Below are 44,730 nucleotides of genomic sequence, written 5' to 3' on the forward strand. Positions count from 1 at the left end.
GAGGATTCGCTCACATTAGGCTACCGCACTGGCAGCAGCAATCAGGTAGCGCAAGACGGACTAGTAATCATTACCCATGAAACCGGCGACTTAATCTTAATCGAAAGTTAAGAATTCAATCATACCATAAACTTTTCTTATACGTTATATTTACTATAGTTTATAATGTATGGAAAAGTTTCTCACCTTAGTACTGTTACTCGCTTCTATTTCTGTGGGTGCCCAAGAGGTTAAAACCATGGATGAAGCCCTCCAAAAGGCACAAGCGGGTTCGCACAAAATTTTATTGTTTTTCTCGGGTTCCGATTGGTGTGCCCCTTGCATCCAATTTAAGAAGAAGTTTGTTCAGGCCCCTGAATTTCAAGCCTTCGCCCAAAACCATTTGGTATTACTTCAAGTAGATTTCCCACGCTTACAAAAAAACAAGTTGCCGTTGGAACAAGAAAAAGCCAACGAATCGCTAGCCGATCAATTCAATCCCAAAGGCATTTTTCCTCTCATACTTGTCTTGGATGACCAACAAAAAATTCTAAAAAAATGGGAAGGCTTGCCGCAAGAATCCGTCGCCGATTTTATCAAAGCATTGCAATAAATAATGGTGTTCAAACAAACAGCCCGATTGATGGGCAACCACTTTGAATTTTCGCTTTTGGGAGAAACGGAGGCCGAAGTAGCACCCTATTTCGCGATGGCTATTGGCGAAATTCAACGTATTGAAGCTTTGTTTACGACCTTTTCGGAAACGAGTGTCACTGCAGCTATCAATCGCCAAGCCGGGATTGCTCCCGTGGAAGTTCCGGAAGAGGTTTTCCAACTCATTGCGCGCAGCCAGCACCTTTCCGCCATTACCCAAGGGGCTTTTGACCTAAGTTACGGCAGTATTGACAAACGGTTTTGGAATTTTGACACGCAAATGACCACCTTACCTGATCCTGAACTAGCCCTAAAGTCGGTAGCCCTCATCAATTACAAAAACATTCTTTTGGACGAAGCCAATCAAACGGTTATGCTGAAAAATAAAGGAATGCGCATTGGTTTTGGTGGCATTGGCAAAGGATATGCCGCCGAACGGGCCCGAATGCTCCTAAAAAAAGAAGGTATTTCGAGCGGCATCGTTAACGCCTCAGGAGACTTAGCCGCCTGGGGGCAACAAGAAAATGGGCAACCCTGGACCATTGGCGTTGCCGACCCCAATACCAAAAAAGCACTCTTTGCTGGTTTTCAAATCTCCGAAAAAGCCGTGGCTACCTCGGGCAACTATGAAAAGTACGTCATCATCAACGGCAAACGCTATTCCCACACCATCAACCCCAAAACAGGCTATCCTGTGAGCGGCATCAAAAGCGTTACCCTGATTGCTGACAATGCCGAAATTGCCGATGCACTCGCTACACCCGTGACTGTGATGGGAATCGATGTTGGACTCGATTTTATCAATCAATTGCCCTTTATTGGGTGCATCCTCATCGACGACCACAACCAAATATTCACTTCAAAAAACATTAAACTCGTATGAAAAAGTTCGTTATAGCAAGTCTTCTCGGCCTCGTCGCCACCTCCTGCTCGACCGTGAAAGAGTACCAAAAAGCAAAAATTAATGATGCCGAAATGGCACTAGCGCCCAAACCTACCGAAAAGTTCGAAAGCACCTTCCAATTATACCGCGAGGGAAGCTCGGGTGCCAATGGAGGAAAAACCGGCGGCGGATGCGGCTGTAATTAAGACCCCTGACTTATGAAAAAACGTATTATCACCGCGGCATTACTCGCCGTACTATTCCATCCGAAAGCCCAGGGACAATCGGATTCGACAAGTACCTACAAAAAACAAAAATTGAAAATCGAAGAGGTCAATTTCATTTCCAGTTATTACACTCAAACCGGTGACAATTCAGCGGTAACAGGCGGGAAAGGAACCGAAAAACTCACCGATATCGCGACGCAGTTTGAAGTCATCTTGACCAAAAAAGGCCGAGCGCAACGAAGCCACCAATTCAATTTTGCTTTGGGCGTGGATTCCTATACCTCCGCCTCGTCCGATAAAATTGACCCCAATTCCGTCACATCAGCCTCGTACCAAGACATGCGTGTGTATCCTTCGGGACAATACACCTATAAAAACGAGGAGAAAAACTATGCCGTAACCACGGGATTATCCGCCTCCGCCGAGTACGATTATATTTCCACAGGCGCCAATGTGGGGTTCATCAAAAACTCCAAAGACAACAACCGCGAGTTCTCCGCCAAAGCTTCTGTTTTTCTCGACACTTGGAAGGTCATTTTACCTATCGAACTCCGCGGTAATCCTTCGGACAATCAGGCGAATCATTTGGACTCGAAGCCGCGAAATTCCTATAACCTAGGCTTGGTCTATTCGCAAGTGGTTAATAAAGTTTTTCAAATATCCATCATGGCCGATATTGGCTACCAACAAGGACTCCTCGGCACCAAATTCAATCGGGTGTACTTCAACAATTTTGCAGTCGCCTCCGAAAAACTACCGGAAACGCGGTTCAAAATTCCCATCGGACTCCGGGCCAACTATTTTATGGGAGACCACTGGGTGTTTCGTTCGCTCTACCGCTACTACACCGACTCGTGGAATATTCAATCGCATACGTTCAGTTTCGAACCCGTGTACAAAATAAATGCCTTTTCATCACTGGCCTTCCCGTACCGGTTTTACACCCAAACGCAAGCCAAGTATTTTAAAGAAATCTTTCAACACACGCCGGGAACCGAATTTTATACGAGTGATTTCGACCTGTCGCAATTCTCCAGCCATATGTTCGGCCTTGCCTACCACAAAACCGATACCAATCGGGGGATTTTCAACATCAAACGCATTCATTCCCTCGAACTACGATACGGGTATTATACGCGAGATAACGGACTCTCCTCGCATATCCTCACGCTAGCGTTGCAGTTCAAATAACGTTGGCATAGCAAGAATTTCGCCACAGTCGTTGTCACTGTGGCGTTTTTTTTGGAGCAAGCAATTCCTCATTTTTACACAACCCTCCTCCCGCTTTCGGCAGTCGCTTTTCCGCCAAAGCTCCAAGAGCTCCCACAAGGCCTCAATCGGGGCTAAAATCAACCTTGCCTTTCAAAACCTTCCAAAACTCGTCCCTATTTCACCGGAATTATTCGTTATTTTTGTAGCCACACCCTCAAGGTAAAAATTGCCATTTCACTATGAAATTCCAAGTCATTTCCGATTACCAACCCACCGGCGATCAACCCCAAGCCATTACCAAATTGGCGGCAGGCATTGAAGCGGGGGAGAAATACCAAACCCTGCTCGGTGTCACCGGTTCAGGAAAAACGTTTACCGTGGCCAATGTGATTCAAGAAATCCAACGCCCTACCTTGGTATTGGCACACAATAAAACCCTGGCCGCTCAATTGTATTCGGAGTTCAAGCAGTTTTTCCCCAACAATTCGGTACAATATTTCGTTTCGTATTACGACTATTACCAACCCGAAGCCTATATTCCCGTAACGGGAACCTACATTGAAAAAGACTTATCGATCAACGAGGAGTTGGAAAAATTGCGTTTGAGCACAACTTCGGCGCTTCTTTCAGGACGTCGGGATGTGTTAGTCGTAGCTTCTGTTTCGTGTCTTTATGGAATCGGAAATCCCGTCGAATTTCAAAAAAACGTGATTTCCCTTCACCGCGACCAATCCATTTCCCGAACAAAATTATTGCACCGCTTGGTACAAAGTCTCTACGCCCGTACGGAAGCAGAGTTTACGCCGGGAACCTTTCGCATCAAAGGGGATACGGTTGAAATTTTTCCCAGCTACGCCGACGACCCGTTTCGGATTCACTTTTTTGGGGATGAAATCGAGGAAATTGAGTGTTTCGATCGAGCGTCCATGAAAGTGATCGAGCGCTACGACAAACTCAATATCTATCCCGCGAACATGTTTGTAACGTCGCCCGAAGTATTGCATGCGGCGATTTGGGATATCCAACAAGACTTGGTCAAACAAGTGGAGTATTTTAAAGAAATTGGGAAACACCTCGAAGCCAAACGCTTGGAAGAACGTACCAATTTTGACTTGGAAATGATTCGCGAATTGGGGTATTGCTCGGGTATCGAAAACTATTCCCGCTATTTGGACCGACGCCAACCCGGCACCCGTCCGTTCTGCTTGCTGGATTATTTCCCCGAAGATTATTTGATGGTCGTCGATGAAAGTCACGTGACCATCTCGCAAGTGCATGCCATGTATGGCGGTGACCGCAGTCGTAAGGAAAACTTGGTAGAATACGGTTTTCGCTTACCTGCTGCCATGGACAACCGACCTTTAAAGTTTGAAGAATTTGAAGCCCTGCAAAACCAAGTGATTTATGTTTCGGCCACGCCTGCGGATTACGAATTACAAAAAACAGAAGGCGTCTATGTCGAGCAAATTATTCGTCCCACAGGATTGTTGGATCCGATTATCGAAATTCGTCCCAGTCTCAACCAAATCGACGACTTGATTGAAGAAATTCAACAGCGTTGTGAAATAGATGAACGCACTTTAGTCACTACCTTGACCAAACGCATGGCGGAGGAATTGACAAAATATTTGACCAAAGTTTCCATCCGTTGCCGCTACATTCACAGCGATGTCGATACGCTGGAACGCGTGGAAATCATGCAAGATTTACGCAAAGGCTTGTTTGATGTGTTGATTGGAGTGAACTTACTCCGAGAGGGTTTGGACTTACCCGAAGTTTCCTTAGTTGCCATTTTGGATGCCGATAAAGAAGGTTTTTTACGCAGTCACCGTTCCCTCACCCAAACGGTGGGACGCGCCGCGCGAAATGTAAATGGAAAAGCCATTATGTATGCGGATAAAATAACGGCTTCGATGCAAAAAACGATTGACGAAACCAACTACCGTCGGGAAAAGCAAATGCATTACAACACGAAACACAACATCACACCGCAAGCCCTTACCAAAAAAATGAACAATCCGCTGACCAAAAACCAATTGGGAGGCACGTACAACTATGAGATCCCTGTAGCTAAAGCCGCCGAGCCCCAAACCGAGTATTTATCTAAATCCGAGATTGAGAAACGCATTCGCGATACCCGAAAAGAAATGGAAAAAGCAGCTAAGGAATTGGATTTCATGCAGGCAGCAAAACTCCGCGATGCGATTAAAGTGTTGGAAACCCAATTGGCGAAGGTATAATATCTTTCTATTTGTAACGTTCCCATTTCATGCGCTATCTATTTTTACTTTTCATTGCTGTTTCTAGTTTTGGTCAAACGAAAATCCAAATTTTAGATTCGATAACCCATCAGCCGGTTAGTTATGCCAACATTTGGAATGAAAAACAAATTATTCGAAATTCAGACTCTTTAGGGAATTTTGAAGCTTTAATTGCCGACAAGAAGCCGCTAAAAATTACGGCTATTGGCTATGAAGAAAAAGTAATTCGTTCGAATCAAAGTCCTATACTTTTAAAACCTGTTTCCTATCAACTCCATGAAGTTGTCATTCGTAAACCCAAAAACACCAATCCGATAGTAGTTACTAAAGCCAGTCGAAACGGACAGGCCTTTTTTGTTCAGTATGATGTAAAATCAGTATGTGTAGTCAAATTCATTAAAGGAGATACCAAACAAAAATTTCTAAAATCAGTAGCGTTCTTTACCCAAACAAGTGCAAGAAACCGTAAAATTGCCCTTATTTTTTATAGCGTAAACGCAAAAGGGGAACCGGGCGAACTTTTAAACACCGAAACCATAGTTTGTAATTTAAAAAAAGGGACAAAAGAAACGCGGGTGGATCTTGTGAACTATGCGATTGAACTTCCTAAAGAAGGGTTGTATGTGGGACTCCAACATTTATTGATTGAAGATAATAAAATGTACTCGCAAGATAAGAATGCCACACCGCTTTCATTTTTTTATGAACCCGGACTTTATTTTTCAGAAGATAGCGACACCAAAGATTCGTGGTGCTTTTATGATGAAAAATGGAAATTATATCCCACACGTTCCTTAAATTTAGGCGTTGAACTCACGGAATAATTGATGAACGAAACCCATTACCGCAAATTAGAACACATGTACCATTCGGGAGCGATTAATCAAAATAGCTACCCTGATGTTTGCCTGACTGTCTCCGAAGGTCGTGCGGAAATCACGATGACCGTACAACCCGATTATTTTCATGCCGGGCAATCGCTCCATGGTTCGGTCTATTTTAAAATGTTGGACGATGCTGCTTATTTTGCCGTCAATTCCCAAATCACCGATAGTTTTATCTACACGACGTCGTTTCATATCCAAATTTTACGACCCGTAAAAACAGGAATAATTAAAGCCATCGGAACCGTTCAGTTTGTTTCCCGCAATTTGTTCATCGGCGATGCTGTATTGTATGATGCCAAAGGACGGGAAGTGGCGCGGGGTTCGGGAAACTTTATGAAAAGTGGTTTGCCGTTGGATGAAAGCATTGGCTACCAATAAAAAAGCAACCCGAAGGATGCAATTTGGAGTGGTTAGAATTAATTACTACGTATTGTTTTATATCTCACGGAGAACCCTAAGATTTCTGATTTTTAATTGTGTTGCTCTTGAAATACTTCCAAAAGAAATTGAGGGGCAATCATTCGGTTGGGGGACGCTTCCATCGCTTTTAATACCCGTTTTATGGCGTGCGGATTCAAGCCCATATTGATACCGATTTCATGAATTTTGATGCGTTCCCGCTCGTGTAACACCCCATCGCAGTGCATTAACAAGGCCAAACGGTAAAACTGTTGGATGCGTTCAAACTCGGATTTAATGATTTCTGAACGGTGTTCTTCATGGAACAATTGTCGAAAATCTTCTTTAGAAACCCCTAATTCCGTGGCGACTATAGTCAAAAACGTATATTCACGTTCGTGCAATTCGCCATCGACAATAGCAAAAGCAATCATATCGGCCAATAAACTCATTTTCTCGGAAGCGGTATTCATGATTTCCGTATTTTTAGCTAAAATATAAAATATTCTTAAAATTGAGAACGCTACTGCTACGATTATGGGTTTTATGCGTTGGGATCTATGGTATGGGATATGCCCAACCCTCTACTGCGGCACTTCAACTGGAAGTCATTACGCTGGAAGCCCCACAATTGGCAACCTCTAAAACCATTCGAATTTATATCCCCAAAAACTATACACAAACAACACGACGCTATCCCGTACTCTACATGCCCGACGGTCAAAACCTTTTTGACACCAAAACGGCCTATGCTGGCGAATGGGGCATCGACGAAATCATGGACCAACAAAAAAATCCAGCAATCGTAGTCGGTATCGATCACGGGGGAGATAAACGTATCGAAGAACTCACTCCTTTTCCGCATGCGAAATATGGCGGTGGGAAAGGGGATGCCTTTTTGGCATTTATCGTAGAAACCTTGAAACCCTATATGGATAACCATTACCGCACCAAACCCGAGGCCAAACATACGGCCATTTTTGGGAGTTCGTTGGGAGGATTTATGGCGTTTTATGCCTCGATAAAATATCCAAACATTTTTGGAAAAGTAGGGTGTTTCTCCCCAGCATTTTGGATTAATCGGGAACCCTTAATACAACTTCTGGAGAAAACAACCCACTACAAAGCGCGAATCTATTTGATGTGCGGCGACCAAGAAGGTGATGACGATATGGTAAAAGACCTCAAAGCAATTGAGTTCTGGATTAATAGCCGCCGTTGCTCCTGTAAAAAAATGAATGTGAGTGCTATTATCGAAGGAGGACAACATAACGAAAAACTCTGGCGGGAACAGTTCGAAAAAGCGTACCTTTGGCTGTTTTGAATTTAGATTTTAGTGATTAGTCCCGAAACTTCGGGGGTGATTAGTGACTTATTACTAATTACTGACCACTGAATACTGAATACTAATTACTGTCCACTGAATACTGAATACTGAATACTGATTACTGAATACTGATTACTGAAAAAATGAATAACAACGATATATTTAAAAAACTCCGTGTGGCTTTGCAGTTGCGCGATGACCAAATTGTAGAAATACTTGAACTGGTGGATTTTCGCATTTCGAAAGGCGAATTGGGCAACTTTTTCCGGGATGCGGAACATCCGAAGTATATGGACTGTGGCGATCAAATTTTACGTAATTTCTTGAACGGCTTAATTATTCATTTACGCGGTACAAAAGACGCTCCGAAAAATCCGATGGAAGTCATTGCAACGCATAAGAAAACACCACCGAAGAAGGATGTGAGCGATAAACCAAAAGGTCCTGCTCCCAAGTCCTATGCCAAAAAACCCGCTAAAAAGTTCAATGCCAAACCCGTCATCGTGGAAAAAGTCAACTATAAAAACGGGAAGAACAAAGAAAAGTAATCCTTTCTTTTGTTAGAGTTTGCAACTCAAGTCACGCTGTGCCGTTTTATGACACCTACCTTTGGAATAGTCATTTAAAAACAACACCCGATAAAAAAATATGGGAGTAGAAGACCGTGCGATACGTTTGATTTTTGCCGCTGCTTTGGTTGTGCTCTATAGCAAGGGAATGATTACAGGAAGTTAGGCGTACTCGGATTGGTCTTTGCAGGTGTATTTAGTTAACGTCATTGGTACGTTTTTGTCACTATATCTGTTGCTACGCATCAATACCGTAAAAAAATAATTGATTAGAAATATTTTTAGAGGTGAATTAACCCGTCAAAACTAGAGCCTATATTAACTTGTCATTTAAAACAAGATTATTTTAATAGTACCTCCACACTAAGGATAGCAGTGAAAAGCCCGGATGCCAGAGTTTACGGAGGCAACGGACTTGTAACGGATAGCCTGACCCCGAGGGCGTAAAACAAGCTTGAAAAGCGTAGTTTTTACCCTTCGGGGGAGTGCCCTTAAAGAAAATTGATAACTTGATGTCAAAAAAAATCCCGATACTATACGAATCGGGATTTTTTATTTGAATTATAGAGTAATCGTTTACGACAAAGCCGCTTTCACTTGGTCGGCAGCTTCTTGGAACTGTACTGCCGATAAAATAGGCATTCCAGAGTTGTCAATCAATTCTTTGGCTACCTCAGCATTGGTTCCTTGCAGACGCACAATAATCGGTACTTTGATCTCGTCACCCATATTTTTGTAGGCATCCACTACCCCTTGCGCCACACGGTCACAACGTACGATACCTCCAAAAATATTGATTAAAATTGCTTTTACATTGGGATCTTTCAAGATGATACGGAAGGCGGTTTCTACACGTTTCGCATCGGCTGTTCCTCCTACGTCCAAGAAGTTTGCGGGTTCAAAACCGGCATACTTAATCAAGTCCATCGTCGCCATCGCCAATCCGGCACCGTTTACCATACACCCAACGGTTCCATCCAAATCCACATAGTTTAATCCGGCTTCTTTCGCCTCTACTTCGATCGGATTCTCTTCACGGATGTCACGCATTTCGGCAATTGCCGCTTGACGGTACAAAGCGTTATCATCGATGTTTACTTTGGCATCGACAGCTAAGATTTTATTATCGGATGTTTTCAACACGGGATTGATTTCAAACAACGAAGCATCGCTGTTGACATAGGCCGTATACAAAGAATCTACGAATTTCACCATTTCTTTAAACGCGTTGCCTGACAACCCTAAGTTGAACGCAATACGACGCGCTTGAAACCCTTGTAATCCAATATTCGGATCGATTTCTTCGGTGAAGATCAAGTGGGGAGTTTTCTCAGCCACTTCCTCAATATCCATCCCTCCTTCGGTGGAATACATTATCATATTGCGTCCCGTACCACGGTTCAACAATACCGACATATAGAATTCAGAAACTTCACTTTCTCCAGGGTAGTATACATCTTCCGCAATCAATACTTTATGCACTTTTTTCCCTTCAGGTGGGGTTTGCGGCGTAATCAACATCATGCCGATAATTTGTTCAGAGATTTCAGTGACTTGGTCTAAATTTTTTGCCAATTTCACTCCGCCTCCTTTACCGCGGCCTCCTGCGTGAATTTGCGCTTTCACCACATACCAAGACGTTCCGGTATCGGCCGTTAATTGTTTGGCAGCAGCAACCGCCTCTACTGGATTGTTTGCTACGATGCCGCGCTGTACGCGAACGCCGTATTTTGCCAAAATCTCTTTCCCCTGATATTCGTGTATGTTCATAGTACTGTAATATGTTTAGTTGCGCTCGGACAGCGTCCGAAATTAAGTGCCACAAATGTAAAGAAATCGCCCCAAACAAAAAAGAAATGTATATTAATTTAGTAAGTTTTTTGGAGCTATTCCCGCTTTCGACTTTATCTATTTTTTGGGCCCAATCGCAGCGTCCAAAAAGCCAAAAAAATAGGATATCGGGGCTACCTGCTTGACGGAAGACAGGTCGGGGCTAAAAAAAGTTCGTTTTCTCAATCCAGCCTATCCTTTGTAAAAATCCCATAAATCCGCACGGCGATTGACTTCCCGTGGGGTTTATGGTACCTTTGTGGGATGTTACATCAATCACTACACCTCAGCGAATGGTGAATCCAATCCCCCCACACCCCAGAAGAACCCGCAAAAATGTAAATTAAAAGTTTATTTTGGGTGATCACTTTGAAATCCACAAAATGAACCAAAAAATAGAGCGCTGTATTGCCAGGATGTTCTTTAGAGCAAACTTCAAAGAAATCTGGCGCACACCGACAAGGATAAAAGAAGAATTGATCAAAATGATTCATAGTGACAAATGAATACCTGTAGCGCATTCTGTCAACAAAGAAAACCCCATGGCATCCCCATCCAAAAAGTCGTTGGGCAAAAGGAATTGCTTCAATCCAATAGTAAGACTGAGGCACTCCCAATGAAATTAAGATAATGTCTTTAACATATCGTTGGAAAACCAACGCTTTAATTCGTAAGCTCTCGTGGTAAAATTTTTATCCGTACTCAAAGACTTACATTCGAGCCTAAATACAAAAAAACCTTTGAATAATGGACTTTTATGCGTTTAACATCAATTTATGACTAACGGAAAAGTTCGGGTAAAATGTCACAACTGGAACCGTTGGGAAAGGTAATTTGCAACTTCTGACTCAAGGTAGGTGCGATTTGTGTAATGTATCGTTTTTCGTAACTCTGTCCTTGCGGAATTTTCCATCCGAAAAACAGCAGCGGAACATGGGTATCATAAGCATAGGGTGTGCCATGGGATGTTCCTGTAGGGCCGTATTCAATAAATCCAGGTTCGTCCAAAACCACAAGCTGTCCATTTTCTCGCGGATCATACCCACGCGCAATCATCATTTTATAATAATCACCCTCACAGGCTTGTTGGATATCCTGCTGATTAAATACTGCTTTGACATGCGGTTGCTTCTGCAAGTAATTCATAAACTTCGCTTCTACCACGGCATAGTCCAAGGCTTTTTCTCGAATTTTAGCCTCATCCAAATACACATTAAAATTGGAGTAATTTAAAACAAAGTTTTCGCCAAAAGTTTCTTGGGAAAAGGCTTTCAGTCCTGCACCGATGGCTTTATAATCCAAATTCGTGACCGCATATTGCTTGGTGCGTAAAAAAACTGCATTTTCGGCACAAGCGTGATCGGCAGTAAGGAACACCAGGTATTGATTTTTCCCTACCGTTTTATCCAAAAAATCCAAAAAATCAGAAATCGTTTGATCCAAACGTAAGTAAGTATCCTGTAATTCCATAGAACGAGCGCCCATGATGTGCCCCACATAATCCGTTGACGAAAAACTAACGGCGAGGAAATCGGTAATAGCATCTTTTCCTAAGCCTTCATTTTCGATAGCTTTTTTGGCAAACTCAGCCAAGTAATCATTTCCAAACGGCGTGGCGCGCAACACCCCGGCATCATTTTTATCATACATCGCCTTCAAGTCATAGGGAAAAACAGGCTTGTCTACCCCATACAATTTGCCTTCATAGGGTGAATCGTCTGGATCACTCTCGTTGTATACTTCTGGGGCTTTGTAGAGTTTCCAACCTTCATTAAGGTACTTGATATAGCCCTTTTGCGCATTAAATGCCGTAACCCAATTGGGAAGTTGTGCCCCGTAAAACGAACTCGAAATAAACTGTCCCGATTTATTATACCAAAACGCCCAATTGGCAAAATGGCCCGCCGGTAAAATAGCGCCGCGATCTTTGATACTAAGTCCGATAACTTTTCCATGAAATTGGGTTGCCATGCGCAATTCATCGGTGATGGTGGTGGCTTTTAAATTTTTGGGCGACATCAACCCTTCTTTTCCAGCGCCTTCTCCCAAAGGGGTAACCGACGCATCATCGGTACAGTAGCGTTCTTTCCCAGTGCTGCGACTAAACCACTCGTTACTAACAATACCGTGAACTGATGGTGTTGAACCCGTATAAACGCTCGCATGCCCTGGGGCTGTGTACGTGGGCATATAATTGAAATGGGCGTTGTGGAAGGTGTATCCTTGGCGCATCAAGCGTTTGAAACCGGTTTCGGTAAAATCATTCTGAAATCGGTATAAATACTCCATCCGCATTTGATCGACCACGATACCAACAACCAACTTTGGGCGTTCTTGAGCGTGAAGGGTTCCAAAAATCCCGAAAAGGAGAGCGATGTATTTTTTCATCGGTTAAAAAAGTATGCGTTCTTGTTGCGCCGCCTTAAAATCGCGGATGATTTCGTCAATAATTTCAGCTACGGGTTTGATCTCGTTGAGCAACCCTGCAATTTGTCCAATTTCCAATTCACCTTCTACCAAATCGCCTTCAAACATCCCGCGTTTGGCGCGTGCTCTTCCCAACAACGCTTTTAATTCCTCCTCAGACGGACATTGTTTGTACAAGGCTTGTAAATCGGTGTAAAATTTATTTTTTAACAATCGAACTGGCGCCAATTCTTTTAAGGTCAGTACGGTATCGCCTTCTTGCGAGTCAATAACGGATTGCTTAAAGGCATCATGCGCTGAACTTTCGATAGAGGCGACAAATCGACTGCCCATTTGAACCCCATCGGCACCCAAAGTCATGGCCGCCAGCATTCCCCGTCCCGTAGCTATACCACCCGCGGCTATTAAAGGGAGTGTGAGTTGTGCCCGCACCATGGGAATCAAGGTAAACGTTGTGGTCTCCTCGCGGCCGTTATGTCCTCCCGCTTCAAAACCTTCTGCTACAATCGCATCGACACCTGCCTCTTGGGCTTTGAGGGCAAATTTGGAACTGCTCACCACATGCACTACCGTGATACCGTGTTCTTTTAAAAATGCGGTCCACGTTTTGGGGTTTCCTGCCGAAGTAAAAACAATTTTCACGCCTTCTTCGACAATGATTTGCATAATCTCTTCAATATTGGGGTACAATAAAGGAACGTTAACACCAAATGGGCGATCGGTTGCTTGTTTGCATTTTTGAATATGGGTGCGCAACACGTCGGGATACATCGAACCCGCTCCAATGAGCCCTAGTCCGCCGGCGTTACTGACAGCACTGGCCAATTTGTATCCTGAATTCCAAATCATTCCTCCTTGAATGATTGGGTAATTTATGTTAAATAGTTGGGTAATGCGATTCATTGAAAAATGCTAATTACGGTTTTATAAGTTTCCCAGTAGAGGTTTGCGCACCACTTTGAAGCATGTAGGTGAACCAACCGGCGGGGAAATCTGCTAAGTCAACAATAGTTTGGCCTGAAGTGATAGGTGTTTCTCGGACTAATTGTCCTAAGGCGTTAAACAATTTTAAAGTTGTAGGTGCAACAAAATCTCCTTGAATCGTGACCTTATCTTGGAAAGGATTGGGGTACACTTTTACGGAAGACGTTGAAAATGAAGCAACCGACAAGGCATTGGATAAAGCTGCTGCAAAGTCAGGCACACCATAACCGTATTCCATGGTAGGATTTGTAAAACGATCGGCAGATTGCTTCACCAAGTCCACCACTTGCTGGTTGGTTAATTGAGGTACAGCGGCCCAAAAACAAGCAATGGATCCCGAAATAAGGGGACAAGATAAAGAGGTCCCGCTTAAATACGTAAAATCTCCTTGGGGCGTACACACTGCGGCGCCTACCCCTCGGGCCATCAAGTCGGGTTTTACACGGCCATCAAAAGTGGGGCCTATCGAACTAAAACTGGCGCGAAACTCCATGGAGTCCACAGCACCAATTGCTAAAGCATGCGTTGCTTCGGCGGGAACAGCGACATAAGGCGCCGTAGAATTCCCCGAATTACCGGCACTCACCACGACAACCATTCCTTTCGAAAAGGCTTTATTAGCGCCTTGGGAAGCAAAAGCTTGATTGCCTGTAAGGTTGCTGTAGGTATAACTGTAAGCGGGATTATCATAACCATAATACCCCAAAGAACTGCTTATGATGTCGCAGCCCAAGCGATCGGCTTCTTCGGCGGCTTGCACCCAATAACTTTCCTCTACAGGATTCTCCTCCATGACGTCTTCGGTTATAAACAGGTAATAACTCGCTGTGGGAGCTGTACCTACCAAAATGCCATCAGTTACGGCTGCCATTGAAGAAAGGACTAAGGTTCCATGGTTATGCAAATCGAAGACGTTGGTCGATTGGGATACATAATTATAACCGCCCAGATAACGATTTTGACTAAACAATGATTGAAAAGGCGGTGCATTGTCGACCCCTTGGAAACCCGAATCTAATACGGCAATGATTTTCCCAGCTCCTGCATGATTTTGTTGATGTAGCAAATGCGTGTTCAACATCGTGACTTGGTTTTGAGCATTCCCATACGAATAGGTAGTTTGCAACGCCATTGTCTTCGGCTGTATGGTGGGTGCTTGTGTCGTGCTTTTGGCATTGAGTTGCGGATTGGCAAAAACGATGCGCTCCACAAAAGGCAAAGACGCCAACCCTTGAATCGCAGTTATCGAGCCCCGAACATGGATGCAGTTCATCCATTTGGATTGGGCTTTATAGGTGATTCCAGGAACATTAGAAATGGTCTCAATGTAGGTGGCTTCAACAGGAACGTCATCAAGCGATAACGGAATATTTTGTTGGACTCTTCGGTCCAAAGCGCGTTGCGTCAACATGGTTAAGGGCGCATCAAAATAGGCTTGGGCATTGGGCTTATCCGTAAAATAAACCCGTGCATCTTCTTGTGCCCAACTAAAAGTAGAAATCCAAAATAAAATAAGGAACAGGTTTCGCATAGCAATAAGGCTTTGGAATCAAAAATACAAATAATTGCGCGGGACGAATGTTAATTTAAGAAGAAATTACCCCGGAACCCAGCAATTCCTCTCCCTGATACCATGCTGCAAACTGTCCCTGAGTAATGGCCGATTGAGGCGATTCAAACGCAATGTATACACCTGATTCAAACTGGTATAAGGTTGCTTTTTGCAGTGGCTGACGGTAGCGAATACGGACTTCGACTTGAATCGATTCCCCATTATTGAGCCTCAAATCCTCTCGAATCCAATGCACCTCGTGAGGTTGAATGTGGAGCGCTTGACGAAATAAACCGGGATGTTGCTGTCCTTGTCCCGTATAAATAATATTTTCTTTTACATCAGAGGCGATAATAAATAAGGGGTCAACCGTACCGCCAACATTCAAGCCTTTACGTTGGCCAATCGTAAAGTAATGGGCGCCTTGGTGTTGTCCCACTTTTTTGCCTTGAGTAATCGTGTAGGTAAACGGTTTAGCTTGTAACTGCAATAAATCCTCCAGAGCAATTCCTTCGGGAAGGGGTTGTTGGTAACATGGATCGGTAGCTAGAATTTCGATAATACTCCCTTCTTTGGGTTGCAATTGTTGTTGTAAAAATTCGGGCAAACGCACTTTTCCGATGAAACATAGGCCTTGCGAATCCTTTTTCTCGGCGGTTACTAAGTCCATTTTTGTAGCAATTTCACGCACCTCGGGTTTGGTCAAATCGCCAATAGGAAACAACGCCTTGGCCAATTGCGCTTGCGAGAGTTGACAGAGGAAATAGGACTGGTCTTTATTTCTATCGACTCCTGCCAACAATTGGTGGACTTCTTTGCCGTCGACTTCGAGTGTCGCTTTACGGCAGTAATGACCCGTAGCGACGAAGTCGGCACCCAAATCAAGAGCAATACGCATAAAGACGTCGAACTTGATTTCGCGATTACACAAAACATCGGGATTGGGTGTACGTCCGTTTTCGTACTCGTTGAACATATAGTTCACAATACGCTCTTTGTACTCGGCACTGAGATCAACAGTTTGGAAGGGAATACCCAGTTTTTCAGCTACCAATAAGGCATCGTTGCTGTCCTCCAACCAAGGACATTCGTTGGAAATCGTCACGGAATCATCATGCCAGTTTTTCATAAAAAGGCCGATGACGTCATAGCCTTGTTCTTTCAATACGTATGCGGCTACGCTAGAATCGACTCCTCCCGATAAACCCACTACGACACGTTTCATACTTTATTTTTATGCAAAGGTACGGGAAAAAGTTATGAGTTATGAGCCTGTTACAGGAGAGGAATTAAAGGGCGTTACTCGCGGTCTTCTTCACGAGTGATGGGTTTTTTGACAAATTTGCGAACTTTTTGCTTTCCCATATCTTTTTTAACTAGTTTTCCTTTTTCCAAAACCTCCCAGATGCCCTCTTTTTTGCCTTTAACAAAAGTTCCTCGGGCAGCAATCTTGTTATCGGCCGTGCGAAATACCGCGGGGCCGTCATATTCACCATTTTTATAAGTACTTTCCTCTAGTACCAATCCTTGCTCAGTAATTTTGCGGTACACCCCTTCGCGCAGACCATTTTTGAAACCACATTCCTCAGCTAAGGTCCCGCTTTTATAAAAAACTTTGCGCGTACCGTTTAACTTGCCTTTCACATAGAATTCTAATGTCATGATTTGAGGCGAATCTTCATGGTAAAATTTCCATTCGCCTTCTTCCAAGCGATTGACCAATTTACCCTCACTGACTTTGTTGCCTTTGGGGGTATACACAATCGTATAGCAGGAATTGTCCTTGGGATTGAACTCGCGCGTGGCTATAACGGAGCCTTCTTTGGTATTGTCAAAAAAGCGAAAAGTACCCACCTCTTTACCATGCTCAAAGGTTCCTTCATAGCGGGGGCGCCCAGTATCGGCATAGGTTCCTTTCCAAATTCCATGTTTCTTTCCTTGTGCATCCAGCTGATTAATGGATTGGGCACAAAGCCATTGAACACACATACAAAAAAGGAGAAGGTAGCGCATAAATAAATGTTTAGTTATAAAACGAAAAAAAACCTCTTTTCGTACACAAATGTAACAAAGTTGGATAAAATTATATTTAGGTTTTTTCTTACATTTTAAACTTCACAATTGTTTAACGATAAACCTTAAACAATTCACAAAAACGAAAACGTTATAGGGAAACGTTAAACAAAAAAGTTAAGAATTTTACAAAATGTTCTGTTTAGGCTTTCTTGATTATTATTAAACAAAATAGACCCCTTACTTTCGGTGAAACTTTTTAAAAAATTGTCTTATGAAAACAAACAGATTAAAACAATTCGCTTTGATTGCATTCATGGCGCTGGGTCTAACCGCTTGTAGCGATGACGACAACAACAATGCACAACCCGACAACACAATTGCCGGTATTGCCTCACGCACTGCAAACCTTTCTTCTTTGGTTACCGCTTTAAACCGTGCTGAATTAACAGGAGTTTTGAGTGGTAGTGGAAACTTCACTGTTTTTGCTCCAACGAATGATGCCTTTGCTGCTTTCTTAAGTGCCAATGGATTTGCTAACGTTGAAGCGGTTCCTGTACCGGTATTGAAAAACTTATTGTTGAATCACGTTATTGGAACTGAAATTGCGAGCTCAGCGATTCCACCCGCCGTGTATGTATCAACCTTGTCTCCAATCAACACAACTACGGGTGCTCCTACCATCAGTATGTTTGTACAAAAATCAGGAAATACCGTAACAATCAATGGTGGTGCTTCTAATGGTGGTTCAACCGTAGCTACGGCTGATATCGATGCTAGTAATGGTATCATTCACGTTGTAAGTAATGTGATCGCTATTCCAAAGGTTGTAAATCATGTTGTCGCTAACCCTCAGTTTGATACGTTACAAGCTGTAGTAACTAGTGGTGCTTCAGGGGCTTTTGGAGATCAATCAGCGGTTTTAGCAGCGTTGAATGGTTTGACAGCTACGGCTCCAGCTACAGTATTCGCTCCTGACAATGCAGCCTTTACTGCAGCTACTACAGGTACTGGATTTGCTGTAGGTGCTACGCCAGCTCAAGTATCTAAAGTATTACAATACCACGTAACGGTTGCTGGAAATGTACGTTCTAACCAATTGACTAACAACCAATCTATTCCGATGATTACAAGTCCAGTTCAAAACACTACGGTAATCTTAGGCTCAGGAACAGTAGATATTCGTGACTTTGCCAACAATTTAGCCCGTGTTAACCAAGCTGATGTTCAGTGTTCAAATGGTGTGATTCACGGAATAAATCGCGTATTACAGCCCCAGTTGTAATTCGTAAATTTTCTTCATACTATAGAAAGACTGCCTTCGGGCAGTCTTTTTTTTGGACTATGAATTACCTTGATGCGAAAGGATTTTACATATAAAACTATACCTTCTAAGCTCCGTTGCTAATCAACAAATTGGAAAACTAAAGCCATTTACAAGTAAGCTATAAGGGTTGTTGTATTGAAGAAACCACAGTAAAGATTCCCTATTTTCTTTTCCGTAAAAACCATAAAAAAAGGCTGCCCGTAGACAACCTTTTCATATAATTAAATTTGATTTACTTCTTTCCTTTTAATTGCTTCTGCGCTTCGGCTTGTTCCATCATCTCGCGCATTTTGCGTTGAAACTTGCTCTCTTTAGCAGGCTTTTGTTTGTTTTCTTGAATTTGTGCGTGGATTTTATCGCTATCAATAAAATACTTCTTGATCACCAACATCACACCAATAGTGACAACGTTGGACATAAAGTTGTACAAACTCAAACCTGAACCGTAGCTATTGAAGAAAATCAACATCATGATGGGCGACACATAAATCATAATCTTCATCAACTTGGCCATATCAGGCATTCCCTCTTGTGCGGGTTGTGCCATGGCCGCATTATCGCCTGAAGTCATTTTCATATAGAAGAAAATCGCAATAGCTGCTAAAATTGGGAACAAACTAATATGGTTTCCGTAGAGCGGAATATAAAACGGTAATTTGGCAATGGCATCAAACGACGATAAATCCTCGGCCCATAAAAAGCTTTTCTGACGCAATTCGATAGCCGCGGGGAAAAACTGAAAGGAAGCATATACAAAAGGCAATTGAATCAGTGCAGGAATACATCCTGCCATCGGATTGACACCCGCCTTAGAGTATAATTTCATCATCTCTTGTTGACGCTTCACCGGATCTTTATGCTTATTGTTCAGTTCGGTAATCTCGGGACGCAACACCTTCATTTTGGCTTGGGATAAGAACGACTTGAACGTAATGGGAGACATGGCCAATTTGATGATGATGGTGAACAAAATAATCGCCCATCCAAAAGCCATCCACCCGCCTAACAGTCCAAATAAGGGAACAAAAATGAATTTATTTATCCAACCGAATACACCCCAACCCATCGGAACCACTTCATCCAAATTGCGGTCGTAACTGTTCAAAAGCTTATAATCGGCTGGCCCGAAATACCAATTCATTTTATAATCCAATTCGCCTTGCGCCAATTCCAAAGGCACACGCGTTGTCAATTGTTTGGTAAATACGGTATCTTTTTCAGCATCTTTCACCAAATCATCCGAGGTTAGCTTGGCCATTTTAAACGGTTTATTGGTCATCAATACCGTGGCAAAGAAATGCTGACGGTAGGCCACATAGGTCACTGCCTCTGGATTTTCTTCTTTTCCTTGGCCTTGCCCTACATAATCGTCTTTGCCATCTTCATATTCAAAAATGGTCTCCGTATAGCGATTTTCATACGGAATGCTAATCTCATTACGGAAGGTTTTTAACGACCAGTCCAATTGCACTGGGTCATTCGGAGCCAAAACATTGCGCAATCCTTGGGAACGCACATCAAAATCCAACATATAATCATTGGCTTTTAAAACATACTTATATTCCAAAAACGCATTGGGACCCGCTTTGAGTTTCATCGACAAGACCTGATCGGCGCCCACTTTGGTCAGTTGGGGTTCAAAAAACAAATCTTTCGTTTGTAACACGCGGTTATCGGTTGTTTTGACTTCTAAGTTGAATTGGGTGTTTTTCTGATCGACCAATTGCACCAACTGTCCCGAATTTTTGCGGAACTTTTCAAATTTTTTCAAGATCACTTGTTGCACCGCGCCTCCCTGATTGGCCACCACGATTTTCACCAAGTCATTTTCCAATACAGTCGTTCCTCCTTTGGCTGAGGGCAATGTTGCCGCGTAGGCAAATTTACCGAACTTCGATTCGGCGGCTTTCACCGCATTGCTATCAGTTGCCGTAGTATCGGTAGGTGGAACAGGCGTTACGGCAGGGGTGTCTTTTTTTGAAGTGGATTTTTGAGCTGTGGTCGTTTTACCCGTTTGGGCTTTTTGCTGCTCCTGACTGGAGTTATACATCATCCACAGAATCAATACAAAGAGCAGGGCGAATCCGATAACCGAATTCTTATCAAACTTTTTTTCTTCCATTATAGTCTACATTGCGCTGGACACTCAAGCCACAGCTTACTTTTTATTTTTTACAATTGCGGCTACAAAGCTAACAAAAATTGGCTGTGGATTTGTAACGGTACTCTTATATTCAGGATGGTATTGAACACCAATGAAGAACGGATGGTTTTCCAACTCGACAATTTCAACCAAACCGGTTTCTGGATTGATCCCTGAACTAACCAATCCTGCCTTTTGCAAGGCCTCGGCATAGCGGTTGTTATATTCATATCGATGGCGGTGACGCTCGCTTATCTGATCTTTTCCATAAATGCGATGCGCTAAGGTTCCGGGCTTTAAATTGCAGGTCCAAGCACCCAAACGCATCGTTCCTCCTTTTTCAGTAACGTTTTTTTGACTTTCCATCAAATCAATGACAGGATGCGGCGTGTCGGGATTCATTTCGGTCGAATTGGCTTCTGCCAAATGAAGTACATGGCGCGTATATTCAATAACGGCCATTTGCATCCCCAAACAAATTCCAAAGAAGGGCAGATGATGCTCACGTGCATATTGAACCGTAGCTATTTTCCCTTCAATCCCGCGCTCCCCAAAACCAGGAGCCACCAAAATCCCATCAATATCCTTAAGCCTTTCGGCCACATTGGAAGCATCAATGTATTCCGAATGAATGCTCACCACATTGACCTTAGTCTCGTTGGCGGCACCGGCATGAATAAAGGCTTCTAAAATGGATTTATACGAATCTTGCAATTCAACATATTTCCCCACCAATCCGATGTTGATGGTGTGCTTCGGATTCTTATGACGTGTTAAAAAAGCATTCCATTGGTCTAAATCGGGGGCTGACTTCTCTGGAAGGTTCAATTTCTTTAACGCTACCACATCCAACCCTTCGTTGAGCATTAGGTTGGGTACTTCATAAATGGTTTTCGCATCAATGGATTGGATGACCGCTTCTTTGGTTACGTTGCAAAACAACGCCAACTTTTGCCGCAATTCCGCCGAAAGTTCATGCTCTGTGCGGCAAACCAAAATATCGGCTTTGATTCCGCTTTCCATCAAGGTCTTTACGGAGTGCTGGGTTGGTTTGGTTTTCAATTCGCCTGCCGCCGCCAAATACGGGACTAAGGTGAGATGAATCACAATACTGTTGTGCTCTCCTAGTTCCCAAACCAATTGACGTACCGATTCGATGTAGGGCAAGGACTCAATGTCCCCCACCGTTCCACCAATCTCGGTAATGATAATATCGTAATCGCCCGTTTGCCCCAATAACTGCATGCGGGATTTAATTTCATTGGTAATATGTGGTACCACTTGCACCGTTTTGCCTAAAAACTCACCACGACGCTCTTTCTCAATCACCGAAAGATATACCCTACCGGTAGTTACATTATTGGCTTGTGAAGTAGGAACATTCAAAAAACGTTCGTAATGCCCTAAGTCCAAATCGGTCTCTGCACCGTCATCGGTAACAAAACATTCGCCGTGCTCGTAGGGATTGAGCGTTCCCGGATCGACGTTGATGTAGGGGTCAAATTTTTGGATAGTGGTGCGGTAGCCGCGGGCTTGCAATAGTTTGGCTAAAGAAGCTGCAATAATTCCTTTACCCAACGAGGAAGTAACCCCGCCGGTGACAAAGATGTACTTTGTAGTATTCATTCGTGGTGTGTTGTGTTGTTGTAATTTTCGGCCAAAAATACAAACTTATCCGCCAATCTAAAAATGGGACGTCATGCATTTTATTAGGAGTTATCAACCTAACGCGAAGAGGTACGCAACCGACGAACCAAATCTTCCAGCCCGTTGACTTGCAACTCATGAACCAAGCGCAATTGAGCACCCAAGGTTCCCGAGGGCAAACGGTTATTTTGCAACCACACGACATAATACTCGGGCAAATCAATCAAATACCGTCCTTTGTATTTACCATAAGGCATTTGTGCGTGGGCTAAATCGAGTAAGGCTTTGTGCTGGGGATTCATGCCGGCCAATGGAACACAATGTCCTGCGTAATCTCGGGATGTAAACTGTAATGCACAGGACACGTCATGGCGGTGCGCTCTAAAATGATTTTTGTTTTTTCATCTACAGCGGTCACAAAGTTGAATACAATATGAATTGCCGAAATGCGTCGGGGATCGGTTCCCATCACTTTGGTTACCTCAGCAGTCGAACCCGCTAAATCCACTCCTAAATCCCGAGCTTTGATCCCCATCACGGTAAACATACAACTTGCCAAGGCATTGGCAACCGTGTCCGTAGGTGAAAAGGCCGCTCCTTTTCCTTGGTTATCAACAGGAGCATCGGAGATTGTGATCGAACCGGACTGCAAATGCTCGGAGGAAGTCCGCAGTTCCCCTTGGTACGTAACGCGTGAAGTAGCCATATTAATTTGCTTGTTTTAATTGTAAATCTTCATCGTAATATAAAATGTAAATTCCCGTATTGGCATAGCCTCCCGAAACTTTACGGGCGTAATCAAAACGGTTTTCCAAATGCTCGGAGGCCGCGTCTAAAGTTCCTAAAAATCCATTTTCTTGCGAAATACGCAAAAGAGTATCAAACGTGACATCAAACCCGCGAATCGCATAGGTATTGGGAAATACTTTATTCTTTTTCCGGTAAGCCAAATCAAATTGCTCGGCGGTGGGACTGTCGTTCTCACGCGTGACCGATGGGTACATCAATTTCAACTTAGTCAAACGTGCTATTGGAATCTCTTCGTAATCTAAAGTCTCATTGGCTTCCAAAATGACCAATTGTACTTTGTAGTCTTTTTGTGCGGCCACCATAGAAGCGGTGGTTGTCATAACAGCTCCCGTTTTCTCAGTTGCCAAAATCACATAGTTCATGCGGTCTTTCACAAAATGTTTTTTAATACTGTCTGCAACTACCGAGCCGTTTTCGGCAACCCCTACTATTTTTACGCCTTCATAATAATCCCTTAAATACTGCCGCATGGACAGTTTTTTGGGAGAAACTACCGCAATGATATTGCCATTTTTGGCTTGAAGGTAATCCAACATAGCCGCTTTGGTAGCATCGGGCAAAGGAGTCGATTGAAACAAGTTGCTGTAACTCTTCCCTTCCTCACGGGATAAAGGCGAAATCACCGGAATTTTTTGAGTTTCCAAGGCCGCCGCTACTTTTTCGACGTTGATTTGGTAAAACGGACCGATTACAGCATCTACCTGAGAAAAATCTTCTTGCTTAAGCAAATCCAAAGCTGCGGTCGATTGTCGGGACTCTTGTGAATCAAAAATACGGATATTCACGTTCAAACCCAAGGTGCGCGCCGAATCAATCGCCATCAAAGCGCCCGAATAAAAGTCCAACGTCATGTTTAAAAACTTATCCTTCTTCAAGCGTTCGACCACTCCTGTTACGGTATCATTCTGAATTTTAGCGGCATTAAAAGGTAAAAATAGCACCAACTCTCGACGCTTTTGTCGGTTGGCGGATTGTGATAGGTCTTTTAATCCACTGTCCGTGCGGTTTTTGGCGAATGAAACTTGCGGGGGGACTTGCAACATCATGCCTTCTTTGAGTCCGTCTTTTAGTTCGGGATTCAGGCGCAACAATGCCGCTTCTGACAGGCCAAATTGACGGCTCAAACTAAATACCGTTTCCCCGTTTTGTACCGTATACGAAAGCGTTTCAACTGGTTTGATTTTTATCGGTTCTGTCACTATTGGAGCAGGTTTGGAGGCACTTTTCTTTATTTTCAACACCGCGCCTACGGGTAAACTGTCGGCAATCGTTGGGTTTTGAGCTTCCAACTCGGCAACACTAATCCCATAGCGGGTGGCAATCCCGTACTTGGTTTCTTGCGCCTGCACCACATGGGTAATTTCGGTTGTTGAAGGAGCCGGCATGGGTTTGGGTGTCGGCACGCCTTTTTTCAACACCAACACCATTCCTGTTTGCAAACCACTTGTTTTGAGTTGCGGATTTAAGGCTTCCAAAGCCCCTGCAGGTAGTCCATACTTTTTGGAAATGCTAAAGACCGTTTCTTTGGCCAGCACGGTGTGGGTGGCTGGAACAGGAGTTTGTGCTGCCGTTGTATTGGGTTTATTCGCTGCAACCGCCGGAGTCGCTTTAGTTTTTGGCACTACAGCATTCGGCGGCAGCACAAGTACAATGGCGGGTTTGAGTCCGTTTTTGGCCTCAGGATTTACCTTGTACAGGTCATACGGCGTTACTTGGTATTTTTGAGCCAAAGAAACCACCGTTTCTCCTGCGACAACTTTGTGCGTTCGGTTTTGTGCGTTAAGGGAAATACTGCATAAAAAGCTCAGTACCCATCCCCAATAAATCCCTTTCATCCCGTTTTCGTTTTAAATCGTTATTCCCATTCAATGGTGGCTGGAGGCTTAGAACTGATGTCATACACTACGCGATTTACCCCGCGTACCTTATTGATTATCTCGTTGGAGATTTTCATCAAAAAATCATACGGCAAGTGCACCCAGTCGGCAGTCATCCCGTCGGTCGATTCTACCGCACGCAAGGCGACTACTTTTTCGTAGGTACGCTCATCGCCCATGACGCCTACACTGTTCACGGGCAGTAAAATAGCCCCTGCTTGCCATACTTTATCATAGAGTCCATGCGCTTTCAAGCCGTCAATAAATAAGGCATCTACTTCTTGAAGAATGCGTACTTTTTCGGGGGTAATGTCGCCTAATATACGAATCGACAAGCCCGGTCCGGGGAACGGATGGCGCCCTAACAACTCCGCATCAATGCCCAACGAAGCGCCTACGCGACGAACTTCATCTTTAAACAACATGCGCAGGGGTTCAACGATTTTTAATTTCATAAAATCCGGCAAACCGCCTACATTATGGTGCGATTTGATGGTAGCCGAAGGTCCTTTTACCGAAACCGACTCAATCACATCGGGATAAATGGTCCCTTGTGCAAGCCATTTTACTTCGGTCAATTGCTGGGCTTCGTCATCAAAAACCTCGATAAAAACCCGGCCAATCGTTTTGCGTTTGGTCTCAGGATCACTGATGCCTTCCAAAGCAGTCAAAAAACGTGCCGAAGCATCAACCCCTTTTACATTGAGTCCCATCCCTTGGTATTGTTGCAACACATTTTCAAATTCATTCTTACGCAACAATCCGTTATTCACGAAAATACAATACAAATTTTTTCCGATGGCCTTGTGCAAAAGAACGGCTGCCACCGTTGAATCTACACCTCCCGAAAGCCCTAAGACCACTTTGTCATTTTGCACTTTCTCGCGCAACTCTACTACGATGTCTTCTACAAAGGCAGTGGGGGTAAAGTTTTGCGGCACTTGGGCAATTTTAACTAAAAAATTCTCCAACAATTGCTTTCCATCGATGGAGTGGTATACTTCGGGGTGAAATTGAATGGCGTATGTGGGTTCCCCTTCCAAACGATAGGCGGCGTTTTCCACATCTTTGGTACTTGCCAAACGAACGCCTTGTGGTGGTAAAGATTTAATGGTATCGCTGTGACTCATCCAGACTTGGGAATTTAGAGCGATTTCTTCAAAAAAGTCCTCATCGTCCTTGATGTACGTCAAATTTGCACGCCCATATTCTCGGGTTGCACTCGGTGCCACTTCGCCCCCATTGAAATGCGCCAAATATTGAGCACCGTAACAAACGGCCAAGAGCGGGAGCTTACCGCGTATCTGACTCAAATCGGGATGTGGTGCGTCTTCGGCACGAACCGAAAACGGACTCCCAGAGAGAATTACTGCCTTGAAAGACGATAAGTCTTCCGGCATTTGGTTGTAAGGAAAAATTTCACAAAAAATGTGGAGTTCACGAACGCGTCGGGCAATAAGCTGCGTGTACTGTGAACCGAAATCGAGAATAAGTACGTTGTGTTGCATGGGTGTTGTGTTGTCGTCATGAGCGGCCCGAAGGCCAAAATAATGGATGCAAAATTAGACAAAATAATGGACATGCCTGAATTTTACCGAAGGGTTTCACGGCAACTTTTTCACAATTTGGGGCGGTTGTAAACAATCCCCGCCTGGATCATCTTCACTAACGCAAGAGTTTAAACAAGTTGATACCCCACACTACATGACGGTCATTGTCGTGTACCACCCGCGTTTCAACAAAGGTAAATTCCTGTGACAGGTCGGCAACAATTGATTCCTTCAAATCATAAAGCGACACGATCATATAGCCCTTGGGTTGGGCATACCCGGCATAGCGCACGGCCACTTCCGTTCGGTTGTCGAGGTAGTATAGCACTTCGTTAAAAAGAATGATATCGAAGGTTCCAGGTGGCGTAAAACGATGAATATCGCCCACTTTAAAATCGCATTTAGGGTAGTTTTTTTTACGCGCTTTTAGTATCGCCGTATCCGAAAGGTCAACCCCCAAACAATACGAGTAATCCTCAGGCTTGAGGTACTGCATGAGCGCCCCATACCCACAGCCGAGGTCCAAGATACGGGGTTCGGGGATAGCACAACTGCGTATCAGGCTCACAATCGCATTGTACCGATCGGACTCACTCCCCATATTGTCCCACTTGCCAATAGCGTATTTATAATTCCATGTGAGTCGCTTGCGCAACCATTTGAGTTTTTTCTTCCAATCCATAGGCACGGTATCTGTATATGGGGCTAAAATAAGGAAAAAACGGGATATACTTCACAAAACGATGGCTTCCCTACAGCTACCCAAAATAAGCCCTATGAAACACTAGAAGTTTGCCTTTTTGGGCGCGCCCCGATATCCCAAACCCAAGGCTTAAAAGAAACATACGCTATCGGGTCGGGTCGTTCGTTACAATCTTGCCTCTGCAAGCTCTGGCAAGGATTTCCACTGCCACCCCTCGCGCGGGTAGGGTTAGGAATTATGAATAATGAGTTAGCCTGCTTAGCAACAGAGTGTATAGTGTTCAGTAACTTATCAAATTGACAATCGTTAATCACTAAATCTCCCTTATGGAGACCAGTGTTCAATGTTCAGTCAGGCTGACACATTGACTAATTGACACATTGCTCCATATTCGTATCTTTGCCCCCAAACTTACTACCATGGCTTTTGGTTTTCCTGCACAAGAAGTTCGGTATCTGCCCCAATCTGGAGGTTCAAATGCGCTCAACCGGTATTTGGCGTTTCGCGTATGCCGCGAGTTGCGTTGGTCCCTTATAGCCATTACCGAAACCTCCGTCACCGCCACTACCCTCAACTATGCAGGGAGTTGGAACGAAACCTTTACCCTAGAATGCCTGGAGGGTGAAATTGCGCTCCGTTCGGCCTCCAATGGAAACCAAGTCTATGATGCGGGCCGCAATGGCAAAAACATCGATTTGTTTATCAACGCCTTTAATTCCCTCAAAAAGAAAAGCGCTGAAATTACCCTAGAAGAGACCTACCTCGAAGCCAGTCTCCAAGAACAAGCGGCGCTCATCACCGAACGCCTCAAACCCACACCGGTAATCAAACAGTTTTATACCCCGCTTTCAATACTTATTCCTGCCCCCGGGTATACGTTCACACCCGCGCTCATCGGCATCAATATACTGCTCTGGATCATCATGGTGGCCAATGGGGTAAGTCCGTGGTATGCCAACCCCGAACAGCTTGTACAGTGGGGCGCTAATTTCACCCTACGCACGCTCGACGGCGAGTGGTGGCGGTTGGGAACAGCCTTGTTTTTACATGCCAACCTATTTCACCTTCTTTCCAATGCTATCGGAATGGCACTGGTAGGTTTGTCGCTTGAACCCTTTTTAGGTAAAAAAGGATTGTTAGCCTTGTACCTCAGCACCGGCCTCGTGGCGAGTTCGTGCAGTCTTTTTTGGAATGAAAACATCGTTTGCATTGGGGCATCGGGGGCGGTTTTTGGTCTTTTTGGCTTTTTGTGTACCGCGCTTTTGTTTCGTTCGATCACCCACCGCATGAACACTTCGGCTTGGATTGCCATCAGTGTTTTTGTGGGGTTGAATTTAATTGGCAGTTTTGAAGAAGGCATTGATGCGGCAGCGCATTTGGGAGGTTTCGGCGCAGGAATTCTTTGGGCATTGGGGTATCATGCTTTTCGCACCCATCGCCTATTGCAGCATAGTGTACTCGCCTTGGTTTTTACCCTCATCATTATCGGTGGAAATGCCTACACCTATACCAGCCTTCAGCCACGCATGCAACTCTTTCACTACTGGACGGCCATGGAGGAATTTGCCCAAAACGAGTCCATTGCCATCGATAGTTACCAATACGATGGCCCATCTACCGACGAATACCTTGAGCAATTGGAGGAAACCGGCTTGGTCTATTGGCGCAATAATAAAACGCTCCTCAATCGCCTCAACAATCCGACACTCCCCAAAAAAATTCGTACGTTAAACGAGAACTGCATCGCTTATTGTACGCTGCACGAACAATTCATTCGGTATAAAATAGACCTGCTGCAAGATAAAACCTCCGTCGAAAAGCCTCTCGAGACCATGGAGATGCAAATTGAATCCATTGGAAGTCGCATTCGCCAACAAATACAAGAAATCGCTCAGGAGTACAAACTCCCCATGCGAGACTAATTTTTGTTCTTTGTAAAAGAAAAACACCCAAAAAACGTTTCAAAAAATACCCTAGGAATTGATGGAAACGCCTTCTTTGATTTCGCAAATTTTAGTACCTTCGCAAGCTATGAATACAAACGATTTTTTGGCGCTACGTTCAGTTTTAGACACTCCGCAGTCCATTGCAATCATTCCTCACCGCAACCCAGATGGCGATGCTATGGGAAGTACACTTGGTTTGGCACATGCGCTGCAACAAGGAGGCCATACGGTAAAAGTGGTGTCGCCCAATGATTTTCCCGACTTTTTAAAATGGTTACCCGGCGCCGAGGAAGTGGCGATTTTTGAACACGATCGTCCCCGTTGGAGTGGTTGGTTGCGGGAACAATCGTTGGTATTTACACTCGATTTCAATGCCTTGCACCGTACCGGCGATATGGAACAAGTGCTCAAAACACTTACGGTGCCCCTAGTGATGATCGACCACCACGAACGTCCCGACACCTATGCAAAATATACCTACTCCGATACCCGTTACGGTTCAACTTGTGAAATGGTATATCATTTTTTACATCAATTAGGCGAAAGTCAATGGATTAATAAAACGGTAGCCACCTGTTTGTATACTGGAATTATGACCGATTCGGGGCAATTTCGTTTCCCAAAAACCACGGGCGAAACCCACCGCATTGTGGCAGAATTTATCGATTTGGGCGTACCCAATACTGAAATCCCTACTTTATTATACGATAACAACTCCTACGACCGTTTACAACTCCTCGGTCGTGCACTGCAAAACTTGAAAGTTTTTCCTGAGTACAAGGCTTCCTATGCCACACTTTCGCAAGATGAATTGGACACGTTCCATTACGTGAAAGGCGATACCGAAGGCATAGTTAACTATGGACTTTCCATTAAAGGCATTCTGTTGACAGCGCTGTTTATCGAACACCGTGACGAGGGTTTGATTAAAATATCCTTCCGCTCCCAAGGTCCCTTTGATGTCAATCAGTTTGCTCGGGACCACTTTCAAGGAGGCGGACACCAAAATGCAGCTGGAGGAAAGTCATTTGAAAGTCTGGATGCTACCGTTGCACGTTTTGAAAAATTAATACACCAACACCACCCCTAATCCTATGGCTATGTTTAAGAAATTTGTTTTTTTCATTGTTTTGGCTTTGTTGACACTCACTGTAGGGTGCCAACAACAACAAGCCCGTCGTCCCGTTTCGCATTCTTCAGGGGCATTTATGAAAGCTTCGGTGGAGCGCAATAAAAAACTCATTAAAAACGAGGAAACCAAAATCGATTCGATCATCAAGAGCAATACCAACATTCAATACATTGCCTCCAAAAAGGGCTATTGGTATTATTATGACAAGAAAAATACCACCGACACTTTACGTCCACAAAAGGGTGATATTGCCTTTTTTGATTATGAAATTAAGGATCTGAATGGGAATGTCATTTACTCCGATTTGGAACTCAAAGGACAGTCGTATCGGGTGGACAAGCAAACCATCATTACCGGGTTGCAACACGGCTTGAAGTTGATGCGAAAAAATGAAACCGTGACGTTTTTGTTTCCTTCCCACATGGCTTATGGCTATCATGGCGATAACCGCCGTATAGGAACAAACGAACCCATCATTTGCAAAGTGACGCTCACTGATTTTAGACCCGAAAATAAATTAAACGAACAATAATGAGACACCTAACCGCTGGATTACTCTTTGTGATGGCCCTAGCCTTTCAAAGCTGCAAAGATGAACATGCCCAATTGAAAGACGGACTCTATGCCGAATTGGAAACCGACAAAGGAACTATTTTGTTGCGCTTGGATTATGAAAATGCCCCGGTTACCGTTGCCAATTTTGTAACCTTGGCCGAAGGAACGAATCCGTTTGTTCGCGAGGAATACAAGGATAAAAATCTATACGACGGCATCCGTTTTCATCGGGTAATCTCGAAAAACAATGGCGATGCTGAAGATTTTATGGTGCAAACGGGCGATCCTTCTGGAACGGGTTCAGGAGATGCCGGCTACAAGTTTAAAGACGAAATCACAAAATTGCGCTTCGAAAAAGGAGGTTTGTTAGCCATGGCCAATTCGGGGCCAGGTACCAACAGCAGTCAGTTTTTTATCACTATTGTCCCTACCCCTTGGTTGGACGGGAAACATACTATTTTTGGCCGTGTAGAAGGTGACGGTATGGGAGTAGTTGAACAAATTAAGGCATACGACCAATTGATCAGTGTGACGATTATTCGTAAAGGAGAAGCCGCCAAAAAGTTTGATGCCGTCAAAGTATTTTCCGATTATTTCCAAGTTGAAGCGGAAAAGCAAAAAAAACAATCCAAAATTGATGCGGCGAATTTAAAGGTATATGAAGCTCAAAAACAAGGTTTATTTGCTGATCTTCGTAAAAAAGCAACGGTTACCAAAAGTGGTTTGGCCTATTATTTGTTGGAAAAAGGAACGGGTGGCAAACCCAATTTGGGAGATAATTTGTTGGTGCATTATGCTGGTTTTTTTGAAAACGGCACGCTCTTTGACACCAGCCGTTTGGATTTGGCGAAAAAAATGGGCAATTACAATGCTCAAAAAGAAGGCATGGGAGGGTATGCTCCACTACCGATGCAAGCAGGAGCCAAAGCCGGTGCAATTCCAGGATTCATCGAAGGTTTGGACTTGATGCACTTTGGAGATAAAATGGTGCTTTTCATTCCTGCAGCGCTTGGTTATGGGGAAAGTGGCGCCGGAAAAGTGATTCCCCCCAACACCGATTTAATATTTGAATTAGAATTAGTAAAACCATAATAAAACAACCCAGATGATGAAATCAGTATTCAAAGGAATAGGCCTATTGCTGTTGTGCACCATGGTGACACAAGCTCAAACGCAAAAGAAAGCAACCCCAAAATCGAAAGCAAAAGTCACCAATGTCGCAGCAGCACCCGTAGCTAAGAAACCCACCCTTGCCGATGGAATGTATGCCGAAATTGAAACACCAAAAGGAAAAATGCTTTTGGAATTGTATTATCAAAAAACACCAATCACCGTAGCCAATTTTGTGGCTTTAGCGGAAGGAACGCATCCTTATGTCACAGCTACAATGAAAGGTAAGAAATTTTATGACGGTTTGATTTTTCACCGCGTTATAAAAGACTTTATGATTCAAGGGGGTGATCCTGCTGGAAACGGTTCGGGCGGTGCTGGATATGCTTTTAAAGACGAAATCACGGACGATAAATTTACTGGCCCTGGAATATTAGCCATGGCCAATGCGGGTCCAAAAACCAACGGTTCTCAGTTTTTTATCACCCACAAAGAAACCGCTTGGTTAAACGGTAAACATACCATTTTTGGAAAAATCATTACGGGACAAGAGGTTGTCCATGCGATAGCGCAAAACGACCCGATGACCAAAGTAACCATTATTCGCCAAGGGGCTGCGGCCAAAGCCTTTGATGCGCCCAAAGTGTTTAGCGACTATTATGCTAGTGTAGCCTTGGAGGAACAAAAAGCAGAAGAAGCACGTAAATTGGCGAATGCAGCGGCCTTAAAAGAGTTTGAAGAAAAAGGGCAAATGACCCCCAGTGGATTGCGTTACATCGTGTTGCAACCCGGCACCGGTGAGAAACCCGTTGCTACGAGTAATGTGAAAGTGCACTACACCGGAATGTTGACCGATGGTAAAATATTTGACAGCAGTGTGCAACGTGGGCAACCCATCGATTTCGGATTAAACCAAGTAATTCCGGGATGGACCGAAGGGGTGCAATTAATGCCCGAAGGCGCCAAGTATAAGTTTTATATTCCCTACAAACTGGCGTATGGAGACCGCGGTGCAGGAGGTGTTATTCCTCCCAAAGCGGATTTAATTTTTGAAGTTGAATTGTTGAAAATCAATAGTAAATAAAAAAGAGAGGCTGTCTAAATGGACAGCCTTTTTATTTTTAGGAGCGTTTATCCTTTGAAGCGCCAGAGGAAAACATCGGAAACCTCATCGATCAAAGCACCGATTTCTACGCGAATAACCTGCCCATACTCGACTTGTAAGGTAAGCCAATTGGATTCATTAAAATAATTGGTCACCGAATCAAAGTCCTCCGTTTCCCATGAAGAAAAAGGAAGAACCTCAAGCAGCTCAGTAATGGAAGCTCCGATAATCGTATGGCCCAATAACAGGGCGTCAGGCGAGGAAGTAATGGCATAGCCCAAACGAAAATCCTCATCGGCATAAAACGTGAGGCGCAATTTATGGGAGTCATACAAATAGATGCTATTGCCATCCTCGTCTTGAAATTGACGATTAGGCAAACCGAGTTGCGCAACGACATCGTTAGTTTTCATGCCAAAAAGCAAATGGGCAAGACCGTTTTTGGGATCGATTTTCATTTAACTATAGTGAAACGTGCCTTGCGGCGTTTGGAGCGTTAATTGTTTACTTGGCGCTTCTTCTACCCTACCTACAATTTGTGCCTCAATCCCAAAACGATGGGCTATGGCGATTATAGTGTCGGCAGTTTCAGGTTGGACATACAACTCCATACGGTGACCGCAATTGAAGACTTGGTACATTTCTTTCCAATCGGTACCTGACTGTTCTTGAATTAATTGAAACAAAGGTGGAATTGGAAAAAGATTGTCTTTAATCACATGAACCGCATCGACAAAGTGGAGTACTTTAGTTTGTGCGCCACCACTACAATGTACCATTCCATAAATAGATGCCGCTCCAATTTCTGATAAAATTGCTTTGATTACGGGGGCATACGTTCGCGTAGGTGACAATACTAATTTTCCTGCATTTAAAGGCGTTCCTTCGACTGCATCGGTGAGACCTACCGATCCAGAATACACTAAATCATCAGGCACGGCGGGATCGTAACTTTCAGGAAAGCGTTGAGCAAGATCATGGGTAAACACATCATGCCGTGCAGAAGTGAGCCCATTACTTCCCATACCACCATTATATTCTTGCTCATAGGTCGCTTGCCCATAACTACCCAATCCTACGATAACGTTCCCTGGCTGAATACGGGCGTTATCTATGACGTTACTGCGTTTCATGCGTGCAGTCACGGTCGAATCGACTATAATGGTACGAACCAAATCGCCTACATCGGCCGTTTCACCTCCTGTGGAATGTATGGTCACGCCGTGTTGGCGTAATTCGGTAATGAGTTCTTCTGTACCATTGATGATAGCCGCTATAACTTCTCCGGGAATCAGATTCTTATTTCGCCCAATAGTAGAGGAAAGTAAGATATTGTCGACGGCGCCCACACACAAAAGATCATCGATATTCATAATTAAGGCATCCTGCGCAATACCTTTCCAAACTGAGAGATCACCCGTCGTTTTCCAATACATATAAGCAAGAGAAGACTTGGTGCCCGCCCCGTCAGCATGCATAATTAGGCAATAGTCGGGATCGCCAGTAAGGTAATCGGGGACTATTTTGCAGAAGGCTTTAGGAAATAATCCTTTATCGAGATTTTGAATCGCTTGGTGAACTTCTTCTTTGGAAGCCGATACACCGCGTTGGTGATACCGTTGTGAGGTTTGCGCTGACATAGTTGATGTGTGTTGTGGTGCAAAGGTAGCATTTCTAATGAAAGATTCAAGGATGCATTGGGAGATTAGCGTAATGAATTACATTGAGCTGTGGGGTGTAAAAAAGGAGAGCATCCCTTGAAAGGCAGCGGCAATCAATTGGAAATACTTGTATACGATACCAACGGGATTTTTTAACAAATTGTACACTTTTTGCACACCCAACTTGGACCTGAAACCCACTACTTTTACAATATTAAATGCCAATAAAACAATAGGCCAAAGACTTTCATGTATTCGGAAATAGTGCTAAGGGACGTTGATCTACGAAAGGGAAATGAAGATGCAGTTTGGAAAAACAAGGGAGTTTATGGACGGGGAAAAGAAGCCGAACCGATACCCTTAGCATAATAGTAGGCCCATTTATACACCATTTATTATGAGAAAATTTTTATTTTTATGCATCGTGACTCTTTGGGGAGGAACAACAGTACAAGCGCAAACCCAAAAGTTAATCTCGCCAACATTCTGGCAAGCGGGCGTTCAAGCCATTCATCAAGAACAACAAAAAGAAACAACTGTCATTTCTTTTACCACATTTCGTCATTTTTTTATTAATTTAGAAGTTGTAAACTTAAATGCCTATCAATTGCTTCGTACTGGAACTCAATATCGTCTTGTCGCTAAAGACTCCAAAGTAAATTTTGGGCCCTACCTAGCTGAAGTATCGAAAGGGAAAATTTTACTTACCACACCGCGATACAAGGGCACGTTTGCAGAAGCTCCAACAAGTCTTTTTACAGAGGACTATCGCGTCGTAATCTTGCTCTTAGGGATGGCTGAAATAGAGGACACCACCACCAAACGACAAGCGTATGAGGATTATATCACCCAATCGGGAACAGATTGTGCATTATCCAACACGTATTATTCCGTAGGTGTGGGTCTCAACACCGCAGCGGCTATTAGTCACTTAAATTACATCATAAAAAGACATAAATCTTTAGGGACGTTCGACGATTGCACGGCAATAAGCACCCAAGCAGAAACCCATTGTTTTTTCATCGGTTGTTTCGCCACCTTCGCGTGGTGTTGCACCAATTAATTCTCTATATTATGGCAAAAGTTGGTCCTATCCCAGTTGCATTATTTTTTCTAACTTTATTAGGCTTACTCATTTATGGCTTAGTATTAGTTCAACGGAATGAAAAAAATCCGCGTGCCTTACTCTTATTCATTGGCATCATCTTTTTTCCATTCCTAGGTCCGTTAACGTACATTTTGTACTATCATTTGGTCAAAAAGCGTTTAACTAAAACCGCTTAAGGGTATCGTTATAGACACTGGGATCACACGAGCACATTATTCTTTAGAATTAATGACGTTGATACCCTATTTGATCTATACACCCAAACCGAACTGCCGTTGGAAAACCAACAACAGTGCTTGTCCACCCCATAGTAGCAGTGCGATATCAATTGCATACTATTATGGGGCAAGGGACATGTTTACTATTGTTGTTGATTAAAAAAATGTTTGCTGACCGTAAAATTTTTGTATTTTGCTGAAAAACAAAACAATGCGCTATATTCTATTTTCTCTTTTCGTTTGGATTTCCGTAGCGGCACAACCGTTTGCTATTGGGAGTACCACGATCACATTTACCGACACCTCTCGCAACAACCGGGCGGTGGCCACACAAATATATTATCCCTCAGTGAGTGGAGGATCGGATGCATCTGTTGCCCAAGGAAGTTTTCCAGTGATTGCTTTTGGTCATGGTTTTGTTATGAATGTAGGGGCGTATCAAAACATTTGGGAACTTTTGGTACCTCAAGGCTATATTGTTGCCTTGCCTACAACGGAAGGAGGATTTTCCCCTTCCCACCTCAACTTCGCCCAAGACTTGGCCTTTGTGATCACGCAAATTAAAGCGCAAAATACCCAAAATGGGGCTTTCTTTTTCCAAAGGATTCATTCCAAAGCAGGGGTGATGGGACACAGTATGGGAGGCGGTAGTGCCCACTTGGCTGCCGCATTGGGAGCGCCTATTGATGCCTTATGCACTTTGACCCCTGCGGAAACCAATCCCAGTGCTATATCCGCTTCCCAAAACATTGCACAACCTTCTCTTGTTATAGCAGGAAGTAACGACTGTATCACTCCGCCCAATACAAATCAATTGCCCATGTTCAATGCGCTACCTGCTGGGACATGTAAAGCCTATGTTTCGATTACGGGAGGAAGCCACTGCCAAATGGCCAATAGCAATTTCAATTGCAGCTTTGGGGAAGCCACTTGTTCCCCGAGTCCCACGATCACTAGAAGCCAACAACAAGCCATCATGCATAGTTATCTGCTCCTTTGGATGAATGCACAGCTAAAAGACAGCTGCACCGACCGAGATCAGTTCCTGCAATTATTAAATACAGCCAACGGGGTTACCGCCCAATGGCAATGTACTTCATGTGCCTTGGATATGGTCGATCAAACTTTTGAAAAGGGGTTGCGGCTCGCTAATCCAATGCTATCTACGTTGACTATTCCTTTACCTGCAACGTCAATACAATCGCTCATCTTACGTGATGTACAAGGAAAAATTGTCTTGGAAAAAGCCAACACGGCCACTGTTGCTGTAGACTTTCTAGCGGCGGGAACGTATATCTTGGAACTCACTACAACGTCAAGGGAACGCTACCAACAAAAACTAATGAAACAGTAAAGCGATTCAAATCCGAGAATCCTTTTTGGTTTACAATGAGAAGCGAAACTTTATTACCGCGCTACAATGCGTATTTCTACCCGTCGGTTGGCCGCTTCTTCTTGGGCATTGCGTTCGGGTATGGGAAAAAGGGGTTGCTGGGTGCCATAGCCTTTGTAGGTCATTCGTTTGCGGTCAATTTTATAACGTAACAAATACGTGTAAACAGCTCGAGCACGTGCTTCCGAAATATACCCGTAACGGTTTTCGGTATCACAACAAATATGGCCTTGAATTTCAATTTTTAACGTGGGATTTTCCTCCATTACACAAAGTAACTCCCGTAAAATAGGTTCACTTTCGGGCATAAACTTGGCTGAATGGTTGTGAAATAAAATTTGCTTTAACGCAATGCGGTCCCCCACTTTGGCTTGGGCTATGATCTCTTTCAAAGGAGGTTGCAGTGTGACTGTTTCAGGCGACGGATTTGAAGGTTGATGGACTTCATAAAAAAGGGTAACTCGACGGTTCTCTTCTTGGAGGAGTGATTGCTTAAAATCTTCCCCAAAGCCGCGAATCTCAATGTTCTTTTCTACCGTAATGTTTTGTTTTTTTAAATAAGCAAATACCGCATGTACGCGCCGTAAAGCTAAGGTATCATTATACCCATTACTTCCTTTCCAATCGCAAAACCCGTAAAGTTTAGTAACCTTATAGGTTTTCCCCTCGGCAATCCACGAATTAAGTGTTTGAATAGCTTGCGTATTTAAATCGTATTGATCAAAATCGAAATACACATCAAGCTTTTGCTGCGCAAGTAGTTGGCCACAAAAAAACAAGAGAAAAAAATAGCGAAACATAATCCTTAGATAGCGTGCTTGATTAAAATTTCAACACGACGGTTGGCAGCTTTCTCGGTTTCGGACTTTTCAGGCAAGGGAAAAATCGGGTTTGAACTACCAAATCCTTTATACCCCAATCGTTTGGCATCAATTCCGTTTTGGGTAAGATACTTGAAGATTTTATGGGCTCTTCGAATCGACAACTTTGTGTCGTTGGGGTCGGGATTGCAACAAATATAGCCGTGAATTTCAATTTCCAATTTGGGAAAACTATACATTACTTCGAGCAATTTGTCCAATATAGGCAATGACAAAATTTCAATTTCATCACTATTGAATACGAAGTTAAGATTTTTTATTTTAAATACCGTTCCTGCTTTGGATTGTGTTAGTTGATTTTCAAGTTGTTCCGCTTCTTCGGCAATTTGTTCCTCTGGTGTCAGGGTTTCTTCAACAATAGGCTCTATCAGCTCTTTTTTTTCAATCACAGCGGGCAAAACCGAATCTTCTGTTTTTGGCAGCCTTTCGATAATTACATCTACCCTTCGATTTTGGGGATGAGAAGGAAACATCAATTGGCGCTTTCCAATTACTTTCTGTTTGACGTTTACGTGCGAAATTGACAAGTTATCCAATTCGTTTAGAACGGAATTCACGCGTCGTTGTGCCAAGGCATCGTTATACGCTACACTTCCGCGGGTATCGCAATAGCCGTGAATTTCGAGTACTTTGTAAGGCGCCAATTGGTAATTTACAACCAATTTCTTTACTTCACTTAAGGAAATCGAACTTTCATTCACCTCAAAGTAGACCGAAAGGGTTTGCTGGGCGGATACAAAATTGGTCAGGAAGATAAGGATGAAAAGGGATTTTCGCATTTACTTCTGGGTGATTAATATTTCGACACGACGGTTTTGAGCCGCTTCTGCTTCTGATTTTTCTGGAATAGGGAATTTAGGTTTGGAAACGCCAAAACCTTTGACGGTAATACGTTCGGATTCGATTCCTTCTGAAACTAAAATGCGCTTGATTTGTCGGGCGCGCTCCAAAGAAAGGTTTTTGTAATCCTTACTCACACAACAAATATGACCTTGAATTTCGATGTGCAGTTTGGGATTTTTGTACAACACATTGACCAATTCATCGACGGCATTTTTGGAGGTGGGCATCACGGCAAAGGTATTTTGGTAAAAATTAATGTCGCGAAGTCGAATTAACGTCCCTACCCGCGCCAATTGAATTTTCTCCTCCAAAGAGGCATTTTCGGGGAAATGCATGGCTTCCTCTTCAATTACCTCGGGCTCGGCTGGTTTTTCAGGTTCGGCCGGTTTGATCCCTAAAATCTCATTTTCCCGGGTAAAATCTTTGGGCTGAATATACAAGATCGTCGCTCTTCGGTTTTCTGCTTTTTTTTGGGACTGCGAAAAATTTTCCCCAAAACTATAGGCTTTGTAATCGTCACGGGTAGCTATTTTTCCTTTCACTTGTTGGTAAACAAAATCCACCCGTTTTCGCGAAAGGGTATCGTTATAGCCGCTACTTCCATCCTCATCGGTATAGCCTTGAATGGCAAGAATTTTCACCTCTTTATGGGTTTGCATCCATTGCTGCAATTTTTGAGTCTCTTTGGGACTGGTTTCAAATTTTCCACTGTCAAAATAAATCACAAATTGTTCTTGCGCCAGGAGCCCTCCGCCGAAAAGGAATACGAAAGCGAGTAATAGTTTTTGCATGTTCATATAACGAATATAGGCAAATTTTAGTGCCTAGACATAAAAAACCCGCTATTGCTAACGGGTTTATAGTTTAAATTTATTACAACTTATCGCGTAAACAATAACTCACGGTATTTGGTCAACGTCCACATTTCGTCATCGACTAACAACTCAAGTTTGTCGCAGTGCTCACGGATGATATCAAAATACGGTTTTACCTTGTCGCAATAGGCTTCCGCCTGTTTTTCAGCCGTAGTCAAATTATTGGCTTTCTTGCGTTCTTCAATCATCGCATCGACATTGCTGTTGATTCCTTCGATGTGCGCGGAAATTTCTTTGATTAAGGAAATTTGCTCTTTGGCAATTTTTTCAAAATCTTTCCCAAAAATTTCTTTCAACCCACGTACATTTTCAATCAAAGTATTTTGGTAACGAATTGCAGTAGGAATCACATGATTACGGGCAATATCGCCCAACACTCGTCCTTCGATTTGGATTTTTTTGGTGTATTCTTCCAATTCGATTTCGTAACGTGCTTCCACTTCAACGTGGTTCATGATGTGTAGCTCTTCAAACAATTTCACGGCTTCTTTCGAAACTTTAGCTTTCAAGGCTTTGGGAGTGGTTTTATGATTGCTCAAGCCGCGTTTTTTTGCTTCTTTTTCCCAAGCTTCACTGTATCCATCGCCTTCAAAAAGGATGTTTTTGGTTTCTTTGATGTACTCGCGTAAAACATTGAAAATCGCCTCGTCTTTTTTCAAACCTTTTTTCTCAATTAAAGCATCCACTTCGAGTTTAAAATCTTTCAACTGTTTGGCTACAATGGTATTCAATGTTGTCATCGCGTTGGCACAGTTGGCGGTCGAACCTACGGCACGGAATTCAAATTTATTTCCAGTAAACGCAAATGGCGAAGTACGGTTACGATCGGTGTTGTCCAACAATACATCGGGGATTTTACCAACCACATTCAATTTCAAATCGGTTTTCTCTTCGGGAGAAAGTTTCCCATTGGTCACCCCTTCTAATTCGGCCAAAACTTTGGTCAATTGTTGCCCGATGAATACGGAAATAATAGCGGGTGGCGCTTCATTGGCTCCCAAACGGTGGTCGTTACTGGCCGAAGCAATTGACGCGCGTAATAATTCTTCATAGCGATATACCGCTTTGATGGTATTGATGAAAAACGTTAAAAACTGCAAGTTACTCATGGGTGTTTTTCCAGGGGCCAATAAATTCACCCCAGTATCGGTAGCCATAGACCAGTTATTGTGTTTTCCTGAACCGTTCACCCCTTTAAAAGGTTTTTCATGCATCAACACTTTAAAATCGTGACGTTCGGCCACTTTGTACATCACATCCATCAATAAGGAATTGTGGTCCACCGCCAAGTTGGTTTCTTCAAAAATGGGAGCCAACTCAAACTGGTTGGGCGCTACTTCGTTATGACGGGTTTTTACGGGAATGCCCAACAACATACACTCGTTTTCCAAGTCGCGCATATAATTTAAAACACGGGTTGGAATCGAACCAAAATAATGATCTTCTAATTGTTGACCCTTGGCAGAAGCATGACCCAACAAGGTTCTTCCCGTCAACGTAATATCGGGACGAGAAGCAGCTAAAGCGGCATCCACCAAGAAATATTCTTGCTCCCACCCTAAGGTTGGTGTCACTTTTTTTACGTTTTTATCAAAATATTTAGCCACCTCAGTTGCAGCTTCATCAATAGCGTTTAAAGCACGTAACAAAGGGGTTTTGTTGTCCAAAGCCTCACCTGTATACGATACAAATACTGTGGGAATACATAATGTTGTTCCGTAGATAAATGCAGGTGAAGTAGGATCCCATGCGGTATACCCGCGTGCCTCAAACGTATTGCGAATTCCTCCGTTGGGAAACGAAGAAGCATCCGGTTCTTGTTGCACCAACTGACTCCCGCCAAATTTTTCTACGGGATCACTGCCATCAAAAGACGTTTCAAAAAACGCATCATGTTTTTCAGCTGTAGTTCCAGTTAAGGGTTGGAACCAATGCGTGTAATGGGTTACGCCTTTGGTAAGCGCCCATTCTTTCATTCCCATTGCGATATAATCGGCCAATTTACGATCGATTTTTGTCCCGTATTGGACAGCACTTTTTACGGCTTTATACGCTTCTGGCGTTAAAAATTGCCGCATCGCTTTGTCGTTGAATACATTTGAACCAAAGATGGCCGACTTTTTGTCGAGCTCCTCTACCTTAACTGGTTTACGATTACCAGCAGCTTGTAAGGCCTGAAAACGCAATGTTGACATAGAAATGTGTTTTTTAAATGATTATACCCTAAATTTTATGATGCAAATATATTGATTTTTGACAAATAAAATAATACACCCCTATTTTTTTAGGGGGTTGATTTCAATTTTATAATATTTAAATATTACAAAATGTAGTTTTGGAGGGTAATGGAAAGAATTATCTTTGTAAAAAAATTGACGTATGACCGTTTGGATTCTCTTTTTTGCTTTAGTAGTGGGTATTTTAGCTCTGGACTTGGGGGTTTTTAACAAGACACCTCACATCATTAGTTCAAAAGAAGCGGGAAAATGGACTGCTTTGTGGGTGGGTTTATCCTTTTTATTTTCAGGAGTCATCTATTGGTTGTACGGTACTGATTACTTAGCCAATCCAACGCAACTCTCGCAATCCACTGCGGCGATGAAGTTTATCACAGGATATCTTATTGAGTTATCGCTTAGTATTGACAATATTTTTGTGATTGCCATCATCTTTGCCTCTTTTCGAATTCCGCAGAAATACCAACACAGGGTGTTGTTTTGGGGCATCTTAGGCGCCATTATTTTCCGGGGGTTAATGATTGGATTTGGGGTAGCTATTATTAACAAGTTTACCTGGACAACCTATGTGTTTGGGATGTTTTTAATTTTCACAGCGGCTAAAATGTTGTTTTCCAAAAAAGACGACGACGCTTTTGACCCCAAGCATTCAACGATTTATAAATTGATTGGAAAAATTATACCCATCACCTCTGAGCACGATAAAGAAAAATTCTTTATGCGTACGCACAATGGTAAAAAAGCAGCTACACCGTTATTTGTTGCTTTGATACTTATAGAAGTTATGGATGTATTGTTTGCTGTAGATAGTGTCCCTGCGATTCTATCGATTACTTCTGACCCATTTATCGTATTTAGTTCCAATATTTTTGCCATCCTAGGCTTGCGCTCGATGTACTTTTTCTTGGCCAATATGTTGGAAAAATTCAAACATTTAGAATACAGCCTTATTATTATTCTAACGTTTGTTGGAGTTAAAATGTTAGCCCACGATTATGTTAAACTCCCTGAATGGGCATCCTTACTTTTTATTGTGGTTTGTTTGGCGGGTGGTGTTGTATTTTCATTGTACACTGCCTCAAAAACCGAAGCAGTCAGACCCTCTCGGGATGAAGAATAAAAAAGGCACTCCGAAGAGCACCTTTTACTAACCAAACAAACAAACTATAGTAATTAACCTAATTTCTATGGTAATTTCGTTACGTTTTGAATTCCGTAACGGCGAACGACTTCATGGTAGTCATTAAATGGGAGTGAAGTACCTGCCGCTTGTTTCCCAAAAAATCCGGGAACAATCACGATACGCAAGACTTGGTTAATGCGGAAATTGGGTGATACCCCCGCCAAATCAAAACCGTGCATAAAGATATTTACATCAAACCGTGTAAAATCAAAATCATACCCAAAATCCAGCGTTCCATTAGTAAAGAAATACGTTTCTGGCATCAGTTTCCATACATCTACCCCTCCTGAAACCCCTGCCAAGCGATACACCAATACCATATCGGAGTTGAAAATGGGTTGTGGAAAAGTAATCAAAGTACTGAAATTATTGGAAGGAGTAAACGAACGAGTCACCTCATATACTTGACTGATGGTATCGTTGTCTATAGTATCCTCTCGGACTTCATTAACGGTGCAACTTTGAAGACTCATCATCCCGATGAAGGCCAACATTAACGTAATTTTTCGCATAAGAGTCATGTTTTAAGATTATACTTCAAACGTATTTACCTCTATTCAATAGTCGTGCCAAAAATTAACAGTTCAAGAAACATCCCGCGTAGTTCACTAGTTTGCAATGTTTTAGAATAAAAAAAGCTCCAACAACTGGAGCCTCTTTATTATTGCTTTATTATTTTTTGATGAAAAACACCTTCATCCGTTTCCCATTGTACCGTGTACCATCCTGAAGCCAAATGCGAGATATCGGTTGAATGAGCGACGGGTTTTCCGAGTAAATCCCACACAACAACATTTTGAATACGCTCTAATGCCACTCCAGTAATCGTGAATAATCCTGTGGTGGGATTCGGAACGAGTCTTGAATTCGTTTGAACAAAACCAGCATTACTCAAGGCAGCAAAGGGATAACAATCGGAAACTGCTACACAACCATTGGTGGAGAGCTGCACGGCATAATTCCCATCGGCGGTTGGAGTATATACTTGCCCTGTGGCATTGGGAATAGGAGCGTTATTATTATCACAATCCAACCATTGGTAGGTAGTCCCCGATAATGTACGATCGGCCGACAATTGAGTATCGGTCACCGTAACAGCGGTTGTAAAGGCATTTTGCGAATCAGAAACAAAAACCGGAATCGTAAAGGTATTTACCTGATCAGGATCACAAAAGGTATTGGTCACTGTAAGCGTCACTTCTTGCAATCCAGGGCAATCAAA

The 44,730-nt window shown here is 43.3% G+C and carries 42 protein-coding genes and 1 pseudogene; 20 read left to right on the forward strand and 23 right to left on the reverse strand.

The window, feature by feature from the left end:
• From Q0037_RS11285 to Q0037_RS11320, 8 genes and pseudogenes are all read left to right on the forward strand, one after another.
• Positions 1 to 111: pseudogene (locus tag Q0037_RS11285) on the forward strand (thiamine diphosphokinase); the annotation flags it as partial.
• A 58-nt stretch (positions 112 to 169) separates the two neighbouring features.
• Entirely contained in the window at positions 170 to 592 is a 423-nt protein-coding gene (locus Q0037_RS11290; RefSeq protein WP_297518431.1) for a thioredoxin family protein, read from the forward strand.
• A 3-nt stretch (positions 593 to 595) separates the two neighbouring features.
• On the forward strand, positions 596 to 1,516 hold the full coding sequence (locus Q0037_RS11295) for an FAD:protein FMN transferase (RefSeq protein WP_297518433.1): 921 nt from the start codon (positions 596 to 598) through the stop codon (positions 1,514 to 1,516).
• Positions 1,513 to 1,722, forward strand: a complete 210-nt coding sequence (locus Q0037_RS11300; RefSeq protein ID WP_297518435.1) for a DUF4266 domain-containing protein — start codon at positions 1,513 to 1,515, stop codon at positions 1,720 to 1,722. Before Q0037_RS11295 ends, Q0037_RS11300 begins: the two co-directional genes overlap by 4 nt.
• Before the next feature lie 12 nt (positions 1,723 to 1,734).
• Positions 1,735 to 2,934 (forward strand): DUF3570 domain-containing protein, encoded by a 1,200-nt coding sequence (locus Q0037_RS11305; protein WP_297518437.1) that lies wholly within the window; start codon positions 1,735 to 1,737, stop codon positions 2,932 to 2,934.
• 260 nt (positions 2,935 to 3,194) lie between these two features.
• Complete coding sequence (gene uvrB / locus Q0037_RS11310; RefSeq protein WP_297518439.1) at positions 3,195 to 5,195, forward strand: excinuclease ABC subunit UvrB; 2,001 nt, start codon at positions 3,195 to 3,197, stop codon at positions 5,193 to 5,195.
• 29 nt (positions 5,196 to 5,224) lie between these two features.
• Positions 5,225 to 6,040, forward strand: coding sequence for a hypothetical protein (locus Q0037_RS11315; protein ID WP_297518441.1), 816 nt, complete (start codon positions 5,225 to 5,227; stop codon positions 6,038 to 6,040).
• A gap of 3 nt (positions 6,041 to 6,043) precedes the next feature.
• Complete coding sequence (locus tag Q0037_RS11320) at positions 6,044 to 6,481, forward strand: PaaI family thioesterase (RefSeq protein WP_297518443.1); 438 nt, start codon at positions 6,044 to 6,046, stop codon at positions 6,479 to 6,481.
• Positions 6,482 to 6,573: 92 nt separating this feature from the next.
• On the opposite strand, the gene Q0037_RS11325 is transcribed toward Q0037_RS11320, so the two are convergent.
• Positions 6,574 to 6,975 carry a TerB family tellurite resistance protein gene (locus tag Q0037_RS11325; RefSeq protein ID WP_297518445.1) on the reverse strand — a complete coding sequence of 134 codons (402 nt, stop codon included), beginning with the start codon at positions 6,973 to 6,975 and terminating at the stop codon, positions 6,574 to 6,576.
• A 41-nt stretch (positions 6,976 to 7,016) separates the two neighbouring features.
• Here Q0037_RS11325 and Q0037_RS11330 point away from each other — a divergent pair, with 41 nt between their 5' ends.
• Together Q0037_RS11330 and Q0037_RS11335 are read left to right on the forward strand one after the other, a co-directional pair.
• Positions 7,017 to 7,826, forward strand: coding sequence for an alpha/beta hydrolase-fold protein (locus tag Q0037_RS11330; RefSeq protein ID WP_297518447.1), 810 nt, complete (start codon positions 7,017 to 7,019; stop codon positions 7,824 to 7,826).
• A 146-nt stretch (positions 7,827 to 7,972) separates the two neighbouring features.
• Positions 7,973 to 8,377: a DUF1456 family protein gene (locus Q0037_RS11335; protein ID WP_297518449.1), complete on the forward strand. Its 405-nt coding sequence runs from the start codon at positions 7,973 to 7,975 to the stop codon at positions 8,375 to 8,377.
• A gap of 597 nt (positions 8,378 to 8,974) precedes the next feature.
• On the opposite strand, the gene sucC is transcribed toward Q0037_RS11335, so the two are convergent.
• The 7 genes from sucC to Q0037_RS11370 all read right to left on the reverse strand — a co-directional run bounded on the left by sucC (position 8,975) and on the right by Q0037_RS11370 (position 17,204).
• Positions 8,975 to 10,168 (reverse strand): ADP-forming succinate--CoA ligase subunit beta, encoded by a 1,194-nt coding sequence (gene sucC, locus Q0037_RS11340; protein ID WP_297518451.1) that lies wholly within the window; start codon positions 10,166 to 10,168, stop codon positions 8,975 to 8,977.
• 332 nt (positions 10,169 to 10,500) lie between these two features.
• Positions 10,501 to 10,839 (reverse strand): hypothetical protein, encoded by a 339-nt coding sequence (locus tag Q0037_RS11345; RefSeq protein ID WP_297518453.1) that lies wholly within the window; start codon positions 10,837 to 10,839, stop codon positions 10,501 to 10,503.
• A gap of 169 nt (positions 10,840 to 11,008) precedes the next feature.
• Positions 11,009 to 12,616: an alkaline phosphatase PafA gene (pafA, locus tag Q0037_RS11350; protein WP_297518454.1), complete on the reverse strand. Its 1,608-nt coding sequence runs from the start codon at positions 12,614 to 12,616 to the stop codon at positions 11,009 to 11,011.
• Positions 12,617 to 12,619: 3 nt separating this feature from the next.
• Entirely contained in the window at positions 12,620 to 13,558 is a 939-nt protein-coding gene (locus Q0037_RS11355; protein WP_297518456.1) for a nitronate monooxygenase, read from the reverse strand.
• A 13-nt stretch (positions 13,559 to 13,571) separates the two neighbouring features.
• A complete protein-coding gene (locus Q0037_RS11360; RefSeq protein ID WP_297518458.1) occupies positions 13,572 to 15,170 on the reverse strand; it encodes a S8 family serine peptidase in 1,599 nt (532 codons plus the stop codon).
• 55 nt (positions 15,171 to 15,225) lie between these two features.
• Complete coding sequence (gene mnmA / locus Q0037_RS11365; RefSeq protein WP_297518460.1) at positions 15,226 to 16,416, reverse strand: tRNA 2-thiouridine(34) synthase MnmA; 1,191 nt, start codon at positions 16,414 to 16,416, stop codon at positions 15,226 to 15,228.
• A gap of 74 nt (positions 16,417 to 16,490) precedes the next feature.
• Positions 16,491 to 17,204 carry a hypothetical protein gene (locus tag Q0037_RS11370; protein WP_297518462.1) on the reverse strand — a complete coding sequence of 238 codons (714 nt, stop codon included), beginning with the start codon at positions 17,202 to 17,204 and terminating at the stop codon, positions 16,491 to 16,493.
• A 274-nt stretch (positions 17,205 to 17,478) separates the two neighbouring features.
• On the opposite strand from Q0037_RS11370, the gene Q0037_RS11375 reads away from it, so the two are divergent.
• Positions 17,479 to 18,489 (forward strand): fasciclin domain-containing protein, encoded by a 1,011-nt coding sequence (locus tag Q0037_RS11375; protein WP_297518464.1) that lies wholly within the window; start codon positions 17,479 to 17,481, stop codon positions 18,487 to 18,489.
• A 274-nt stretch (positions 18,490 to 18,763) separates the two neighbouring features.
• Here Q0037_RS11375 and yidC read toward each other — a convergent pair whose 3' ends face one another.
• From yidC to Q0037_RS11410, 7 genes are all read right to left on the reverse strand, one after another.
• On the reverse strand, positions 18,764 to 20,653 hold the full coding sequence (gene yidC, locus Q0037_RS11380; RefSeq protein WP_297518466.1) for a membrane protein insertase YidC: 1,890 nt from the start codon (positions 20,651 to 20,653) through the stop codon (positions 18,764 to 18,766).
• A 36-nt stretch (positions 20,654 to 20,689) separates the two neighbouring features.
• Entirely contained in the window at positions 20,690 to 22,300 is a 1,611-nt protein-coding gene (locus Q0037_RS11385) for a CTP synthase (RefSeq protein WP_297518468.1), read from the reverse strand.
• Positions 22,301 to 22,398: 98 nt separating this feature from the next.
• The gene (locus tag Q0037_RS11390) at positions 22,399 to 22,623 is read right to left on the reverse strand and encodes a DUF3820 family protein (protein ID WP_297518470.1); all 225 of its coding nucleotides are present in this window, start codon (positions 22,621 to 22,623) and stop codon (positions 22,399 to 22,401) included.
• Positions 22,620 to 23,027 (reverse strand): OsmC family protein, encoded by a 408-nt coding sequence (locus tag Q0037_RS11395; RefSeq protein ID WP_297518472.1) that lies wholly within the window; start codon positions 23,025 to 23,027, stop codon positions 22,620 to 22,622. The genes Q0037_RS11390 and Q0037_RS11395 overlap by 4 nt, the downstream gene beginning before the upstream one ends.
• A 1-nt stretch (position 23,028) precedes the next feature.
• Positions 23,029 to 24,966 carry a LysM peptidoglycan-binding domain-containing protein gene (locus Q0037_RS11400; RefSeq protein ID WP_297518475.1) on the reverse strand — a complete coding sequence of 646 codons (1,938 nt, stop codon included), beginning with the start codon at positions 24,964 to 24,966 and terminating at the stop codon, positions 23,029 to 23,031.
• 20 nt (positions 24,967 to 24,986) lie between these two features.
• Positions 24,987 to 26,516 (reverse strand): glutamine-hydrolyzing GMP synthase, encoded by a 1,530-nt coding sequence (gene guaA / locus Q0037_RS11405; RefSeq protein ID WP_297518477.1) that lies wholly within the window; start codon positions 26,514 to 26,516, stop codon positions 24,987 to 24,989.
• Positions 26,517 to 26,673: 157 nt separating this feature from the next.
• On the reverse strand, positions 26,674 to 27,240 hold the full coding sequence (locus Q0037_RS11410; RefSeq protein ID WP_297518479.1) for a trans-aconitate 2-methyltransferase: 567 nt from the start codon (positions 27,238 to 27,240) through the stop codon (positions 26,674 to 26,676).
• A 440-nt stretch (positions 27,241 to 27,680) separates the two neighbouring features.
• Between Q0037_RS11410 and Q0037_RS11415 the strand changes: the two genes are divergently transcribed.
• The 5 genes from Q0037_RS11415 (at position 27,681) to Q0037_RS11435 (ending at position 33,088) form a co-directional block, all read left to right on the forward strand.
• Positions 27,681 to 29,183, forward strand: coding sequence for a rhomboid family intramembrane serine protease (locus Q0037_RS11415; RefSeq protein ID WP_297518481.1), 1,503 nt, complete (start codon positions 27,681 to 27,683; stop codon positions 29,181 to 29,183).
• Between the two features lie 109 nt (positions 29,184 to 29,292).
• Complete coding sequence (locus Q0037_RS11420; RefSeq protein WP_297518483.1) at positions 29,293 to 30,297, forward strand: bifunctional oligoribonuclease/PAP phosphatase NrnA; 1,005 nt, start codon at positions 29,293 to 29,295, stop codon at positions 30,295 to 30,297.
• Between the two features lie 10 nt (positions 30,298 to 30,307).
• Positions 30,308 to 30,871, forward strand: a complete 564-nt coding sequence (gene gldI, locus Q0037_RS11425; protein WP_297518485.1) for a gliding motility-associated peptidyl-prolyl isomerase GldI — start codon at positions 30,308 to 30,310, stop codon at positions 30,869 to 30,871.
• A complete protein-coding gene (locus Q0037_RS11430; protein ID WP_297518487.1) occupies positions 30,871 to 31,986 on the forward strand; it encodes a peptidylprolyl isomerase in 1,116 nt (371 codons plus the stop codon). Before gldI ends, Q0037_RS11430 begins: the two co-directional genes overlap by 1 nt.
• A 13-nt stretch (positions 31,987 to 31,999) precedes the next feature.
• Positions 32,000 to 33,088, forward strand: a complete 1,089-nt coding sequence (locus tag Q0037_RS11435; RefSeq protein WP_367274094.1) for a peptidylprolyl isomerase — start codon at positions 32,000 to 32,002, stop codon at positions 33,086 to 33,088.
• Between the two features lie 47 nt (positions 33,089 to 33,135).
• Here the strand turns inward: Q0037_RS11435 and Q0037_RS11440 are convergent, their stop codons facing one another.
• Together Q0037_RS11440 and Q0037_RS11445 are read right to left on the reverse strand one after the other, a co-directional pair.
• Positions 33,136 to 33,567, reverse strand: a complete 432-nt coding sequence (locus tag Q0037_RS11440) for a hypothetical protein (RefSeq protein WP_297518489.1) — start codon at positions 33,565 to 33,567, stop codon at positions 33,136 to 33,138.
• Complete coding sequence (locus Q0037_RS11445) at positions 33,568 to 34,749, reverse strand: AIR synthase related protein (RefSeq protein ID WP_297518491.1); 1,182 nt, start codon at positions 34,747 to 34,749, stop codon at positions 33,568 to 33,570.
• A gap of 418 nt (positions 34,750 to 35,167) precedes the next feature.
• Between Q0037_RS11445 and Q0037_RS11450 the strand changes: the two genes are divergently transcribed.
• From Q0037_RS11450 to Q0037_RS11460, 3 genes are all read left to right on the forward strand, one after another.
• Positions 35,168 to 35,833, forward strand: coding sequence for a hypothetical protein (locus tag Q0037_RS11450; protein WP_297518493.1), 666 nt, complete (start codon positions 35,168 to 35,170; stop codon positions 35,831 to 35,833).
• Positions 35,834 to 35,844: 11 nt separating this feature from the next.
• Positions 35,845 to 36,054 (forward strand): hypothetical protein, encoded by a 210-nt coding sequence (locus Q0037_RS11455; protein ID WP_297518495.1) that lies wholly within the window; start codon positions 35,845 to 35,847, stop codon positions 36,052 to 36,054.
• A gap of 253 nt (positions 36,055 to 36,307) precedes the next feature.
• On the forward strand, positions 36,308 to 37,450 hold the full coding sequence (locus tag Q0037_RS11460; RefSeq protein ID WP_297518497.1) for a T9SS type A sorting domain-containing protein: 1,143 nt from the start codon (positions 36,308 to 36,310) through the stop codon (positions 37,448 to 37,450).
• Between the two features lie 53 nt (positions 37,451 to 37,503).
• On the opposite strand, the gene Q0037_RS11465 is transcribed toward Q0037_RS11460, so the two are convergent.
• The 4 genes from Q0037_RS11465 to Q0037_RS11480 form a co-directional block, all read right to left on the reverse strand.
• Entirely contained in the window at positions 37,504 to 38,289 is a 786-nt protein-coding gene (locus tag Q0037_RS11465; protein WP_297518498.1) for an OmpA family protein, read from the reverse strand.
• Between the two features lie 5 nt (positions 38,290 to 38,294).
• Positions 38,295 to 39,149 (reverse strand): OmpA family protein, encoded by an 855-nt coding sequence (locus Q0037_RS11470; protein ID WP_297518500.1) that lies wholly within the window; start codon positions 39,147 to 39,149, stop codon positions 38,295 to 38,297.
• Complete coding sequence (locus Q0037_RS11475) at positions 39,150 to 40,004, reverse strand: OmpA family protein (protein ID WP_297518502.1); 855 nt, start codon at positions 40,002 to 40,004, stop codon at positions 39,150 to 39,152. It lies immediately after the preceding gene.
• 89 nt (positions 40,005 to 40,093) lie between these two features.
• Complete coding sequence (locus tag Q0037_RS11480) at positions 40,094 to 42,283, reverse strand: glutamine synthetase III (RefSeq protein WP_297518504.1); 2,190 nt, start codon at positions 42,281 to 42,283, stop codon at positions 40,094 to 40,096.
• 184 nt (positions 42,284 to 42,467) lie between these two features.
• On the opposite strand from Q0037_RS11480, the gene Q0037_RS11485 reads away from it, so the two are divergent.
• Entirely contained in the window at positions 42,468 to 43,445 is a 978-nt protein-coding gene (locus tag Q0037_RS11485; protein WP_297518506.1) for a TerC family protein, read from the forward strand.
• Positions 43,446 to 43,510: 65 nt separating this feature from the next.
• Here the strand turns inward: Q0037_RS11485 and Q0037_RS11490 are convergent, their stop codons facing one another.
• Entirely contained in the window at positions 43,511 to 44,020 is a 510-nt protein-coding gene (locus Q0037_RS11490) for a hypothetical protein (protein WP_297518508.1), read from the reverse strand.
• Positions 44,021 to 44,169: 149 nt separating this feature from the next.
• Positions 44,170 to 44,730: T9SS type A sorting domain-containing protein (locus tag Q0037_RS11495; protein WP_297518510.1), on the reverse strand; the 561-nt coding region annotated here is incomplete at its 5' end.

It is taken from the genome of Flavobacterium sp. (assembly GCF_027482425.1).
GTDB lineage: Bacteria > Bacteroidota > Bacteroidia > Flavobacteriales > Flavobacteriaceae > Flavobacterium.

Coding starts and splice junctions, on each gene's coding strand:
- Q0037_RS11290 (WP_297518431.1), top strand. CDS start 170: ATGGAAAAGTTTCTCACCTTAGTACTGTTACTCGCTTCTATTTCTGTG.
- Q0037_RS11295 (WP_297518433.1), top strand. CDS start 596: ATGGTGTTCAAACAAACAGCCCGATTGATGGGCAACCACTTTGAATTT.
- Q0037_RS11300 (WP_297518435.1), top strand. CDS start 1,513: ATGAAAAAGTTCGTTATAGCAAGTCTTCTCGGCCTCGTCGCCACCTCC.
- Q0037_RS11305 (WP_297518437.1), top strand. CDS start 1,735: ATGAAAAAACGTATTATCACCGCGGCATTACTCGCCGTACTATTCCAT.
- uvrB (WP_297518439.1), top strand. CDS start 3,195: ATGAAATTCCAAGTCATTTCCGATTACCAACCCACCGGCGATCAACCC.
- Q0037_RS11315 (WP_297518441.1), top strand. CDS start 5,225: ATGCGCTATCTATTTTTACTTTTCATTGCTGTTTCTAGTTTTGGTCAA.
- Q0037_RS11320 (WP_297518443.1), top strand. CDS start 6,044: ATGAACGAAACCCATTACCGCAAATTAGAACACATGTACCATTCGGGA.
- Q0037_RS11325 (WP_297518445.1), bottom strand. CDS start 6,975: ATGAATACCGCTTCCGAGAAAATGAGTTTATTGGCCGATATGATTGCT.
- Q0037_RS11335 (WP_297518449.1), top strand. CDS start 7,973: ATGAATAACAACGATATATTTAAAAAACTCCGTGTGGCTTTGCAGTTG.
- sucC (WP_297518451.1), bottom strand. CDS start 10,168: ATGAACATACACGAATATCAGGGGAAAGAGATTTTGGCAAAATACGGC.
- pafA (WP_297518454.1), bottom strand. CDS start 12,616: ATGAAAAAATACATCGCTCTCCTTTTCGGGATTTTTGGAACCCTTCAC.
- Q0037_RS11355 (WP_297518456.1), bottom strand. CDS start 13,558: ATGAATCGCATTACCCAACTATTTAACATAAATTACCCAATCATTCAA.
- Q0037_RS11360 (WP_297518458.1), bottom strand. CDS start 15,170: ATGCGAAACCTGTTCCTTATTTTATTTTGGATTTCTACTTTTAGTTGG.
- mnmA (WP_297518460.1), bottom strand. CDS start 16,416: ATGAAACGTGTCGTAGTGGGTTTATCGGGAGGAGTCGATTCTAGCGTA.
- Q0037_RS11370 (WP_297518462.1), bottom strand. CDS start 17,204: ATGCGCTACCTTCTCCTTTTTTGTATGTGTGTTCAATGGCTTTGTGCC.
- Q0037_RS11375 (WP_297518464.1), top strand. CDS start 17,479: ATGAAAACAAACAGATTAAAACAATTCGCTTTGATTGCATTCATGGCG.
- yidC (WP_297518466.1), bottom strand. CDS start 20,653: ATGGAAGAAAAAAAGTTTGATAAGAATTCGGTTATCGGATTCGCCCTG.
- Q0037_RS11385 (WP_297518468.1), bottom strand. CDS start 22,300: ATGAATACTACAAAGTACATCTTTGTCACCGGCGGGGTTACTTCCTCG.
- Q0037_RS11390 (WP_297518470.1), bottom strand. CDS start 22,623: ATGAATCCCCAGCACAAAGCCTTACTCGATTTAGCCCACGCACAAATG.
- Q0037_RS11395 (WP_297518472.1), bottom strand. CDS start 23,027: ATGGCTACTTCACGCGTTACGTACCAAGGGGAACTGCGGACTTCCTCC.
- Q0037_RS11400 (WP_297518475.1), bottom strand. CDS start 24,966: ATGAAAGGGATTTATTGGGGATGGGTACTGAGCTTTTTATGCAGTATT.
- guaA (WP_297518477.1), bottom strand. CDS start 26,516: ATGCAACACAACGTACTTATTCTCGATTTCGGTTCACAGTACACGCAG.
- Q0037_RS11410 (WP_297518479.1), bottom strand. CDS start 27,240: ATGGATTGGAAGAAAAAACTCAAATGGTTGCGCAAGCGACTCACATGG.
- Q0037_RS11415 (WP_297518481.1), top strand. CDS start 27,681: ATGGCTTTTGGTTTTCCTGCACAAGAAGTTCGGTATCTGCCCCAATCT.
- Q0037_RS11420 (WP_297518483.1), top strand. CDS start 29,293: ATGAATACAAACGATTTTTTGGCGCTACGTTCAGTTTTAGACACTCCG.
- gldI (WP_297518485.1), top strand. CDS start 30,308: ATGTTTAAGAAATTTGTTTTTTTCATTGTTTTGGCTTTGTTGACACTC.
- Q0037_RS11430 (WP_297518487.1), top strand. CDS start 30,871: ATGAGACACCTAACCGCTGGATTACTCTTTGTGATGGCCCTAGCCTTT.
- Q0037_RS11435 (WP_367274094.1), top strand. CDS start 32,000: ATGATGAAATCAGTATTCAAAGGAATAGGCCTATTGCTGTTGTGCACC.
- Q0037_RS11440 (WP_297518489.1), bottom strand. CDS start 33,567: ATGAAAATCGATCCCAAAAACGGTCTTGCCCATTTGCTTTTTGGCATG.
- Q0037_RS11445 (WP_297518491.1), bottom strand. CDS start 34,749: ATGTCAGCGCAAACCTCACAACGGTATCACCAACGCGGTGTATCGGCT.
- Q0037_RS11450 (WP_297518493.1), top strand. CDS start 35,168: ATGAGAAAATTTTTATTTTTATGCATCGTGACTCTTTGGGGAGGAACA.
- Q0037_RS11455 (WP_297518495.1), top strand. CDS start 35,845: ATGGCAAAAGTTGGTCCTATCCCAGTTGCATTATTTTTTCTAACTTTA.
- Q0037_RS11460 (WP_297518497.1), top strand. CDS start 36,308: ATGCGCTATATTCTATTTTCTCTTTTCGTTTGGATTTCCGTAGCGGCA.
- Q0037_RS11465 (WP_297518498.1), bottom strand. CDS start 38,289: ATGTTTCGCTATTTTTTTCTCTTGTTTTTTTGTGGCCAACTACTTGCG.
- Q0037_RS11470 (WP_297518500.1), bottom strand. CDS start 39,149: ATGCGAAAATCCCTTTTCATCCTTATCTTCCTGACCAATTTTGTATCC.
- Q0037_RS11475 (WP_297518502.1), bottom strand. CDS start 40,004: ATGCAAAAACTATTACTCGCTTTCGTATTCCTTTTCGGCGGAGGGCTC.
- Q0037_RS11480 (WP_297518504.1), bottom strand. CDS start 42,283: ATGTCAACATTGCGTTTTCAGGCCTTACAAGCTGCTGGTAATCGTAAA.
- Q0037_RS11485 (WP_297518506.1), top strand. CDS start 42,468: ATGACCGTTTGGATTCTCTTTTTTGCTTTAGTAGTGGGTATTTTAGCT.
- Q0037_RS11490 (WP_297518508.1), bottom strand. CDS start 44,020: ATGCGAAAAATTACGTTAATGTTGGCCTTCATCGGGATGATGAGTCTT.